The following is a 57,671-nucleotide window of genomic DNA, read 5'->3' as shown; positions in this document are numbered from 1 at the left end:
TCCGTCCTGTATCCCCCTTGGCCTTGATAAGAAACTCCTGCAAGGTCTGCGGCCGTCTTTCCCGCAGCTAGGGACTTGCTGGGCTGGCTGAAATCGCGAATCCTGCTTGATTTTGTAGTGGAAGATTTGCCGCTATCGCCTTCTTCCTTGGTCTTATGCAGCTTCTTCTGCCGCGCAATCTCATCCACCGAGCGGACATTACTGGTATGCTTGGCATCCTTGAGGTAGAGATAATACTTCCCCTCCACCTTGATGATATAACCATCCTTGACCTCATTGATAATATCTGCTTCCTGCAGCGTGTAGTTAGGATCTCGGATAATCAACTCTTCGCTGATAATGGCATCAAAAGGCACCTTTCCGTCAAAGTAATGATAATGGTCTCCATGAGAAGTGACATAGCCCTGATCTGTGATTTTGACAACGATTTGCTCTGCTTCAATACCTTCCTCATCATTGATTTGGTCAGGTGTCAAATTTTTATCCGTCTTGTCGCCGGAAGTCTTGTCCTCAATATAGGCTACTTTGTTATCTTTGGTCTGAGTTCGAGGCTGAGCTTGCCATTGGATAAGCCCGTAAGTTCCTAGACCAAGAGCTAATACAGCAGCTGAAGCAAGGAAATATTTCTTTTTCATGGTTGTCTTTTATCCTTTCAAATCTTTAGCTAAAACAGCTAGATTTTTTTCTAAATTTTCTAAATAAGATAGTTGGTTGGCTGGATCTGCTTCCAGAGGATTCAGCTCCTTGATTTGTACACCGGTCGCATTGACCAAGGTTTGAGCTACTTTCGAGGAAGCATTGCTTTCCACAAAAATAGTCTTGACCTGATGCTCCTTGACAAAGTCTTCTATCTCTGTCAGTTGGCGCGGACTAGGCTCCTGCTCCGGTGAAATACCAGCAATACCCAACTGGGTCAGCCCGAAGCGCTTGGCTAGATAAGAAAAGGCTGTATGCTGGGTGACAAAGGTCTTATTGGGTACTTTATCAAAAATCTTCTGATAGCGTTCTGTCAGCTTTTTGGCCTCTTCTTGAAATTTTCGGGCATTGGCCTGATAAGTATCCCGATGGTCGCTATCCAGCTCCGACAGTCTGTCGGCGATAATCTGGGCTTCCTCCGCAGCCTTCTGAGGATCCAACCAGGTATGGGGGTCATAGAGCGTCTTCTCATCCACTCCCTCTCCTGCTTGGACATCTTCCAAGCCTGCAACCCGATCCAGCTTCATACCCTGGGAAGCCTCAAGGACTTGAACCTTGGAATTCTTGAGACTGGGATTCAGCTCGCCAGCCCAGGACTCTAAAGTCCGTGAGTGATAGACAAAGACATCTGCATCATAGATAGCCGCCACGTCATTAGCCGAAGGCTCAAAATCATGGATACCATTGCTAGACTGAATCATGCGCACATCATTCAGATCGCCCGATATAGCTTTAACCATAGAGTAAATAGGATAAAAGCTGGTTACGATCTTCAAGCCTTGCGATGAATTGGATGGACTAGATTCCTTTTGAGGCTGACAAGCCCAGAGACACAAGGCCAGAGCTAGCAGGCTAAGGCCGGCTAAGATTTTTAAAGCGCGTTTCATAATATCTCCTTAACTCATTATTAACCAGTTTATTAACCGGTTAATATAATACACCTTGTCAACTTCTTTGTCAAGTTTTTTTAAGAAAATAAAGCAAAAAGGAAGTAGGATTCTTTCCCACTTCCTCTTTGCTTTTAATTCATTATATTTGAAATGTTATTTATTTATGACTATTCAAGGACAGAATAAGCTTGGACAAATGCTTCTCTCAAGCTTAACTGTATGAGATTACTTTTCCGACTTGCAGACGGTAAAATGACAATCTGGAAGTCAAAAATCGTTCTATATCGCCTCTGTAGTGAAACTACGACTTTCCAGCACTTTCAGCATGGCATCAGCTGTGTCCAAGGCTGTGAAGAGGGGCACTCCGTGCTCAATAGCTGAGCTACGGATAATTTGACCATGCTTATCTGCTGTCCGCTTGGTTCCGACCGTGTTGATAATAGCCTGAACCTTGCCCTTGCGGATATAGGCTGGGATATCCTTGTTATCATCACTGCCGATTTTTTCCACCAGGCGGACGTGTAGGCCATGATTTTCAAAATAAGAGGCTGTTCCCTTGGTTGCCCAAATACCATAGCCAATATTGGCAAAACGCTGAGCCAGCTGCAGGGCTTCTTCCTTGCTATCGTCTGCAATAGTAAAGACGACATTACCAAAGTTTGGCAGATGGAGATAGGAAGCCTCAAAAGCCTTGTAGAGAGCTTTCTCGAGTGTGCGGTCGCTGCCCATGACTTCACCAGTAGACTTCATTTCAGGTCCCAAAAGACTGTCAACCTTCGCCAGCTTGGTAAAGGAGAAGACTGGCGCCTTGATATGAACCATTGAACTTTCTGGATAAAGACCATCTTCATAGCCCAGCTCTGCTAAAGTTTCCCCAAGGATCAAACGAGTCGCCACTTGCGCCATCGGAATATCGGTCACCTTGGACAAGAAAGGAACAGTCCGGCTGGCACGCGGGTTGACCTCAATGACATAGACCTGCTCATCCTTGATGACGAACTGAATATTCATCATACCGATACAGTTGAGTCCCAGAGCCAAAAGCTTGGTATAGTCTGCAATGGTATCCTTAACTTTCTGCGATAGGGTTTGTGGCGGATAAGCCGCCATGGAATCTCCTGAGTGAACTCCTGCCCGCTCGATATGCTCCATAATCCCAGGAATCAAGACCTGACGACCATCAGAAATGGCATCCACTTCGCACTCATCACCGACAATGTAAGAATCCACTAATACCGGATGGTCTGGACTGGCCTTAACCGCTGTCCGCATATAAGAGCGTAGATCCGCTTCGTTTTCTACGATTTCCATAGCACGGCCACCCAAGACATAGGAAGGTCTCACTAGAACAGGGAAGCCAATCTTACGAGCAGCCTCTACTGCATCCTCTTCATTAGTGGCCGTCTGACCTGGCGGCTGCGGAATATCCAGCTCCTTCAGAGCTTGCTCAAAGAGATCCCGATCCTCAGCCCGATCTAGGTCCGCCACTTGGGTACCTAGAATCTTAACACCAGCCTTGGACAGTGGCTCTGCCAGATTAATGGCTGTCTGCCCGCCAAACTGAACGATAACACCTTTAGGCTGCTCCAGCTCAATAACATTCATGACATCTTCAAAGGTCAGCGGCTCAAAGTAGAGCTTGTCAGAGACAGAAAAGTCAGTCGATACAGTCTCTGGATTGCTGTTCATGATAATCGCTTCATAGCCAGCTGCCTGAATAGCTTTTACAGAATGAACGGTCGCATAGTCAAACTCGACCCCCTGCCCGATTCGGATAGGACCTGAGCCCAGCACCAGAACTGATTCCTTGCTGGATTTGACAGATTCATTTTCAAAGCCATAGGTGGAATAGAAATAAGGCGTCGCAGACTCGAACTCAGCAGCACAGGTATCCACCATCTTGTAAACCGGCACAATCTTCTGCTCCTGCCGGATGCGACGCACCTGCTCGGCTGTCATGTCCCACAAGGCTGCAATCTTAGTATCCGCAAAGCCATTTTGCTTGGCTTTCTTAAGCACATAGCTATCTCCGATATGACTGGCCAGCTCCTGCTCAACTTCGAAAATATGGAGCAGCTTATCCAGGAAAAAGACATCAATCTTGGTCAGCTCCGCAATTTCATCCGGACTGTAACCACGGCGAATAGCCTCTGAGATGTAGAAAATCCGGTCGTCTTGCGCCTTGACAATCTTCCTCATCAGCTCATCATCGCTTACTTGACTGAGAGCAGGCAGCTCGTTGTGGTCCACACCAACTTCCAGAGAGCGGCAAGCCTTGAGCAGACTCTCCTCAATATTGCGGCCGATAGCCATGACTTCCCCGGTCGCCTTCATCTGGGTTCCCAGACGGCGCTCACCCTGCTCAAATTTATCAAATGGAAAGCGTGGAATCTTAGCGACCACATAGTCCAGAGCCGGCTCAAACATGGCATAGGTAGAGCCTGTCACCGGATTGATGATTTCATCTAATGTAAGCCCGACCGCGATTTTTGCTGCCAGCTTTGCAATCGGATAGCCAGTCGCCTTAGAGGCTAAGGCTGATGAGCGGGAAACCCGAGGATTGACCTCGATGACATAGTATTTGAAACTATGCGGATCCAGAGCCAGCTGCACATTACAGCCGCCCTCAATCTTCAGCGCTCGGATAATCTTGAGACTGGCGTCCCGCAGCATCTGGTATTCATAGTCTGAAATAGTCTGACTAGGTGCAAAAACGATAGAATCCCCTGTGTGAATGCCGACTGGATCAAAGTTTTCCATATTACATACGACCAGCGCATTGTCAGCACCATCCCGCATGACTTCGTATTCGATTTCCTTAAAGCCCGCTATAGAGCGCTCAATCAGACACTGAGTAACCGGAGAGAGTTTGAGGCCGTTTTCTGCGATTTCCTGCAGCTCTTCTTCATTGCTACAGATACCGCCGCCAGTTCCTCCCAGTGTAAATGCCGGACGGACAATGACTGGATAGCCGATGCCAGCCGCAAATTCCAGTGCTTCATCAACTGTATTGACAATTTCTGACTCAGGGATGGGCTGGCCTAACTCTTCCATCAGCTGCTTGAAGAGATCCCGGTCTTCCGCTTGGTCAATGGCTGACAGCTTTGTCCCCAAGAGTTCCACTCCCAGCTCTTCTAAAAGTCCTGACTTGGATAGTTCCATGGCCATATTGAGTCCGGTCTGGCCGCCCAAAGTAGGCAGCAGAGCATCTGGCCGCTCCTTACGCAAAATCCGCGCAACAAACTCCAGCGTGATAGGCTCGATATAAACTCGGTCCGCAATTTCCTTGTCCGTCATGATGGTCGCTGGGTTAGAATTAACCAAGACAACACTGTAGCCCTCTTCTTTCAAGGACAGGCAAGCCTGAGTCCCAGCATAGTCAAACTCTGCAGCCTGACCAATAACGATAGGACCAGAACCAATGACCATAATTTTCTGAATATCTTTACGTTTTGGCATAGTGCACCTCTCAATCTTGCTTCCTAGTAAGCCTGATGGGCATCCATCATTTCCATAAACTCATCAAAGAGATAGTCTGCATCATGCGGTCCCGGCGCAGCATCCGGGTGGAACTGCACAGAAAAAGCTGGATAGTCCCGATGGCGCACCCCTTCGACAGACTTATCATTGATTTCTTCATGAGTCACAATCAGGCATTCCGGCAAATCCTCACGACTGACTGCATAGCCGTGATTTTGACTGGTAAAGTCAACTCGACCTGTCGCAATCTCTCGTACCGCATGGTTGAAGCCACGGTGGCCGAACTTCATCTTATGCGTCTTGGCACCGTTAGCCATGGAGAAGAGCTGATGCCCCATACAGATTCCGAAAATTGGAATCTTACCCTGAACACCACGAATCATGTCCAGAGCCTCCGGCACATCTTCCGGATTTCCCGGTCCATTTGACAGCATGACGCCGTCAGGATTGAGCTGGAGAATTTCCTCAGCTCTGGTATCATAAGGTACTACTGTCACACTACAGTTGCGTTTGGCTAACTCCCGCAGGATAGAATGCTTGAGACCGAAGTCCACTAATACCACGCTGCGACCCGTTCCCGGAGCTGGATAAGACTGCTTGGTAGACACCTGCTTGATGTTATCAGTCGGCAGAACTGTAGCCTGAAGCTGGTCTTGCAAATGCTCAATACTATCATCCGCATTGGCAATGGTCGCCCGCATAGTTCCATGCTGGCGGATAATCTTGGTTAGCGCCCTTGTATCAATTCCCGAAATGCCTGGTATCTTTTTGATTTTGAGGAACTCATCCAAAGACAATTGCTGGCGCCAATTGCTTGCACGACGTGCATACTCATAGACCACCACTCCCTTGCAGGTCGGCAGAATGGATTCATAGTCGTCCCGATTGACACCATAATTTCCAACCAAGGGATAGGTAAAGGTCAAAATCTGGCCATTATAAGACTGATCCGTAATCGATTCCTGATAGCCTGTCATGCCTGTGTTAAAGACGATTTCGCCTGTCACAAAAAGATCCGCTCCAAAAGCTTCCCCTTCGAAGATCATGCCATTTTCTAATATTAAAAGTCTCTTTGCCATTGTTCCCTCCTGTCCAAGATGCAGACCGCCCACGACCATCCACATAAGATATATAATAATAGGGAGTGGGATTGCTTCACATAGCTTCACCCACTCCCGGCCTACTGTCCGAGATTATTGACGGCCTTTCAGAACTGCTTCAATAATAGCCATTCTGACAAAGACGCCGTTAGTCATTTGTTCAACGATGCGTGATTTTGGTGCTTCGACCAGATGATCCGCAATTTCTACATCACGGTTAACTGGAGCCGGATGCATGAGAATCGCTGTATCTTTCATGCGGTCATAACGCTCTTGAGTCAGTCCATGCAGTCTGTGGTAATTTTCTTTAGAAAAGATGGACTCGTAGTCATGGCGCTCATGCTGCACGCGCAGGAACATCATGACATCCACTTCTTCAATCACCTCATCAATAGTGACAAACTTACCATAGTCTGCAAACTCTTGGCTCCGCCATTCTTCCGGACCTGCAAAGTAGAGCTCTGCACCCAAGCGCTTGAGAATCTGCATATTTGACTTAGCCACGCGCGAATGGTCCAAGTCACCAGCAATCGCAACCTTGAGGCCTTCAAAGCGACCAAACTCTTGATAAATGGTCATCAGATCCAGCAAGCTTTGGCTAGGATGCTGACCAGAACCGTCTCCTCCGTTTACGATAGAAGTCGTAATGGTTGGGCTTTCCACTAGCTCTTTGTAATAATCCACTTCCGGGTGGCGAATGACACAAACATCAACACCAAGGGCAGACATGGTCAGGATAGTGTCATACAAGGTTTCTCCTTTATTGACCGAGCTGGTCTTGACATCAAAGTCCAGAAGATCGCAGCCTAACTTCAACTCTGCTACCTCAAAGGCCTTGTGGGTACGAGTCGAAGGCTCAAAGAAGAGGTTAGACACGATATGCTGCTCATCATAATGGACTTTAGCGCCATTTTTAAATTCGATTCCGCGTTTAATCAAGGCCATAACTTCTTCATTAGACAGAGTTTCCATAGAAACAAGGTTCTTAAGAGCGATTTGATTGGATGACATGATGTAATTCTCCTTTATATGAAAGAATGAGGGCTTCCAGAGTGCTGCAAGTAAAGTCGCTCTGAGAGCAAGCTATTTTTGAACGAAAGTTAATGATTTAGCACCTAGCTCAATCCTTGGGCTCAGGCAGGACAAGATAGAGGACAATTCCCAGAATAGTTGACAAGGCAACTCCTGAGATTTGCAGACCAGACAGCTGCAAGGTCAGACCGCCGATACCAGATACCAAGATGACACTGGCAATCAAGAGATTCTTTTTATTGTCAAAGTTGGTCTGTGCTTCAATCAGAATCTTGAGACCACTTGAAGCAATTACTCCGAAGAGGGCGATGGAAATACCACCCAGCACAGGACTCGGGATGGATTGGAGCAGGGCTGAGACCTTGCCCACAAAGCTCATGACAATAGCCAGCACTGCTGCACCAGCAATGACATAGACACTGTAGATTTTATTGAGCGCCATGACTCCGATATTCTCTCCGTAGCTAGTCACGGGCGGTGCTCCGAAAAGCCCTGCAATAATCTGAGCCAGACCATCACCAGTCAAGGTCTTGTCCAGTCCTGGATCCTTGAAGAAGTCCTTACCTGTCAAGCTATTCAGCACCATGACATGCCCGAAGTGTTCTGTCATGGTTACAAAGGCGATAGGCGCCATAGTTAAAATCGCACTAGGGTAAAATTTCACATCGTAGTCCAAGAAAGGCAGACTCATAGGCGGAAGGTGGAACCAAGATGCTTCTCCTACCTTGGCAAAAGACACAATTTCCTGCCCAGTCACAGCCCCTAGAATCAAGCTAAAGATGTAGCCGACTATCAAGCCCAGCAAGACTGGAATGATTCCCACAATCTTCTTACCATAGATATTAAAGAGGATGACTGCCAAGAGAGTAACCATACCGATAATGAAGTAGGTCAAATCATAAACCTTTTCGCCATTAGCTACAGTCTTGTTCATCACATCGCTAACAGCTGTCCCAGCCAAGCTCAGACCGATGACCATGATGATGGGGCCAACTACTACTGGCGGCAGCACCTTGTCAATCCAAGCATTGCCAGCAAACTTGACAATCAGTGCTACAATAAAATAAACCAAACCACCGGTGATGGCTCCCTGTGCAACCGCTCCGATACCATCTGTCTTCATCAGCATCTGCATGGCTGCGATATAAGCAAAGCTGGAACCCATGTAGGCCGGAATCTTATACTTGGTAACAGTCAGATGTGCCAATGTTCCCAGACCGCTTGAAAAGAGAGCTACCGCTGGGTCAATTCCCACCAGAATCGGTACCAAGACTGTCGCCCCAAACATGGCGAACAAGTGCTGAAAGGATAGTCCTAAAAGCAGACCTGGCTTTGGCATATCATGTACATCATACTTAACATCTTGACTCATTTAGCTTATTACTCCCCCATAATCAACACGCGATCTTGACCGTCTGTCTCAGTCATCTCAACGATAATCTCCTCAGTTTGGCTAGTCGGAATGTTCTTGCCGACATAGTCTGCCCGTATAGGCAGCTCGCGGTGACCACGGTCTACCAAGACAGCCAGACCAACCCGAGAGGGACGTCCATGACTAACCAGATTGTCAATAGCCGCCCGGATGGTCCGTCCTGTGTAGAGGACATCGTCAATCAGGATTACTTGACGGTCGGTAATATCCACTGGAATCACTGTCGTATCTTCCTCAACCTTGATATCATCTCGGAAAGGCTTGGTATCAACTTCTGCGACTGGAATATCGATATTCTCCAACTGGGCCAATCGCTTTTGAATCCGATGAGCCAAGTGAACCCCACGGGTCTTAATGCCAGCCAAGACCACTTGGTTTAAGTCCTTGTTGCGCTCGATGATTTCATAGGTAATCCGCGTAATCGCACGATTCATGGTGATATCATCGACAACTTCTTTTGTTTTCATTCTTTCCTCCTCAAACAACAGAAAAAGTCTCCTTATTACAAGGAGACTTCAGAAAAATCTAGTCAGGTAGGCTGAAACAAGACGCACTTGCTTACACTCCACCCATCTTTTTACTTGCTCCTTGTCTATCTCTCTGGATAGAATTAAAGGATTATTTAATTTTTTATACTATATCACAAATTCAAAACTATTTCAAGAAAAAAATTGTATTTTTTCTGTTTGACTGGATAAGGGTTAGTGATTAGCTTCTTTCTCTTCTTGTTCCTTATCTTTTAAATCCTTTTGATTTTCTTTGTTTTCTGCTTGAGCTGGCTCGTCTTTTAATTCAGGCTTTTCAGCAGTTGGAACTTCTTCTGATGATGGTTTAGAAGAGTTTTCTGGATTCTCAGCTTGATTGTTTAACTCTGCTTCAGAAGATCCAGCTGCATGCTCGCTATAATTTGAAGCTCCTTGGTTGCTTGCTTCAGCTGAGGCAGGCTTATCGGATGCTGACTTCCCTTGGACATCTGCCTTATTAGGCTCACTTTCCTTAGATGCTTCCTTCTTTTCGTCCTTTGAATCGGCCGGCTTATTATTGTCAATGCTGCCACCCTGAACATCTGGGAAATGCTGGGCTAAAGCCTTTGGAATTTTATTTTCATTCAATTCAAGCTCTGCTTTAGGGATGTGATTGTCGCTGACATTAATATAAGTCACCGTCTTATTTGGTTCCTGCAGCGCTAAGGTTGTGATTTTATTCTTGTTGACAGCCAGATTGTCTAAAGACCTAAACTGATTAATTCCTTCCAAGTTTTTCAGCTCATTCTCACCCAAGTTTAAATTCTTCAAGGAAGACTGAGCGGCTGGAATGTCCAAAGATGTAATCTTGTTTTGACTTGCGGACAAAGTTACTAAATTCTTAGCAGCTTCAACTCCTGCCAGCGACGTCAGCCGATTTCCATTTAGACTTAGATTTGTCAGATTTGGATTAGACTTCAGGAAATTCAAGCTCTCAACATTGGAATTGTCAGCTGTTAATTCTTCCAGATGGGAAGCTTTGAGGGTATTGAGATTTAAGTTTGGGTTGTTGGATAAGAAAAGCCTTGTTAAATCTTCTTTTCGGCTCAGAGCAGAAACATCTTGCAGTTGATTGTGCTCTAAACTTACAGCTTTTAATTTTGGAAGCTTGGTCAAAGCAGAAATATCTGAAATATTGTTGTAGTCAAGGTTCAATGACTCCAGATTTTTTAGCTTAGCTAAAGGTGTAATATCGGTAAGGTCATTTCCCGCTGCTGCCACTGTTTTGAGGTTCGTATAATCCTTCAAGAAAGATAAATCAGTGATGCCATTCTGGGAAATGTCCAAGCCTTCCAAGGTCGGAATTTCTTTTAAGAAATCATAGTTGGTAACGCCTGTCTTTGTCATCCACAGCTGTTTCAAATGTTTAAATTGCAGCACTGGTCTGATGTCCTTTATCGGAGTAAAGCCAATCCCCAGAACCTCAATATTCGGCATCAGTTCCAGGCCTTTTCTTTCCAGCGGATCTTTGCGCTGGCCGATATTTAGATACTTCACAGTTGCCAGCCAGGCTTTCATCTTTTCCGTATCCGTCTCATCTGATGGGAATGGGGTGTCTGCCGTAGCATGTAAAATATCTTCAATGATTTCATCATCAAATCCTAGAGCTTTCAAGGTTGCCATACCAACTGCGTCATGAGCATGCGGATTTCCATGAGGGTCAAAAGGCTTGGTTGTATCAATCTCACTGACCAAAGTCGAATGGCTATGATCACCATGCGGATAGATAAATATCTTTCCTTTATCTGTATCGCTCACCTGAATCAGACTTTCATCGATTCCTAATTGCTGAGCCAAATAGGCCTTTTTCTTGGCAATTTCTTCTTCCTCGTCTAATGGATTTGGCGCAGGCTCAGGAGTAGGAGCTGGGGCTGGCGGTTCTGGTGAAGGCTGTGCTTGCCCTTGCCGGCCATAGTAGGCATCTTCAGCAGCTTTCTTATATTCCGCTGGAATCAATGACTCCCAAGGTGAAGCAATCAGCTGCTCATAGGGGATGAAATGAGTATGACCATTATGATCTGCCAGCAAGCCAGTAGCCAACTTGCCGGTTACTCTTGTGCCTCTAAATAAGAATCCATCGCTGGTAGGATAATCAATCCCAGCAAACTGGCGTTTAGTTGTCTCTTGCTGCTGGGGAACAGACGGCCTAAGCCTTGGCTGATAAACAGGTCCAGTAGTATTGCTAGACGGCGTTGGACGATAACTCGGTGCTTGTGCAAGATGACCTACAGATTGTTTCAAAATGTAATGAAAATGATCCCCGTGACGCACAACATAGCCGTATTGGTCCTCAGACACGATGTCTCTAGGATTGAAAACATAGCCATCATCAGCAGTGCTCATGTGATTTGCTAGCTGAGCCGATCCTGCAGGCATTTGCCCATCTTTTGGTATCAGATAGGCCCACTTGCTATTCTTTAGATCAGAATAAAAAATAAAGTGCGTATGACCATCATGCTCTAAAATCAGACCTTCACTGGTTCTAGCTTTAATTTGTGACTCGCTGTTGAAGAGAAAACCATCATCTGTCGGCTTATCAACACCAGGAACCTGTCCTTTTTTGTTCGCCTTACTTTTCTTCTTCACTTCTTGCTTGGTCTTCACCTTCTCTTGACTGCTTTCCTGTTGAGATGTCTGAGATTGACAAGCAGCCAAGCAAAGATTACAAGCAAGAATGATTCCTGCCAAACCTAACAGTTTCTGATTGTGTTTCATTCTTTCCTCCTTTTTGTTTAACCGGTTAATTATTAACTAGTTAACTATATCACATAAATCTGATATTGGCAAGAAAAAATAGAAGCAAAATAAAAAAACAGATAAAATCTGTTTTTCATCTACAAGTACATGTATCTATGAAGTCTTCTTCTTTGAGAAAGAGATGGACTTTATTCCGTAAAAGACAAAACCAAAGATTAGGTAGGCTGCAAAGATAATCAAACACATCTGGATGACATAAGGCCAGCCTTTCTTAAAGACATTGAGGAAAAAGTAAGGAAATGGATTGTCCTTGGATCTTGGAATATCTATTTTCAAGAAGAAACCATTAAAGAGAGCAAAGGCCATGTAGACCAAAGGCACACTTGTCCAAGAAATCGGATCAAACCAACTGTACTGACGCGACTTGTCAAAGATTACTGTATCTAGAAGAAAGGCCAAGGGTACTATATAATGACACAGAAAATTCTCTAGACGGTAAAAATCTGTCGCAATGGGAGCCAGCAAGAGGTGGTAAACGACGCAAGTAATCATGATGGACATGGTCACCCCGCCCTTGATTCGCAAGATTTTCGGCGTTTTCCAAGCATCGCCAGGTCTCGTCATCAGATAGACCAGATAGCCCGTAAAAAGTAGGACCAAGAGATTGGACAAAACCGTATAGTACATGAGCATACCTACGCCATACTTAGTGATTTCCAGATACACACCCAAAAAGGCCAGGATAAAAAGAATAATTCGATAAATTAAGATAAAACGACGATTCATAGAGACCTCAAATTTTCTTAACAAACTCTGACTTGAGCTTCATCGCACCGAAGCCGTCAATCTTACAGTCAATATTATGGTCGCCTTCCACGATGCGGATATTTTTCACGCGCGTTCCCTGCTTGAGATCCTTGGGTGCTCCTTTGACTTTCAGGTCCTTAATCAAGGTAACTGTGTCGCCATCAGTCAGCTTATTGCCATTAGCATCGATCGCTACTGGTCCTTCTTCTGCTTCTTGAACCTCAGCTGGATTCCATTCATAGGCGCACTCTGGGCAGACCAAGAACGTTCCATCTTCGTAGACATACTCTGAATTACATTTGGGGCAGTTTGGTAAGTTGTTCATTTTCTTCTCCATTTCTAGTCAAGGCTGCTAAATTCCCATACTAGCCTTCTATATATGATTAAGCTCTTCCTTCATTTTTTCAAATCCAGCAGAACACTAAACGATGTGAAGGTCAACTCAATTCTAAAAATCTAGTTTACTCCTATTTCCACACCTTTCTAGTATAAGCTATTTTAAGGATTTTGACAAATCTCTTTTAGGATTTCCTACAGGTCTTGACCTTTCTACAAAAACAGTGTACTATACTAGTGTATATACAGATAAAAAGGAGTCACTATGAAACCAAGATCTAAAAATCAGTTTATGACACTGACCGCTTTTTTGACTGCACTAGCCATTGTTATCCCGCTACTTATGCCGATTAAAATTGTCATTCCGCCCGCTTCCTTCACCTTAGCCAGCCATGTCGCTATCTTTTTGGCTATGTTTATTTCACCTCTCATGACGGTGATTGTTGTGATTGGCTCCACTATTGGATTTTTTATGTCTGGGCTTCCTTTTATCATCACGCTTAGAGCCCTGTCCCACTTGCTCTTCGGCAGCATCGGTGCTCTTTATCTGCAAAAGCACCCGGACACACTGGACAGCCAGAAGAAGACTTGGATATTTAACTTCCTACTGGCCTTGATTCATGCCTTTGGTGAAGTGGTCGTCTGCATCCTCTTTTACACGACTTCTGCCTATCCTGCTAATGCTTTCTATATCTTATTTGGTCTGGTTGGACTTGGTACGGTCATCCATAGCATGGTCGACTTTGTCATTGCTAAGTTCATCTATCAAGCGCTGAAAAAGATTCGCTAGAGCTTGAAGATTCCTGACTTTTGGTTTACAATGAAGCTATGACCAAGCAAAGACGAGAAGAACTATTAGACCTTTTGAAAACATCATCTGCTGCCCTCAATGGCCAGTCACTGGCGGAGCATTTCCATGTGACCAGACAGATTATCGTGCAAGATATTGCCCTCTTGCGGGCTGATGGTGCCCCCATCCTCTCAACCAATCGTGGCTATCTTTATAAAGACCGCCAAGAAAATGCTGCTGTCCATCAGCTCTTCAAGGTTCAGCATGGGGCTGAGGATATGGAGGCCGAGCTGCTGGCTATCGTGGATAATGGCGGCCGCGTACAGACTATTTTGATTGAGCATCCAGTTTACGGTGAAATCCAGACTTACCTAAAGCTGACCTGCCGCCGAGATGTCCAGCATTTTCTCCAACAGGTCGCATCCTGTGCCTTTCGCCCCTTATCTGAACTGACAGATGGAGTCCACTATCACCTAGTACAAGCCGACTCCCAGCAGGATTTGGACTATGTAGAATCTGCCTTGAGAGACCTAGGATTTTTACATGAATGAATAGCAAGAAAGAAAAAGACTGATTAGGCCCCAACCTAGTCAGTCTTTTTAGTACATACTCTTGCGCCAACCGTCTTCGATGCGCTCGTGATAGTAATATTCGGATAATTCTTCATCTTCCATCATACGCAGAAGTTCTAGCATATCGTAGGCCAAGTCCAGCTGTGGCAGGCTGTCCTTGTCTACCCAAGAAACCTCTCCCTCTTCAGTCGAGTGAATCTGACCAGAGAATTCAGTTGCTTTGTAGCAAAAGACGATGTAGCGAACCCCTTCATCCGTATGCCAGTTCTTAACTCCGACCAGTTTTGGATGAGTAATAGTCAAACCCGTTTCCTCTAAAATCTCACGGACAACCGCATCATGGAGAGACTCTCCCTTCTCAATATGTCCACCAGGAAAGGCATATCCAGACCAGCGATAGCGCTCAGGAGAGCGATACTGCATTAGGACTTTACCTCGCGCCTTATCTTCAACAAGGCAGATGTTTGTTAGGATTGTTTTTTGGGAACGTGACATAAATTTGCTCACTTTCTAAGTTATTAAAACATATCTTCGTTATATTTCACTTCTGACTTCATGACAAAGGGATTGATCAATTCATGATGTTCATAGGTACTATGGACCACAAAACCTCTGACAATGATGATTTCATTATCTTGTATATGATAGTCTATATTGATGGGCATTGCTGGATCCGAGATGGTTGACAAAGCAAAGAATGCCGAAAACCAAAGATAAAGTGCCACCAATCCACTGAATAATTGAAAAATAAGGTGATACCAGTGAAAATCTCTTATCCTAAAAAAGACTATCCAAGGATGGATAAAGAAGGTCAAACAAAGAATAAAAAACCAGCTATTCCACAAAACTGGAGTAAAGGATAGACCAAAAGCTAACAAAATCAAATGAAGAATGACAAAGGTTAGCAAGGCCAGATAGAGTGTTTTAAATGAAAATAACTTAGATAGATTTTCTTTGGTCATGTTTTTTCCTCTTTTTTTCATTATATTTTAAAATCAACATCGTTAACGCTGAAATGAAGAAAAAGATTAGATAGGTAGCAATCGGAAACCAAACATAGCGAGGATTCAAGTTCCACAATGGTGGCAGAAATCCCTCACCGTCTTCTAATTCTATTCCTATAAAATAATGCAAAAGAAAAAGTAGACCATTAAGATAAAGAAAAACTTCTGAAAAACCTTTCAACGTGTTGAAGCCTTCTTCTCTTAGACTTCCAAACCAGGAATAATATGGAAGAGCAATCAAGACAACCAAATTTATATACAAAGGGCTAACATATTTAAACTCTCGAAGCGGACCCGGAATTGACTTATTTCCAAACGTTAAAAATCCCACTCCAATCGCAACCATTATAAAGAATATATAACCTAAAAGAGCTTCTAATATCCAATGTTTTTCCATCCAAAGACTAAGCTTGTTCTCCTGAACTTTTACTTTTCTTTTATTTTTCTTTTTGGTTTTACTTTTCATTTACCAACTCCACAATCTTCTGGAAAGTCTTGCCGTTTCGGATAGTCAGTTGCTTGTAGAAACTGGACTTGAGCAGTTTCTTATGATAGTTGGACTTGAGATAGTCCGCTTGGTCAGCATTTCTATAAAAGAAAGCCGTCTGCCCAAAATGCAGTTGCTCCTTGTCATTCGCCCAGCTGCCTGCCAGCTCTTGAACGCTCTCCTTGTCTGTCTCCGGCAGATAAAAGAGAACATCTCGCCGAAAGGCTGTTTCATCCTGCCACCAAGTAGGCAGATTGGCTCTTTCTTTTTCAAGCATGGTAGAGCTGACAAGGACGAAAGGCAGAGGGAAATCGTAAGACTGACTGAAATAAGCCGACAATATCTCCCGAATCCTCTCCTCCTGCTCCTCGCTATCAAAGAAAAGATTGCCGCTGTTGATGTAGGAAACTGGATTTTCAAAACCCAACCCAGCTAAATCTTTCTTCAAATCAGCCATAACGACCTTGTTTTTCCCGCCGACATTGATGCCGCGGAGTAAAAGTACATAACGCATGTGATGCTCCTTGCTTGTATGTTTAAAAAATGGTTATTTTCTCTAACGATAGGGAATTTTCGAACTTTTTATCTCTATATCAGGATTGGCAAGTTTGAGATAAGGAGCAATATAGTCTGCATCTGTAACCTTTGGACCTAGAATGACTTTTGAGTATTTCAAAGGAGCCAGATTAATGTATACAAATAGATCGTATCTGCCATTATCTTTAGGGCTTAATACTATATACTTCCTAAAATCGTTATAGTTAACTTTATCAAAAATTTCTAACCCAATATCTTCTTTCTTCAAGGATTTATCATTTAATAAATCTTTATTTTTATCTAAACTTTTATTATGATTTTCAATAAGTGTTTTTACAGAAGTATCATCTAGATTGATTAGAATACGATACTCCATCTCATATTCGTAATCTTTTACTTTAAAAAGATAAGAAATCTTTTTTAATTTTTCCGCCAAGTCACTTAGTGGAGTTTCACCTTCAAACTCTTGCATTTTTTCAAAAATTTGTTTTAGAATATCTAGAGCTTTACCAACATCTGATTCATCTTTAGCGCCAGAATTCAAATCTAAGTAATGAATTTTAACAAATTCAATAGATTTATGAGCAACAATATGTTCAAGATAACTCATGTCATATTCAAGGAATGCTCCTTGACATGAATCTGCGTATTCTTTCCACATAGGTAGGCTATCAGAAACTACAGTTAAGGAAGATATAAACACATTGGAAGTTTGATAGTTATGGAAAAATGTATTATCAATACCCAAATAATCGTGTATTGCCCTTCCTTCCATTGGATCGTTTAACTGTTTTAGATTAGTAAGTCGTAAAAATGGAGGTTGAGTTTCAGAATTATTTTCATTTTTCCAGTCTGCTTTTATAAGAAAATTTGTTAAAGTATCAATCTTAGTATAATGTCCAAAAGAGCCGATTGTTTTTAAATCTTTAGAAGCAATAGTCAAATTAGAACGAATATCATCAATAATAGCTTCTGCTTGATTCAAAAGTTCCTTGTAATTTTCAGACAGTATAAATCCAGAATCACTCTCCTTTTTTAAAATAGCGCCTTCATCACTACTATTACGCTCATCATACATTTTAACTAATTTAATTGCTTGATCTCGAATTATATCAGAATCGTTTTCTTTTGCTATCTTTCGAACAACATCAATCGATTCTTCAATTATATCATCAAAATGCCTTGATACAAAATCTAGATATTCACCAACATTTGCAGATTGAGGATTCTCCATAAAATGGTCATTTATCAATTTTAAGTGGTCATTTTGAAAAATTGAAATAAACTGTTCTAATTCAAAATACCAAAATATAATATGTTCAAAATCATTATTTTCAAAATCATTATTTTCAAATATAAAGCTGATGAACTGTTCTAATTTACTTTCAAAATAAATTCTTTTTTCTTCTGGTAAACTGTTCTGTTCGAATAGTTTAACAAAAACTGAAAGTAAATCAGAATAAATTATTTTACTTTTCTCTAGATTATCTTTTAATACTAGATCAAGAATTTTAAAAAAACAACTCTCGTTTTCAAAAAATATAGAATATTCTTCGTATTCTTTGGTAAGATATAGATAATTATAAAGAATAGATAAATAGTAAAAGATTTCATACCAACTATATGTTTGTGGAGTTTTTGATAATATTTTATTTAGAGTCTCTAAAATCTTTTTTTCTATCGTTTTATCAATTTTCGCTTCAAAATTACTACAAACATAACAAACATGGTCAACATATTTTAATTGTTCTTCTTCAGATAAATGTAAATATTGATATACAAAGTTTCCAATTTCATATTTCAGTTCTTTATTATCTAAAGAATTAAAATATTTTCGTAATTCATTTGTATTAAATTCACCTGAAAAATAATTTAACTCTTTCATTTTATCTCCTTCTAAAATTTCAATCCATCGCCTTTATTTCCAGAATCATATCGCGAATCTGTGCGGCCAGTTCGAAGTCGAGAAGTCCGGCAGCTTCTTGCATTTGGCCTTCCAGTTTCCTGATCATGTCCTTGCGCTCTTGCTTATTGAGGCTTTCAATTTCGACAGTTTCGTCCTTGTCTGGCAGGGCAGCCTTGGTCACACTGATTAGGTCACGGATTTCTTTCTTGATGGTCTGCGGTACAATGCCGTGCTCTTCATTATAAGCCATCTGGATTGCCCGACGGCGGGCAGTTTCATCGATAGCTCGCTGCATGGACTGGGTCATAGTGTCCGCATACATAATCACATGCCCCTCACTGTTGCGGGCTGCCCGGCCAATAGTCTGGATCAGACCACGCTCGTTGCGGAGGAAGCCTTCCTTGTCTGCATCAAGAATTGCCACCAGACTAACCTCAGGAACATCGATTCCCTCGCGCAGCAGGTTAATCCCAACCAGAACGTCAAAGACACCCAAGCGCAAATCACGGATAATCTCGGTCCGCTCCAGCGTCTTGATGTCCGAGTGCATATACTTGACCTTGACACCCATTTCCTTGAAGTAGTCCGTCAAGTCTTCCGCCATCTTCTTGGTCAAGGTTGTGATAAAGGTCCGCTCATTCTTCTCCGCACGCGCAGTAATTTCACCTAAGAGATCATCAATCTGCCCCATAGTTGGGCGGACTTCCACTTCTGGATCCAGAAGCCCTGTCGGCCGGATAATCTGCTCGATAACCGTATCCGTCTGTTCATTTTCATAGTCGCCCGGCGTAGCCGATACATAGACAATCTGGTGAACATGGCTCTCAAACTCCTCCCGGCGCAGCGGACGGTTGTCTAGAGCAGACGGCAGGCGGAAACCATAATTAACCAGCATCTCCTTACGAGAGCGGTCACCATTGTACATACCGCGAATCTGTCCCATGGTCATGTGACTCTCATCAATCATAATCAAGAAGTCATCAGGGAAAAAGTCCAGAAGGGTATAAGGCGGCTCTCCTTCGCTCCGACCATCCATATGGCGAGAATAGTTCTCAACTCCATTCGTATAGCCCATCTCGCGCAGCATTTCGATATCGTACTCCGTGCGCTGCTTCAAGCGCTGGGCTTCCAGAAGCTTGCCTTCCTTCTCAAAGATAGCCAGCTGCTCCTCCAGCTCGGCCTGAATCTTAGCAATGGCTACCTCCATGTGGTCTTCATTGGTCACGAAGTGAGTGGCTGGGAAGATGGCCAAATGGTCCACCTCGCCCAAGACTCGACCTGTCAAGGCTTCAACCTCACGAATCCGGTCAATCTCATCTCCGAAAAACTCTACCCGAAAGGCATGCTCATCCCGAGAAGCTGGGAAAATCTCCACCACATCGCCACGAACACGGAATTTCCCCCGCTGAAAGTCAATGTCATTGCGCTCAAACTGGATATCAACCAAATCATTAAGCAGCTTGTCACGAGAAATCTCTAGTCCAGGACGCAGGCTAACCACACTATCGGAGTATTCCTTAGGCGATCCCAGACCATAGATACAAGAGACCGAAGCCACGACAATCACATCATTCCGCTCCAAGAGGGCAGATGTCGCTGAGTGACGGAGCTTATCAATCTCGTCATTGACCGAGCTATCCTTTTCGATATAAGTATCGCTGGAAGGCACATAGGCCTCAGGCTGGTAGTAATCATAGTAGGAAACGAAGTATTCCACCGCGTTATTAGGAAAGAACTCCTTGAACTCACCATAAAGCTGGCCAGCCAGAGTTTTATTATGGGCAATAACCAGAGTCGGCTTGTTGACCCGAGCGATAACCTGACTCATGGTATAAGTCTTACCAGTACCAGTTGCCCCCATAAGAATCTGGGCCTTCTCGCCCCCCTCAATATTGTCCACTAGCTGCTCGATAGCTTGGGGCTGGTCTCCTGAAGGCTCGTACTTAGAAACCAATTCAAATTTATTATCTGTTATTCTGTTAATCATCTTTTATTCCTTAAATTGTGCTTCTATCATTTTACCATATTTGCCCTATTTTCTCTGGATTTGGGTGTAGGTAGAATGGCCACGCTTCTACCATCGTCTGTCTCTTGTCACACCTCTCGTTAAAAAACATGAAAAAAGCCCAGCTCAACTGGGCGAAATGGTTATTTCTTAAATATCAGTGCTTGAGGCAGGCGATTTTCTTTCTTTAGTGACCAGTAAAGATAGGCAATGCAGCCAATCAGGACGATACTGGCAAAAATAGATCCTTCAGCTCCAAACGCTCCACCAGACAGAAAATCCACAGAAGATTGCGAGCTATAGTTCAAGATTGAGGTAGATGCTCCTTGACCACTGACCTGAATACCATAGATATTTCCTTGCACAAAATTCCAAGCGCCGTGCATACCAGCCAGTACCCACATATTGTCATACTTGAGCATAAGGAAACAAGCAAAGATACCGTCTAGTATTATATTGACAATAGAAAGAACGGTCACACCAGGGTTAAAGAGGTGCAGTGCCCCGAATAGAGCACTAGAAATCAAGATACCAATGAAGATATTTGACTTAGCGCTAACGGCTGGAAAGAGCCAACCACGCGTCACTAGCTCTTCTGTCCCACCTTGGAGAATCCAGAAAGGAATGATAGCTACAACAAAAATCAAAGACTGCAAGTTAAGCTGACCTAGTTTCAGACTGCCTGTCCCCGTTACCAAGAGCAAGACAACAACCAGTGAAAACTGAACGGCTCCAATAAGGAAGCCTTTAAGGAGATTTTTGAACCAGTCTTGCTTATAAAATCCCAGACCAGAAAAAGGACGCTTCTCACGATATCGAACCCAGAGAAAGACAGTAAGAGCGATAAAAAAGAAAGTAAATAGTTCAAAAAATAGACTATAATGACGGAAAAATTCCATAAGTGCTGTTTGGCCTCCAGCGGGGTTTGTCGCACGGAACAAAATACCAATAACAAGCCCAATCGGAAACATTCCGAACATTCCAGCAAAACGACCTACATAAACAAAACCAATAGCAATCAAGATAGCCAACCAAATCGGCGGAATATAACGCGATTGCTTGATATCATCCAACATACGATATTTAAACATATAATTATTCCTTTCCTCATTTTAATTTATTATAGCATATTATTTTAGGGTGAGCAAAAGAGAACGGTCTGAACCATTTTAGTTGTCTTATCAACTTCAATAATCTAAGTCTTTTCAGTTCCTCACCCATTGACGCTATATTACTAAATAATAAATTAGAAAAATCTATCAGTCCCCTTCGTTTTCTCTAGTAATCTCTTCAATGTTTGTTATTTCTTCGTCTAACCGTTTATCAAATTCCGCCTTATTCTTGAAGGGATAAGAATAAGTCCGCCAAGTATACCATTTAAGCCCTTCATCGCCTTTGTAATACCATTCTATCTTAGTTGGCAGAAAATCTTTGTTGTATGTGATGCGCACCTTTGAAAACTGATCTTCTTCCCTGTAGATGTATTGTAACTCAAATTCGGGTGGATATTTTTCTTCTAATAAAGATTTATTCACTAGTGATTCAGGTGAGCGGGTAATTTGATAGTTTGATTTTTTTATTTCATCAGGTCTAACATTTAAATTAAGAAGAATTGAGGATATTTCATTATTTAACGCTCTTTCATAATATTCCTTAGCTTCATATTTACTACTCCCCCCAAACAGTTTGTTGTCTTTAATCGCAGCTCCATGAAAATAGTAAAACTCTTTATTTTTTAAATCAAATCCTGTTCCAAAATCATTGTTTGCCTCAATATCTGACATGCTTTTAACAAAAACAAATCTTTTATTCATTAAGATTGAATATGCATCACTTGTGGTCTTTTTGATATTGTTTGCTACGACTGTAACCATAATAACCACGATTACTAGGCTTGATACCACTAGCATACTCTTTATATTTATTATACTCTGCCACTTTTTCATCTTCGGACATACCCTTTGTTCTTTCTTGCCAAGCTTCATAATCTTTATGTCCTCCTCCTTTTACAATATCTGCATACTGACCGCCCTTTTTGTCCAAATCTTCTTCAGATTTGAAGATACTCTTAGCTTTTTGCCTGAGTTCAGAGTCTGCTGGCTGTGTAACATCCAATCTATTATGTTGGTCAGCATAAATTCCAGTGACTGCGTCATTATTCCCTTTTGACGGACCGTAGTTAAAGGACTCTGTATTAGCAATTTCATGCAATTCATCATGAGTATAATGTTCTGGATTGGAATCATATCTACCATTAGGTAGCTTATGCTGATCATAGGCATCCCACTGTGTCTCAAATTCTCCTGTTTCGAGATTCACAATAAATTCAACCATTCGAGCATTATTGAAACCTTTTTTTGGATTAACAGTGCTTTCTTGAGGAACTTGAACTTTCATATTGTAAGGACGTCTGAAAACATCTGTATCTTTATCATAACGATTATGATAGTTAGCTCCCGTAGTATAATCAAAAGTAAGCCCTTGCTCTTCACCGTACGCCAAAAGCTTTTCATAATCACTAGCACCCTCATAGTTATTTCGAATATAATAAATTGCTTGACGATCAAGATAATAGCGGAACAGGTGAATTTGTTGACCTAAGCCAGATTTATCTTCCTTAAGCGATTTATCCTTAAAAGTCAAAATTACATCTTTTCTAAAATACATCAAAAAGTCTCCATGAGGTGACATTTTATCAGAAAATTTATGAGTAGCACTGGTTAAATGCATGAAATTATGTTCATCTACTTCAGCTCCTAAATGTTTGAGAACTAATTCTAATTTTTCTCTGGAACTCATCTTACTTGCTGCATACATGCCTGTGTAGACGTCAGATCCTACTTCCTTTGTTTGAGCATATAGTTCGTCACGTTTATTGTAGAACTCTTGGCCTGTCTGAAGTTTTGCTGTGCTTGATTTAACCTGATTGATATAATTCTTTACAGCCGCATCATCCCAGCCATCAACTTTCTTCAACTCTTCAGCCTGTTGGCGCAGTCCCGTGATATAAGAATTGTATTCCTTCCATGAAAGATTTTGTGGTCGCTCAATCTGATATTTCTTAGCAAAATCACGATTTGCTTTTAGTTCTCCCGCTACGGTCGTCCACGATAAATCTGCAGGAATACTATAGGTCCCTGTATTAGCATCCCAAGAGCTGGCTAGCTGCCCCACACCAGTATCAATTGCTTGCGCCAAAGCGTCAATATCTCCAAATATTTCAGGAGAACTAGCATTAAAAGCTCTGAGTTTATCTAATTTTTCTTGAAGTTTATCTCGAGCTGCAGAATAGGTATCTCCAAGTTTCTGCAGTCCCTGTAAACGCTGAAAACTTCCCGAACTAGTTGACTTGCTCGCTGCAATGGTATCTATTGAAGCTTGATTGGCTGCAATAAGCTGGTCATAATGCTGAATATCCTCTATTAGCTTATCCTCTTGTAAATCCTCATCTGCAACTTGTGCACGATACTCCTTTGGAAGAGATTTAACATCTGCCTGAGTTGCTTCAGCCAATGCTACTCCTGTTTCTTTTAATGGAATAATGACACTGGTAATAAAAGCTCTAAAGGAATCATAAGCTTTACCAGATAAGTCCGAGACCGAATTTTCCACTTGTTCGAGAGAATTTCCTAATTCTTTATAGCTATCCAACTGGCTTTTAGTCATAGCTGTAGTACTCTCAACTTGCGAATCTAAACTTCCGCAATAAACTTCAATTCCCATCTACTTTATCCTCCGTTTGATTGATTCTGATACGTTCATGATAAATGTCATTCAAATCATCTTCTAGCTTACGCTTTTGAAGGTTAATCTCATCCAAATCATCTAAAAAACTCTCAGAAACAATATTCGATTCATGAAACGCTTCTGAATATAACTGTTCAAAAAAAATTCTGGAAGAGGGATAAGACTCGAATGAATCCCAAAGTTGAGTTTGCGCTTCTGAACGATACCAATCGAAATTTTCTTTTTGGTTCTCCAACAATCTTTTTTCCCGCAGCAGTCTTTCCTCCTGCAAAAACAAGCCCGCTTCCTTTTCTCTCAGTTCATCAAGTCTCTTCTCTTTATTCACGATTCTGTCCTTCAATTAAACGAAACCTTCCAACACTATCCTCATCAACTGCTTGAAATTGCTCAGCCACACTTTTAATATTAGTGCAAGCTGATTGAATGGCCAACGAAATATCCTTGGCTTTACTTTGAGAAAGATCTATTGCATGATGCGCAGAATCATTTCCCAAAAGTTTAGTCTTTTCATCCTTAGAAGCATTTGAAACACTAGCTAGGGCATCTCCTCCATTCTTCATAGCTGACGCTAATTGTTGAACGATCAAAATATCGCTTTTAATTTCTTTCATTGACTCTTCCCTCAAATTTACTTTTATAACCCAATTCTAGCATATTATTAGGCAAAATAAAACTGCTCTTTATTTTAACACTGTTTCTACATCTTCCCCACTAACTCAGTCAAACTACCGTCTTTTTTCATCTTGATAAGCAAGTAAAGCACGGCTAACAAGAGAATGAGCGAGCTGAAAACAGAGGCTTCAGCGCCGAAAGCTCCACCAGTCAACCAGCTCCATTCTGACTTTGGAATAAAGTTCAGGACTGCCGCGTCAACGCCAGTACCACTAACGCTGAAACCATAGATATTTCCTTGGGTAAAGTTCCAAGCAGTATGAAGTCCTATAATCCCCCAGACATTGTCCGTCCGGAGCAGATAGAGACTTGCAAAGAGCCCAAATAAGGCAATGTTAAGAATGGAAAGAATACCAATATCTGGATTGCCTAGGTGCAAGAGGGCAAAGAGCAGGCTTGAAGTCAGCAAACCGATGGGCAAGTTGGTCTTTTTGACTGAAACTGGCAGAAGCCAAGCCCTTGTCACTAGCTCTTCTGCCCCGCCCTGAATCATCCAAAGCGGAAGCAAAATCAAGATATAGAGGAAAGGTTCCAGCGTCAGCTGTCCCCATTCGAAAGAGACAGCTCCGCTCAACAGCATAAGCAGAGCGACTAGACTAAAGAGGAGAAAACCTACTGTCAATCCTTTGACTAACTCCACCAAGCTTCCTTTTTTAACAAAGCCCAGAGTCGCGAGCGGTCGTCCTTCAGCCCAGCGCACCCAGAGAAAGAGAACCAGTATCATAAAAACAAAGCTAAACAAAAGAAAAGGCAGGGCAAAATTGAAGAAGATTTCAAAGAATCCGCCTTGCCCCAAGAAACCTAGCATAAGACTTAGGAAAGCAGAAATTGGCTCCAAAGCCAAATAAGCCAACTGCTGTCCTCCTTGCACAAAAACAATCGCCAGAAAAAGAGACAAAATATAAGGAGGGACAAAGCGAGCTTGATTGACTCCGTCCAAGATACGTGATTTTTTCATAAGAACCTCATTCTAATCTTGCTTTCATTCATTTCCAGTATAGCAGACTTTGCTCTAAGAACAAAGAAAAGTTACAGTTCTTCTTACAAAAAACACAGAGTTTATATGTCAGAAAATCTAACATAAAAACAGGAGAAATTTGCCTAATCAGTGTTTTTTTGCTATAATGCTAGAATGCTAAAAAGGAGGAAGAAAATGAAGAAAAAATTTTTAGCAATCTTGCTAACATTATTTCCATTTTTTGCGTTAGGGGCGACAGCCCAGGCAGATACGATCAAAATCGTATCCGATACTGCTTACGCACCATTTGAATTTAAAGATTCTGATCAGACTTACAAGGGGATTGACGTTGATATCATCAACAAGGTCGCAGAAATCAAAGGCTGGGACATTGACATGAGTTTCCCTGGCTTCGATGCAGCTGTCAATGCGGTCCAAGCCGGCCAGGCGGATGCCATCATGGCTGGTATGACCAAGACAAGCGAGCGTGAAAAAGTCTTTACCATGTCTGATACTTACTACGACACTAAGGTCGTTATCGCGACGACTAAGGCAAACACCATCAGCAAATACGAACAGCTGAAAGGAAAGAAAGTCGGTGTAAAAACAGGAACGGCTGCCCAACGTTTCCTTGAGAAGAACAAGGATAAGTACGGCTACACTCTCAAAACCTTTGACACGGGTGACTTGATGTATAATAGCCTTTCTGCTGGTGATGTCGATGCAGTGATGGATGATCAGCCGGTCATTGAGTACGCCATCAATCAAGGCCAAAACCTGAAAATTTCTATGAAGGGTGAGGCTGTTGGAAGCTTTGCTTTCGGTGTCAAAAAAGGTAGCAAGCATGAGCACTTAGTTACTGAGTTTAACGAAGCTCTGGCGCAGATGAAGGAAGATGGAAGTCTGGATGAAATCATTAATAAATGGACGGCTTCTAAAGGCAGCTCTGACTCCGCCGTACCAGAGACTTCTACTCCCGCCGGTCAAAAAGCTACTCCGAAAAAAGACAAATACATTATTGCCAGCGACTCATCTTTTGCTCCTTTTGTCTTCCAAGATGACAGCAACCAATACACTGGGATTGACATGGAGCTGATTAAGGCTATTGCCAAAGACCAAGGCTTTACCGTGGAAGTAACCAATCCTGGCTTTGATGCAGCTATCAATAGCGTTCAGACCGGTCAGGCTGACGGAATTATCGCCGGTATGTCTGTCACAGATGCCCGCAAGAAAACTTTTGACTATTCTGACCCTTACTATACAGCCAACTCTATCTTGGCAGTCAAGGACAGCAGTAATATCAAGTCCTACGACGAACTCAAGGGCAAGACAGTCGGTGTCAAAACTGGTACCGCTTCTCAAACGTTCCTTGAGGAAAACAAGAGCAAGTACGGCTACTCTATTAAAACATTCTCAGATGCAGCTTCCATGTATGACAGCCTCAATACTGGCTCTGTCGCAGCTGTGATGGATGATGAGCCCGTTGTCAAATACGCTATCAAACAAGGCAAGAAGCTTAAAACACCTATTGAAGGTACACCAAGCGGCAAAGTCGCTTTCGCAGTAAAAAAAGGCAGCAATCCTGAGCTGATTGAGATGTTTAACAATGGGCTGGCCAACCTCAAAGAAAGTGGCAAATACCAAGAGATTTTAGACAAGTATCTGGCTAGCGAAGAAAAGGAATCCACTGTAGATGAGTCCACTATTTGGGGCTTGCTGCAAAACAACTACCAAGAACTTCTTAAAGGTCTGGGAGTGACAATTGCTTTGGCCCTGATTTCATTTGCGATTGCTATGGTCATCGGGATTATCTTTGGTATGTTCAGCGTCAGCCCTTATAAACCGCTACGCTGGATTGCAGAAATCTTTGTCGATGTCATTCGTGGTATTCCGCTGATGATTGTGGCAGCCTTTATCTTCTGGGGGATTCCTAACCTAATCGAATCCATGACTGGACAACAAAGTCCAATCAACGCTTTCGTTGCAGGAACCATTGCCCTCTCTCTCAATGCCGGCGCCTATATCGCTGAAATTGTCCGTGGAGGTATCCAGGCAGTTCCAGTTGGACAGATGGAAGCCAGCCGCAGCTTGGGGATTTCCTACTCCAAGACCATGCGCAAGATTATCCTGCCACAGGCAACCAAGATTATGCTACCAAACTTTGTTAATCAGTTTGTCATTGCGCTCAAGGATACAACGATTGTCTCAGCTATTGGACTGGCCGAGCTCTTCAAAACGGGTAAGGACATCATCGCTCGCAACTATCAGAGTTTCCGGATGTATGCGATCCTAGCCGTGCTCTATCTCATCATTATCACGCTCTTGACCCGCTTGGCAAAACGCTTAGAAAAGAGGATTAAGTAATGGCAAAATTAAAAATCGATGTGAACGATCTTCATAAATACTACGGGGAAAACGAAGTCCTAAAGGGGATTACTGCTAAATTCTACGAGGGCGATGTGGTCTGCATCATCGGCCCTTCCGGTTCTGGTAAGTCAACCTTCCTGCGCAGTCTCAACCTGCTAGAGGAAGTGACCAGCGGAACCATCACGGTTGATGGCTTTGATCTGACAGACAAGAAGACTGACGTGGATCTGGTCCGTGAAAATATCGGTATGGTCTTCCAGCACTTCAACCTTTTCCCGCACATGACCGTTCTGGAAAATATCACCTTTGCTCCTGTTGAGCACAAGCGCTTGACCCAAGCCGAAGCAGAAAAGATAGGGATGGAACTCTTAGAAAAGGTCGGCTTGGCTGATAAGGCTGATGCCAGTCCTGATAGTCTATCCGGCGGTCAAAAGCAGCGGGTGGCAATTGCTCGAGGTCTGGCTATGAATCCAGACATCATGCTCTTTGATGAGCCTACTTCTGCCCTTGACCCAGAAATGGTCGGCGACGTTCTCAACGTTATGAAGGATCTGGCCCAGCAAGGTATGACCATGCTGATTGTGACCCATGAGATGGGCTTTGCCCGTCAGGTAGCCAACCGCGTTATCTTTACCGCTGATGGGGAATTCCTAGAAGACGGAAAGCCTGACCAAATCTTCGACAATCCGCAGCATCCACGTCTTAAAGACTTCTTGGACAAGGTACTGAATGTATAAAACCAAATGAAGAGCCAGCTTATAAGCCGGCTCTTTTCTTGTTTCATAATTTTTAAACTACATCACCCACCATTGGTAAAGCGACCAGTAGAGGATATTAGCTACGATAGCGAGTGCAGATAGACTGGTCAGAACCGTCAAGAAGAGGCGGCCTTTCCCGAGACCTTTTCGAGCCTTGCTAAAGAGCGGATAAACCGCACATCCTGCTAAGAACAATCCCAAACCTGCAAAAGCCATATAACGCCACTGAGCGATGATACTGAGATCCGTAGTGCTTGAGCTAAGCAGGAGCAAGAGTAAATTTCCAGCTGAGACCACTACTCCTGCAGCTGTCAAGATGTGCCACCATTTCCAAGCTCGATTTTGCTTGCTTTTCACCTCGCCAAAGACCAGTCGATAGAGGACTAGCACAAGCCGCACAAGTAGATTACCCAAAGCATAAACGACACTAAGAGCTGCCAAAGCAATCAACCCAAACTTAGTCCAGATTTCCCAGTCAGGGACTTTCTCGAAATCACTGACCGGAGTAGCGATTCGCGTTTTGCCATTTCCACTTTTATAAATAGTCCAAAACGAACGATCCATTCGCTCCGAGGACGGCTTCTTCATATGAAGCATATTACCTGGAAAGAGCTGATACAAAGAGAGCGGACCTTGGTTGAAATTCCGAAGAATTTGATAATAGCCAGGTTCGAACTTTTTCTGAGTCTCTGCACTGGCTGTCGGACGTTTTCCGAAAATCAATTCTGGCATGCCATCATTATAAATTTCTTCCACACCTTGATTGGTCATGATCACCTGACCGATACCATACTTCAGATCCAGCAGGAGATAGCTGGAAAAACCATTTGTATTCCCTCCGTGCCCTAGCACTGTAACGGCAAATTCACTGGCCCAGAAGCCATGAGCATTACGAACGATGTCTGTATCAGGATAGGTTGCCGTCGTCGAATAGAGAGTCGTCCAAGTTTCCGACCGAGTAAAGAGACTTTTACGACTTAGCAGAGCCTGAGCAAATTTTTGAAAATCACTCAATGTTCCTGTTGCCCGACCAACAGGATACAGACCGACTTCATAAAGTGCATCGCCTAACAGACTGCCATCTGTCGCATATCCTTTTACTTCCTTGCGCTTGGCTTGGACATAAGCATTGTCAGACAAGTCTTGAGCTATAGCCGTTCTCTCCATGCCCAGAGGCTGGAAGATATGCTCGTGGGTATAATCAACAAAAGATTGCCCAGAAATTCGCTCCACAATATAGGCTGCTAACCCCGTACTGTAGTTGGAATAAGCTGTCGTTGTTCCCGGTTCAAAGGACTGAGCCGGCTGATATTGGAGCAGCAAATCCTCTAAACTCTTGCCCCCTTGCATATAGAGAGGGGCTTCATCAAATCCAGACTGATGGTTCATCAGATCTAGCATAGTAATGGGCTTGTCATAGCGGAGATTTCTAAGAAAGCCTTCTGGCAGATAGGTGCGAATATCTTCTTCTAAGTCAATCTTACCTTGCTCCCAGAGCTGCATAACAGAGACCCAGACGGTCAGCTTAGTCACGGATCCCCATTCAAAGACACTGTCATCATCGGCTTTGATTCCCTTTTCCTTATCCATGTATCCAAAGTTGCCTTGATAAATGGTACCGTCCTTGTCAAAGACTGCCGTCGCCATGCCGGCTGTTGTCTTTTCGTGCTCTTTGACATAGTCTTGAATCTTCTGGCCAATTTTGTCTCGGTCTGTACCAGACGGCAACTTCTGCTCCTCAGCCAATGCAGTGGCTGGGCAAAAAAGTCCCAATGTTAAAATAGCTAGAAGTGTGAGGACAACTGATTTTTTCATGAGATACTCCTTTGCAGAATTACACAGACAAAGCCCGCCTTCCCAAAGGAAGGCAAGCAACTTATCACATCACCCAAAACTGATAAAGTGACCAGTAGAGAATATTCGCGACAATAGCCAACGCAGATAGACTAGTCAGAACTGTCAGGAAGAGCCGACCTTTTCCGAGGCCTTTTCGCACTTTGCTAAAGAGCGGATAAACCGCACATCCTGCTAAGAATAGGCCCAGACCTGCAAAGACCATATAGCGCCAAGATTGAACAATTGAGTAGTCCTGATTCATGGCAGCCAGTAAAAGCAGAATGAGATTGCCAGCAAACAGCAGCATTCCTAGAGAAGTCAGGAAATTCCAGACTTTCCAAGAGCGAGGAGCCGAACTTTTAGCTTTACGTAGGATGAGACGGAAACTGCCAATCAGAAAACTGATCAAGACATTTCCCAGAGCAAACACGAGTGCCAGACCTCCGAGAAACACGACTAGATAATGTCTAAAGAGAACTGAATCGGAAATCCTTTCTGCATTAAGGACACCGAATTCGAGGCGGTCAGCACCTTGGCTTCGGTCAATAGTCCAGAAAGTGCTCAGCAGATCCGGCTGATCTGAGACTTTGTTGATCTTTTGGATAGCGCCGGGCATCATGAGCATGAAGGACAGTGGCCCCCTATTATAGCTTCTCAGATAGTGGTAAGAGCCAGGCTTGAATTGCTTTTTAGTAGCTTCGCTGACAGTCTGCATCTTGCCAAATGTCAGCTCCGGCATTTGAACATTGTAAACTTGTTCATACAGTTGATTGGTTAAGATGACTTGGCCGATGCCATTTTTCAGATCCAAGTAGAGATAGCTAGAAAAGCCATCAGCATTACCACTGTGTCCCAGTAAGGTAACACCGTAGTGACTGGCCCAAAAGCCATGAGCATTACGAACAATATCCGTACCAGGGTGGGTAGAGGTTGTTGAGTAAAGCTCGGTCCAAGTTTCTGGACGATGAAAGAGCGTCTTACGTTCCAGCAAGGCCTGGGCGAATTTCTGCAGGTCTCCTAGAGTCCCCACAGCCCCTCCGACTGGGTACATCCAGAGCTTAAATGGTGTATCACCCAAGAGCTTACCTTGGTCATCATAGCCCTTGTCCTCCTTGCGCTTTTCCTGTACATAAGCGTTGTCCGATAAGTCAGGCAAGATAGCAATCCGATCCATGTCCAGCGGCTCAAAAACATGCTCATGGACATAGTCTGCATACTTCTGCCCAGATATCCGCTCCACGATATAAGAAGCCAAAGCCGTGCTGAAGTTAGAGTATGATGTCGTCGTACCCGGCTCAAAGGACTGAATAGGCTGGTAATCACGGAACTGCTCTTCCAAGTCGCTCTTGTCTCCCTTTTTATAGAGTGGCATTTCATCAAAGCCAGCCTGATGATTCATCAGATCCAGCATGGTGATAGGCTTATCGTAGCGAAGATTGCGGAGAAAGCCTTCTGGCAGATAAGTTTTGATGTCTGCTTCTAGGTCGATTTTGCCCTCTTCCCAGAGCTGCATGACCGATACCCAGACCGTCAGTTTAGTGATTGAAGCCCATTCAAAAACACTGTCATCGTCAACTTTGACTTTGTTTTCCTTATCCACATAGCCAAAATTTCCCTTGTAGATGGTTCCGTTTTTATCAAAGATTGCCGTCGCCATGCCGGCTGTTGTCTTTTCATGTTCCTTGACAAAACTTTCGATTTTCTGACCGATTTTGTCTCGGTCCGTACCAGACGGAAGCTTATGCGAGTCAGCTAAAGCAGCTGTCGGCCGGAAGATTCCTAGCGTCAAAATGGTTAAAAGAATGATTAGAATAGATTTTTTCATAGCATTTCCTTTCTGTTCAACTCAAATATTCACAGAAGCTAAGTTCAGATAATTTGTGCAGTCTCCTTTCAATTTTAGAATCAGCTTATTCTTATTTTTTAATCATGCGTTTTTCTCTTCCTTATCCGCCCGATACCAGAGATAAATACTGTAAAGGGTCAGAATGCCCAAGCCGCCAAGGTAAAAGAGGGAGTTGACCTGAGAAAAATCAAACTTATCAGCTAGGTTGATGCCGACAAAGGTTTCTATCAGAATGTCTAGCAAGGCGTGGAAAATCATACAGGCAAGGACAGATTTCGTCTTCTTATGCAGTGCAGCAAACCAGATGGACTGGACTATAGTTACAATGATATAGACTAGAAAGGGATTCTGACTACGATCATAAAAGCGGTCATAAAACCAGAGAGGAATATGCCAGCAAGCCCAAGCTAGTCCAGTTATCAAGGAAGCGATAAGCATAGAGAACTTCTTTTCCAAAGCCGGCTGCAGAAAGCCTCGCCAGCCAGGCTCTTCCATGCCGCCAGCCAAGGTCATAAGGTAAATAAAGGATCCAATAAATGAAAGCAGAGCCCCGTCTACCAGCTTTCCTCCGGAAGCTAATGCAAAAGTCACAGCCAGACCTCCACTGAAGAGGAGGAGATAGAGCCAAGTCCCTTTCTTGCTTGAGAAGATAAAGGAACAGATGGCTTTGAAGCCTTTTATTTTCAGCACTATTAGGCTTGCTATCATCGGTCCGAACATACTGAGACTCGTTAGGAGGCCTTCCAGAGCCAGATAAAGTACGGGGGGATTTTCCGGCCAGAGATTTTTGAGAATGATCGCTAGCAACATAAATCCCCAAGTCCATCCGAAGTTCCAGACTAGGAAAGGCCAGACTAGTTTTGGTTGTGGTTTGCTTCTTGTTTTATTAGTCATAGAATTTTCTCCTTTAAATGGTTTGATTTTTGTACTCTGATAAGGTCATTGATTTTTTGCTTCATTTAGCTGTACTCAATACAAAAGACAGCATTTGCACTTCAGCTCCTGTTGAAAAATCACTAACTTTAAAATTGTAAAAAGAATTAATCAAACGATTTACCTCATGAGATATTCCTTCACAAGATTGTCCATTCCCCCAGAAAAGACAAGAAAATAATCACAATGCCCACCACTGATACAGTGACCAGTAGAGGATATTAACCACGATTGCCAACGCAGATAGACTAGTCAAGGCAGTCAGGTAGAGTCGGCTCTTGATCAGTCCTTTTCTTGCCTTGGTCAGAAGCGGGAAGACTGCACAGCCAGCCAGAATCAATCCCAGGCCGGCAAAGACAATGTAGCGCCAGCTAGCTAAAAAGCTCAGATCGTCGGTAGCAAATGTGTTAAAGAGGAGGAGGAAGTTTATAGCCACACCTACTCCAGCTAAAGAAGTTAGGTAAGTCCAGATACGAAGAGATTTTGGTGTTTTAGATTGACCTTTTTTGAATGCAAAGCGGAAGAGATCCAGTCCGCCCCGTGCCAAAAAGAGAATGATACTGAAAACAAATCCGACTGCTGCTGAAATAAGCAGTGCCCAGTCTGTAAAGAACTCGCTATCCTTGACTCTGAAGTTATCGCCATAGGAAGCTGTTACCTTAGTCTCGTCTCCACTACCGCTGACTACAGAAAAATTCTGGGTCAAAAGCGGATTGTCCTTAGATTTCTCGACAAACTGAGTGTAAAGCAAGGTTCTGGAGATAGACATAGGACCACTGGCAAAGTAGCGAGCAGATCGGTAATTACCAGACTGGAATTTGTCAAAGGTGGCTGAGTCCGTCTTTTTCTTAGGTCCAAAAACCAAGGCTGGCATTTCATAGTTATAAACCAACTCATGATCTTGATTCGTCATAATGGTCATACCTATACCATTTTTCAAGTCCAGCAGAATATAAGATGAGTAGCCAGTTGAGTTTCCTCCATGGCCAACAAGCGTCGTGCCGTACTCCCGTGTCCAAAAACCGTGCATATTGAGCGGCATATCCGTTCCTGGATAATTCGATGTTGCCGTGTAAAGGGTTGTCCAAGTCTCAGCGTGCTTGAAAAGCTTTTCTTTCTTCAAAAGCGCTTGGGCAAACTTCTGGAAGTCAGCCAGAGTAGAGACGGCATTCCCTGCCGGGTAAAGTCCTAAATGAAAATAGCTAGTTCCCATAGATGTCCCGTCCGCCCGATAAGAGATTTGCTCCATCCGCTTCTGGTAAATCTTTGGATTTTCTTTAAAGTCGGCTGATAGAGCAGTGTCTTTCATTCCTAGTGGTTGAAAGATATGTTCATGGACATAGGCTGAGAAGTCCTGACCAGATATTCGCTCGACGATGTAGGCTGCCAGACTAGCAGAAAAGTTTGAGTAGGCTGTCATGGTGCCTGGCTCGTAGGACTGTTCTGGCTGATTAACTGCCAGAATCTCCTCAATAGACAAGCCCTTATCTTCCTTGTAGGCATGGGTAGACTCGCCAAAGCCGGCCTGATGGTTCATGAGGTCTGTCATAGTAACGGGCTTGTCGTAGCGCAAAGTCTTCATAAATCCCTCTGGCAGATAGGTGCGAATGTCTTCGTCAAGGTCAATCTTGCCCTCTTCCCAGAGCTGCATAACGGAGACCCAGATAGCTAGTTTCCCGACTGACCCCCATTCAAAGACGCTGTTGTCGTCGGCTTTAATGCCTTTTTCCTTGTTCATATAGCCAAAGTTTCCTTTGTAGATGGTGCCATCCTTATCAAAGACCGTCGTCGCCAAACCAGCTGTTGTTTTTTCATGTTCCTTGACAAAGTCTTGGATTTTCTGACCAATTTGGCCGCGCTCCGTACCAGACGGCAGCTTCTGCTCCTCAGCCAAGGCTGTAATTGGCCGGAAGATTCCTAGCGTCAAAATGGTTAAAAGAATGATTAGAATAGATTTTTTCATGAGAGACTCCTTTGTGCAATGGAGAGGCGCTTATTAAAGGCCCCACCACTGATAAAGTGACCAGTAGAGGATATTGGCAACTATGATCAGCGCAGATAGACTAGTCAAGACAGTCAGGAAAAGGCGGCTCTTGCTCAATCCTTTTCTTGACTTGGTCAGAAGCGGGAAGACCGCACAGCCGGCCAGTATCAATCCCAGACCGGCAAAGACCATGTAGCGCCAGCTAGAAAGGTAGCTAGGGTCACTTGCTCCTAAAGCTAAGAAAAGGAAATAGAAATTGACAGCAACTCCCACTGCTGCTAGAGAAGTCAGATATGTCCAGATATGAAGTTCTTTAGGTGTTTTAGACTGATTCTTTTTGAATACCAATCGGAAAAGATCGAGACCGCCTCGCACTAAAAGCTGAAGAAAAGCATAGATAACTCCTACTACCATGGAAATCAATACAGCCCAATCTCTCATCACGTCTATATCTTTTACTTTGAAAGTATCGCCATAGGCATATGTTACTTTTGCTGTTCCATTTTGCTCACTGACTACTACAAAATCACCGTTCAAAAATTTATTATCAGCTGAATTTGTAACATAACTGGTACGTGGGAATATTCTAGTGAAAGACAGGGGGCCTGTTTCATAATATCTTGCTGATCGGTAATTTCCCGCTGGAAATTTGTCGAAAGTTTCCTGCGGAGTCTTTTTCTTAGCTCCAAAGACAAGAGCTGGCATATCGTAATTATAGACCTCTTCATGCCCTTGATTAGTCATAATGGTCATACCAATACCATTTTTCAAATCTAACAAGATATAAGAAGAAAAACCATAGGAATTACCACCATGACCGACAACCGTCGTGCCATATTCTTGGGTCCAGAAGCCGTGCATATTGAGCGGCATATCTGTTCCCGGATAGGTAGAGCTAGCAGTGAAAAGCTTCTCCCAAGTTTCTGACTTTTTGAAAAGCTTCTCCTTCTTCAAAAGTGCTTGGGCAAATCTCTGAAAATCACCCATGGTACTCGCTGTAAGACCGACAGGGTAAAGACCGATATTCATGTAATTCACACCTAGAGATTTACCATTGATATCATAAGTCATCTCTTCCTTCCGTTTCTCAAGGACGTAATCATTATCTATATAGCCAGTTAAAAGAGATGTTTTGTTCATACCTAATGGTTGTAAGATATGCTTGCGGGCATAGTCCGCAAAGCTCTGACCGGAGATTCGCTCAACGATATAGGCTGCCAGTCCCGTACTGAAGTTAGAGTATCCAGTCATAGTGCCTGGTTCATAGATTTGAGCTGGCTGATTGATCGCAAGGATTTGTTCAATATTCTGCCCTTTATTTTCTAGATAAGCGTGAGAAGAGTCCTCAAAGCCTGCTTGATGGTTCATTAGATCCAACATAGTAATGGGCTTGTCATAACGGAGGGTCTTGAGAAATCCCTCAGGCAGGTAATTGCGAATATCTTCTTCAAGATTAACCTTGCCCTCTTCCCAGAGCTGCATGACAGAGACCCAGATAGTTAGTTTCCCTACTGACCCCCATTCAAAGACACTGCTGTCGTCGGCTTTAATGCCTTTTTCCTTGTTCATATAGCCAAAACTACCTTGGTAAATAGTCCCGTCCTTGTCAAAAACGGTTGTTGCCATACCGGCCGTTGTCTTTTCATGTTCCTTGACAAAGTCTTGGATTTTCTGACCGATTTGGCTGCGCTCCGTGCCAGAAGGGAGCTTCTGCTCCTCAGCCAAGGCGGTAACCGGCCGAAAGAGCCCTAGAGTTATAATCGTTAGAAGAGTTAGAATAAATGATTTTTTCATTATATTTCCTTTCTATTTAGCTTCAACAATCGCATAGGCGATACTTCTGTATACCATTCGGATAAAAATTCTTAACATAGCTTTCTCCTTTCTTAATCAATGATTTGCATCATCTAGTCAAAGGTCGCTGCTTCTACAGCCACCATCGTCGCTTCATCTTTCTTGACATGATCCTGAATTTTTTGGGCAATCTCAATGGCCGCCGTGTTAGACTTCAAAGATTGCTCCATTGTCTTAGCTTGAGGCGTTTTTACTAGTCCTAAGCTTAGGACTGTCAAAAGCCATAGAAATAAAGTTTTTGGCATGGTTTCTTACTCCTTAGATACAATTTAAAATGACGACCGGAATCTATCACATTCCAGCTCTTCTTATCTTTTACAAATTTTAGGCCTATTTGTATAATCATTTTATATATATAATTTTTATATACAAGACGATTATATATAATTTCCCGGTATATGTCAAATTTTTATATAATTAAAAAATTATATATCAAAATCAGCTTAAAAGCCTTGAAATCAATATTCTTAGAGAGTTTATAAAAATTTGCTCCAAAAATCTTTTAAAAATTTTTATTTATTTGAAAGCGCTTGACGAATCTGCTATCTTTTGCTAGACTTAAGACAGAATTATTTCGGAGGTACACGGAGACATGAAAAATTAAGTCTATTTTTTAAAGGAAACTTTATTTAGTAGATTTTGTCATGTTTCTGCATATCCGCGGGATGTTCGTTTTTGGTGCTTTCTAGCTTTTATTTGCTTATCTTTAGATTAATCCTGTCGCTCCTATGACAGTGTAAGCTGGAAGCCTATAGACGAATAATCCTACTTAGACACTCCTGTGTCTGCTTTGTGCAACTAAAAACAGCTCTGCTAAATAAAGCAGGGCTGTATTTTGTGTTATAAAACGAAGGAGACATCTATGCTTCAAATAAGAAATCTAACCATTACCCATCTAAAAGACCTGAAGGAGTTAGTCAAAGATTTGTCACTGACCGTCAATCAAGGAGACAAGGTCGCTATTATCGGTGAGGAGGGCAATGGCAAGTCCACCCTGCTCAAGCTCTTGCTAGACGAGCGACTGGTCAGCTCCTATGTCAGCTACAGCGGACAGATTGATAAGTCCTATACTGCTGCTGTCTACTTACCCCAGCAGCTTCCTTCAGAGGATGCCCAACTAACGCTCAATGATTATTTCTTTGCTGATTTTGAGACAGAGCTGGACTATGCCAAGCTCTACCGCTATGCTGGAGAGCTCAACTTTGACAGCCAGCGTTTTGCCAGTCAGCAGCAGCTCTCTAGCCTATCTGGAGGAGAAAAGCTTAAAGTCCAGCTTATCAAGAAACTAGCCAGCGATTGGGACATTCTCTTTCTTGATGAGCCCTCTAATGACCTTGATCTCGAAACTCTGACATGGCTGGAAAACTTTATCAGCCACAGCCAGAGAACGGTCCTTTTCGTCTCTCACGACGAGCACTTTCTCGCTCAAGCTGCGACCAAGATTGTTCATCTGGAGCGAATCAAAAAGAAACAGGAAGCCAGAACCAGCGTCAAGAGTCTGGACTATGAAAATTACCGCCATCAGCGTCAGGAAGCCTTTGAAAAACAAGGTCAATTGGCACGGAAAGAGCGGGAAGAACATGCTAAGACTATGGAAAAACACCGACGAGTCAAACAAAATGTCGAAAATGCCTTGAGAAATACCAAAAACGATGTCCAAGGACGGCTACTAGCCAAAAAAATGAAAAATGTTCTCTCACAGGGCAAGCGATTTGAAAAGGCAGCTGTTGAAATGACCGAAATCCCGACACAGGAAGATGCCATCAGCCTTCACTTCTCAGACATAGAAGCTCTGCCATTGACCAAAAGAATCCTGAAATTAGAAGGAATGAAACTGGAAACAGACGAACGACAACTGGCGGAAAACCTAACTCTGGAGGTCTGCGGTCAGGAAAAAATTGGACTGATTGGTACTAATGGCGCAGGCAAGTCTACTCTGCTTAAAGAAATATGGAAGATTCTGCGTGAGCGGACAGATATGCGGATCGGCTACATGCCCCAGCATTATGGAGACTTGCTGACTGATGAGATCAGTCCTTTGGACTTTCTGGCTCCCTCTGGCGATAAGTCCCATGAGGAGAAAATCCTGACTCATCTAGCCAGTCTCCAGTTCACGCGCGATGAGGCCCGCCACCCGATTGGGCAGCTTTCTGGAGGTCAAAAAGCCAAGCTCCTCCTGCTCAAACTAATCCTAGATCGCCCTAATTTTCTCATATTGGACGAGCCCACCCGCAACTTCTCTCCCACCTCTCAGCCTCAGGTTCGCCAGCTTTTGGCGACCTATCCTGGCGCCATTATTGCTGTCTCCCACGACCGAATTTTTCTCAAAGAAGTCTGCCAGAAGATTTATCGACTTACGGAGGAGGGATTGGAAGAAGTTGAACTATAAGCAAAAAGAGTTGGAAATTCCAACTCTTTTAGTTTCATTTAGCATCAATCTTTGAACTTTAATAAAGCTCCTCTTCTACTCCTGCGCCGTCTGCATTTGGTAATAAACACCTCTGGCTTCCATGAGCTCCTGATGATTACCATGTTCGACGATATCACCATCTACCATGACGAGAATGATGTCAGCATTTTGAATAGTGGACAGGCGGTGAGCGATGATAAAGCTAGTCCGTCCCACCATGAGCTTGCTGAAAGCCTCCTGAATCAAGACTTCTGTCCGGGTATCGATGGAGGAAGTCGCCTCGTCCAAGATTAGAATTTTAGGAACAGCAAGGAAGACACGCGCAATGGTTAAGAGCTGCCGCTGACCTTGAGAAAGTGAATCCCCAGCATCCGCCAGGTAGGTATCATACCCCTGAGGCAATTGCTGGATAAAGAAATGAGCATTGGCCGCCTTGGCAGCTGCAATGACCTCTTCTCGGCTGGCGTCTGGCCGGCCAAAAGCTATGTTGTCGTGAATAGTCGCCGTCTTAAGCCAAGTCTCCTGTAGTACCATACCGAACTGCTGACGATAAGCGGTTCTGGTGTAATGCGTTATGGGAGTACCGTCTAGCGAAATAAGACCACTGTCTACATTGTAAAAGCGCATGAGGAGATTGATCAGGGTTGACTTACCAGCACCAGTTGGCCCGACAATGGCGACCTTGCTAGCTGCCGGAATCCTTATATTCAAATCCTGAATCAGCTCTTTGCTAGGCTCATAGCCAAAAGCCACATGCTCAAAGCTAATCTGTCCTTTGACATCTTCAGAATGAAGAATTTCCTGGCCTGGCTCCGCTATTTCTTCTTGGTCCAAAACGCTGTAAATCCGCTCTGCACAAGCTAAAGCGCTCTGCAATTCCGACATGACTGACGATATATCGTTGAAAGGCTTGGTGTACTGGTTGACGTAGTTGAGGAAAGTCACCAGCTGCCCAACCGTAAAACCTGTTCCCTGAATGATTCGGACAGCCCCAAAGCCCACAATCAAAGCATAGATCAGGGCATTGATAAAACGAGTCGAAGGATTGACCGTTGATGAATAGAAAATAGCCGCCTGAGAATAGTCCGCATAAGTTTGATTACTGCGAGTAAAAGCTGTATCAAACTGCTCCTGAGCATTAAATGCCTGGATTAGACTTTCCTGGGTCAGACTTTCCTCAATCAGCTGGGTCTGCGCTCCCCTCGCCTGCGTCTGACGTTGGAAAAAGCTAAAACTCTTTCTGGCAATAAAGCGAGCCAAGAAGAGAGAAAGGGGCGTCAAAAGCAGAACCAAAAGCAAGAGGAAAAAGTCCAATCCGGCCATGCTAATGATAGTCACTAAGATTATCAGCAAACCCACAAAAAATTGATTGAAAACCATAAGTAGGCCATTGCTGAGCTGCTCCAAGTCCGTCGTCACCCGACTAACCAAGTCTCCGGTTCCCTGCCGGTCCAGATAGGCCAAAGGCAAATAGTGCACTTTCTTGATGACGCCTTGACGGAGCTGCTGGCTATAGCGATAAACCAGCTGATTATAGAGCAAGGGATTGAGCCACTGAATCAGCGTATTGGCTAAGATGACCAACAGCATCTGCCCCAAAATCGGCATCAAATGCTGCTCCGCTTGAGGAAGAAGAACGCTATCAACCGCATTCCCGATTAGAACTGGAAGAAGAACAGTCAGAGCCACTTGAGCCACCGTTCCCAGACTAGCTAGAAGAAAGAGCCAGCGCGCCTGCAGCAAATCTCGACTCAAACGCCTCAAGCTGCTAGGTGATGTCTTATGCTTCATAGTTTCCCTCCTCTCCTTGACTATGCTGTGAGTGATGAATTTCTCGGTAAATGGCGGAGCTGACTAAGAGTTCCTCATGGCGACCAAGAGCCACCTGTTCTCCCTTATCTAGGACTAAAATTTGATCCGCTGAGCGCAAGCTATTGGTCCGCTGAGAGATCAAGACCAGACTGGTCTGAGTCAATTCACTCTTAATAGCCTGCAAGAGTCTAGCCTCTGTCAAATAGTCCAGAGCTGAGGTAGCATCATCTAAAATCAAGAAAGGTGCCCTTCGCAAGACAGCTCTGGCAATGGTTAAACGCTGACGCTGACCACCAGAAAAATTACGACCAAAGGCCTCTACAGTCGCATCCAAGCCACCTTCCTTCTGAGAGACTAAGTCCGCTGCCTGAGCAATCTCTAAAGCCTGCCACAAGTCTGCGTCTGTTGGCTTGGTTGACAGTCCTAAAGCCAGATTGGAGCGAACAGTTCCTTGGAAAAGCTCCGACTTCTGAGGCACCAGACTAATCCAAGACCGCCATTCGCTCAAATTTTTAGGACTGCGTCCTTGGGAAAAGATGGTCAACTGACCAGTAGCCACAGGATAGAGATGAGCCAGCAGCTGAACCAGGGTAGACTTACCTGATCCTGTTCCGCCAATAACCCCCAAAGTCTGACCTCTTTTCAAATCAAAAGTCAGACCAGTCAAAGCAGGACTAGCTGCATTTGGATAGGAAAAGCTGACCTGCTGGGCTTTAATGGCTTGATTCGGCAGAGCTGTTTCCTGCACTAATTCCTGCAGGACATCTTCTTCTGCTTGCTCGAAGACCTGACTAATGCGACCCGCACTGATATAGCTTTGATTGAGCGAGTTGACCAGCATAGCCAGCTTGAGCAATTCCACCAAAATCTGCAATAAATAATTGACCAAGGCCACTAGCATCCCCTGGGTCAGCAATCCCTTGCCGATAAAAGCATTTCCCTGCCAAATCACAGCAATCAGGGTACCATTGACTGTAAGAAAGGTCAGAGGGCTAATCAGACTAGCCAGAGCTCCCGTCCTGATTTGCCAGGTTTTATAGAGCTCATTGCGATTGCGAAAGGTCTGAACCTCGCGCTGGGTCTGACCGAAAGCTCGAATAACCCGCATGCCCTGCAGTTGCTCACGCGTCAAATTGACTAGTTGGTCTGTCAGTTGACGAATTTTAGCATAGAGAGGATTCATCAGACGAGACATGAAAACGATAATAGCCGTTAAAATTGCCACCATGAGCAAGAACCACAAGGTAATGACCGGACTGATAGTAAAGGCCATGATGATAGAGCCGAAAACGATGATGGGCGCCCGCAGAAACAGACGAAGAAATTGATTGATTCCCGTCTGGATCTGATAGGTGTCGCTGGTCAGCCGAGTCACCAAGCTAGAAGTCGTCAGCTCATCCCGACTAGCCTTGGGCAAGCGCAGGATTTTTTGATAGAGGTCTCTTGTCATCTGACGAGTAAAGCCCACTGCCGCCTTTGACGAATAATACTGGGCTACCACTGCTACCACCACGCCCAGCGCGGCCAAGCCCATCAAAAGAAAAACCATCCAGTAGAGATGGGAGCTGTCGTGTCTAGGAATGGTCTCGTCCACAATCCCCGCAATCAGTATCGGAACTAACAGTTCAAAACTGGCCTCCAAAAGCTTGAACAAGGGCCCTAGCAAAGACTCCCTAATATAGCCCTTGAAATATTTCAATAAATCTTTCATACTGCTTACTTCTCCATTAAACTGTATTTATTTTACCATAATTTTCAAAGGCTAAAAAATATTCTCCTTCTGACCAGCAGAAAGAGAACATTAATATTAGACTTCTTGTAAGTTCTGGCTTATTTTCTTTAGACTCATATACAAAAATGGCGTTACAGCAAATAAGAAGCCGCCTAAAGCTATAAAAGTCCAGTCAAAGCCAAAGTAATCAATCAACCAGCCTGTCACAGGGAAAATGACAATCATACTCAGGCTGAACATCATAGAATAGACACTGAGCATGGTCGCCCGCACTTCACTTGGCAGCTGCTTTTGTAAATCATTGTCAAAAATCGGCTGAAAGAGTGCATACAAGGCGTTACTGATTAGATAAATCAAAATATAGATGATTGGCGTGCCAAAATAGGACAGCAGGTAGCTTGCTCCAGTTAGAAGAACCACTGAAGGAAAGAGTTTTAAGGCAGAATATTTCTTTCCAATCATACTCGCCAGATAGACCGCCAAGATATTCAAAGCACTGCCAATCAGCATGACTACCGAAATCTGCCAATCTTTTAAGTCAGGCAATTGATTTTGATAATAAAAATAAAACATACACATCAGTGTTCCAATGATTTGGGACAGAATCATCCAGATAAAAAGGCTGGGATTTCTCTGCAACTCCTCTTTGACAGCCCAGATAATCTTTTTCATGGTCAGACGTTCCGCTTTCTCTGCTTTGACACTAGGTTCTTTCAGCATCCAGGTCAAGAAAAGAACGATGATAGAGGTACCAATCATGATATAGTAGGTCAGATGCAATTGTCCATGGACAAAAAATCCAGCCCAGACCGTTCCCAAAGACCGGGTCGCTTCAGCCACCCCAGACATAAAACTGGAGATGGATAAGTAACGTTCCTTAATTCCGGCCTCCACAGATGAATCATAGACCATGGCTGCGCTTGTCCCCGAATCAAAATTATAGGACCAAGCACTAATCACCATAGCCAGTGCATAAACCCAAAAGTTCCCCTGCCCGGCCAACATGAGAACAGAAGACACAATCCCGGCTATCCGGCTCAGATACAGATTGGTCTTGTAGGAAAAGCGATCCGCCAACATCCCAGAAGGAATTTCACAGATGACACTAGTGGCATGAAAGATACTTTCCAAAAGCCCAATCTGCCAAAGGGACATGCCATTTTGACTTAGAAATAAAATCCAAAAACTAGTAATGCCTAGAAAGGCAAAAAATTCTACACCGGCCATCAGCCCGATATTTTTCCGATAACTTCTTTTAAACATATTTTCTCCTTTAACAAGTGTTTCTTCATTTTTATCCTTTATCACTTGTTAATCCGCTGTTCACATGACCTCTACCTCTTCTTTCTCTAAAATTCTATATTTGGATTATTTCATAGTTCATTGCTGAAAAAACGCCACATGGGCATTTTCATTAATTTACGGTTTAATACGGTGCAACATACGTGGGAATGGAATGGCTTCACGGATATGCTTGGTCCCTGCCACAAAGGTTACCATACGCTCGATACCGATACCGAAGCCACCATGTGGAACTGTTCCATACTTACGAAGATCCAAGTAAAATTCATATTCTGTCGTATCCATACCAAGGTCATTCATTTTAGCAACAAGGGCATCGTAGTCTTCCTCACGCATAGAGCCTCCGATGATTTCACCGTAGCCTTCTGGAGCAAGCAAGTCTGCACAGAGGACGCGATCTGGATTTCCAGGAACTGGCTTCATGTAGAAAGCCTTGATAGCTGCTGGGTAGTTCACAACAAAAGTAGGTACACCAAAATGGTTTGAAATCCATGTTTCATGAGGTGAACCGAAGTCATCACCATGTTCCAGATGCTCATAGTCAGCATCCTCATCATTTTCATGGGCTTGCAAAAGATCAATCGCTTCATCATAGCTAACACGCTTGAAAGGCTCTGCAATATAGCGTTTCAGGAGTTCTACATCACGTTCCAAGGTTTCCAAAGCTTGAGGAGCCCGGTCTAACACACCTTGGATCAAGGCTTTAACATAAGCTTCTTGCAAGTCGAGTGACTCATCATGCGTCAAGTATGAGTACTCTGCATCCATCATCCAGAACTCAGTCAAATGACGACGGGTTTTTGATTTTTCGGCACGGAATACAGGACCAAAGTCAAAGACGCGACCAAGAGCCATAGCACCTGCTTCCAGATAAAGCTGACCTGACTGACTCAAGTATGCTGGAGTTCCGAAGTAGTCAGTTTCAAAGAGCTCAGTTGAGTCTTCTGCTGCATTTCCTGACAAGATCGGGCTGTCAAACTTCATAAAGCCATTCTTGTCAAAGAATTCATAGGTAGCATAGATGATGGCATTGCGGATTTGCATCATGGCCACTTGCTTACGAGAACGCAGCCACAAGTGACGGTTGTCCATGAGGAAGTCCGTTCCATGTTCTTTTGGCGTAATTGGATAGTCATTTGACTCACCGATGATTTCGATGTCTGTGATGTCCAGCTCGTAGCCAAATTTTGAACGCTCGTCTTCCTTGACAATCCCTGTCACATAAACAGAAGTTTCTTGGCTAAGCTTTTTAATCGTATCAAACTTCGCCAATCCTTCTTCTTCGCCAAATTTCTCGATGAAGTTAGGCTTGAAGGCCACCCCTTGGAAGAAGGCTGTTCCGTCACGCAGCTGCAAGAAAGCAATCTTACCCTTACCTGACTTATTGGCAACCCAAGCACCAATGGTCACTTCTTGACCAACATAATTTTTCACATCAATAATTGTTACGATTTTCTTTGACACGTTTTTTCTCTTTTCTATTTTTTATTCTTTATGACAGACTGCCTCGACATTATTACCATCTGGATCCAAGACAAAGGCTGCATAATATGATGAAAGGTTCCCCCGATAATTTGGCGCACCGTTGTCTTTTCCCCCTGCCTTTAAACCAGCCTCATAACAAGCTTGAACCTGCTCATGGTTTTCTGCCAAAAAAGCAAAGTGAATCGGAGACTGCTCTCCCTCTCCCAACCAAAAATCTCCACCAGGATGTGGGCTGTTGGGAGCAACAAAACTGAGTAGAGAACTACTTCTAAAAGCCAATTTGTAGCCTAGAGGAGAAAGAAAACTTGTATAAAAGTCTTTTGAAATTTGTAGATTCCTGACCTTTATCCCAAAATGATCAATCATATCTGCCTCCTAGATTGGTTGCTAAATGTCACTTTATTTCAAGACAAATCTTTTAGACATCTGTTCTATATTTTACCATAAAGCGATTGCAATAGCTATCCTTGAAGAGACTAAATCTCAGAAAAATTAAAAAACCAGCCTCCTAAAGGCTGGCGGATAACTCTCTCTGAATAAGAGGACTAATTTTTCGTTCCATATAACAGTCGATCAACCATGTCATCATCATAGTTCAAGACTTTTTTCAAAGCCATCTTAAAGCGCTGATCACTGAGAATCTGACCTCCAGGACTCTGGTCAATCGTCGCATAATTCCCCTCCCCATCCTGAGTAAAGGCTACGTCTTCACAAACATCTCGCTGAGGATCTTTTGAACTGCTTGATGGACGAAAGTCCATTCTTTGCAGACGAAACGACAGTTCTTTATGAAAAGCCGCAATGTCCTTCTGACGATTGGCCACTGGCTCATGTTTGTCCAGCCAAGTCAAAACATCTTCTTTTGTAATATATATCATCTTCCCCTCCTAAACCAAATCAAAGTTCGCCCTGTAAATGACCGTATCATAGCTTGGGCTAGCTGCTGACAGAGCCGCTTGAATGATATGGAGCACGCGCTGCTGTTGACCTTCGAAAGCCGAGGGCAGAAGCATATTGGAGACATTTTTGACAATCACTCCCTTAGTGAATTCCCCTTCTTCATAAGAAAAATCCTGCTGATGAAAAATGGTCTTAGTCTTAAACTCAATCACCTGTCCTTGCAAAATTAGCTTATAAGTCTTCTTCCAGTTGGTTCTTCCACCAAAGCGATAAAGGACCAGGTAAATCCCCAAATCATGGTCTGCGACCCAATCGCCCGTCTCAAAAACTAGCTCGTCATCAATGCCAGCTTTCTTTAAAAGCTCAATCCCTTCTTCAGAAATCATCTCGTGCACGAACTTCCAACTCCCTTCTTGGGGAAGAGTTGCTGTTCCCTCAGTCTCCTTCTGAGGGCTACTACTGACTTCTTTGTGATGAACTCTTTTAGGGGTAAATTCCTCCTCCCAAGTCATCTCTTCTTCTATGTCACTGACAGCCCGCCTAGTCGGTAAAAAATCCAGACACTTTTCTAATAATCCCATATCCTATCTCCTCTTTATCTGTACTCCACATGGTTTACTTCCCTTATCTTTGTATCATAATAAGGGTTAATTTGCGACAGGGCATGTTGAATCACTGTTACAATCTTGTCCTCTCGTCCTTTTAAAACCTTGGGAATCACAAGCTGGGAGATTGTTTCTGTTGATAGACCTTTTACACTTTGATCTTCCTCATTGCGAACTGGATATCTATCGGCCCGCTCTTCTTCTAGGCGAAATTCAAGCAAGTGTCCTCCGAGCATCATGGCTAAAACCTGATATTTCCCTTCACCAATACGAAATTGCTTGACGCAGAGAAAAATTCCTCTCTTCTCATCTTCTAGTAAAAATGGCAAAGCCAGTTCTTTTTCTTCAATAGAAAAATCCTCGAGAAGCTTCTTCTCTCTTTCCCCTATTTCCTTTCTGATAAATCCCATTTTATCTCCTTTTGTACAAAATAATCTTCATCCCTATTATTACTTAAGTAAAAAGACCATGAGGAACACACTGCAAGTCAATAGAATGCAGGGCTAGACCAAATGGACTTCTTTTATTATACACCGAAACACCGTCGTCTTCAACTAAATACTCCTCAAATTTTTAAGTCGTGTGGTGATTTCTATCAGAAAGTTACTTCTACTAACTTAATCTAGCATTGATAGCTGCTATTTAATCAATAGGCGGATTATCCTTTACCTCTTCTTCCGTCTTCCAGTAAGTCATGCTGCTTTTCTTAGTATCCACCTCCATCTTTTTATTAAGTCTAATATCGACTTTATAATAGGCGCGTTTAATTAAAAACTTTTGACTGTTCTCTGCAGAACCCCAAGTTCTACAAACCATCAAAAAACTTGCAGAGCCCTGTCCGGCTATCTCCTCCTTAGTGTAAGAACCGGGGGCAGTTGGACGTTCTAAGATTCTCATATTTAAATTCAATTCTGGCTGGTAATTGTTCAAATAGCAGTCTATTCGGGCCGAGTCATTCTCATAATATTGGATACGGTAGCGATGACCTTTGGCCTGCAGACTATAGCCATTGGATTCGGAAATAGTGGTCCACCCCTGCTCTGAATCAAAGAAAACATAAGCTCCTAGCAAGACTAGGCCGCCTAGCAAGAATAAGAAAATCAAACGACGTTTCATATTGTTCTCCTTCCACTATTGTTTAAATCCTTCATCAGCTGAATTTTAAACGAAACCAGTTCACATTTATCCATGCCAAAGCTTACTAATTTTAACTAGAGTGAAAAACGCTTTCATTTATTTCTATATTATTTTACCATTTTATTTAACCCATTGCTAGTATAGTCAAAAATAAACTGAAAAGGACGAACTCTGAGTCCGTCCTTCTCTATTGTTTATAAATCATCGAAAGCAGTCTAAGATTGAGAGATCTATTTACTCTCCATAAAATGCTGCAAGCGCTGAACGGCTTCTTTGAGCGTATCCAAATCCGTCGCATAACTAAGACGGACATTTTCTGGAGCACCGAAGCCTGCTCCCGTCACCAAAGCCACGCCAACTTCTTCTAAAATTGCTGTCGTAAACTCGGTCACATCTGTATAACCTTTCATTTCCATGGCTTTCTTGACATTTGGAAAGAGATAGAAGGCCCCTTGCGGCTTGACTACTTCAAATCCTGGCACCTGAGCCAAGAGAGGATAAATAGTATTCAGACGCTCTTCAAAGGCTTGACGCATAGTCTCGACCGTTTCCTGACTGCCAGTCAGAGCTTCGATAGCTGCATATTGAGCCGCTGCTGTCGGGTTAGAAGTCGTCTGACCTGCAATCTTACTCATGGCCGCTATAATTTCCGGCTCACCAACTGCGTAGCCAATCCGCCAGCCTGTCATGGAGTAGCTCTTAGAGACACCATTGATGACCACTGTCTGCTTGCGAATATCCTCAGATAGACTGGAAATTGGTGTAAATTTATTGCCGTTATAAACCAGACGTCCATAAATGTCATCTGCCAAAATCAGAATGTCATGCTCTACAGCCCAGTTCCCAATCGCCCTTAGCTCATCCGCTGTATAAATCATACCAGTCGGATTGGACGGCGAGTTCAAAACCAAGACCTTGGTCTTATCAGTACGAGCAGCTTCTAACTGTTCCACCGTAACCTTGAAATTATTTTCTTCAGTAGCTTGGACAAAAACAGGAGTTCCCTCGGCCATCTTAATCTGGTCGCCGTAGCTGACCCAATAAGGCGTTGGAATGATAGCCTCATCACCTGGATCAAGCACACTCATAAAGAAGGTATAGAGGGAGAACTTAGCTCCGGTTGCAACCGTCACTTGATTAGGCTGGATTGTGTAGCCGTAATAGTTGGCAAAATACTCTACTACAGCTTCTTTTAGCTCTGGCAGACCGCTAGTCACCGTATAAAAGCTAGCACGCCCATCCTCAATAGCTGCTATAGCCGCATCTCGAATGTTCTTAGGCGTTGGAAAATCCGGCTCTCCCAGAGTCAGAGACAGAATATCCCGCCCCTGCGCTTTCAAAGCCTTAGCACGCGCTGCTGTTGCCAAAGTCACGCTTTCTTCCATCTTTAAGACACGATTTGATAATTTCATAGTCCCTCCTTGCTGACCAACTGTCCGCTGTCAAAACCAATCAGGTAGTAGGTGCCTCCCGACTTGACTTCCCAGATGGGCTGATCCTGAAAATAGCCCATGGTCACCTTATCAATAATTCCTGCTCCATTTTCCTTGGCAATGCTCTCAGCCTCTGTCTGACTGACGCCTTGGTCCAGTCGATAGACCCGAATCTCATTGGAAGCTTTTGCAATCAAAACAGCTTTTTCAACACCTTTACTGGTCTTACCAAGCAGACTGTAGTAGGATTCCTGCCCATTGTAGATGGCAAAAGAATCCACTTTTTCAAGATCTGCATATTCCTTGGCCAAGCGACTGCTTGCTTCCTTAGCTGACTGCCTCGGCTGAATGGACACTTGCAAAACAGCAAAAAATGAAAAGACAAGAACACTGAGAACGATAAAAATACCTATCAGGTACTGCCAAATTGGAAAACTGGCTTTATTTCTATTTTTATATTTCACTCCGTCATTATACTACAAATACTCCTATTTTTCTATCTTTTTTTGATGAGAATATTCACAAAATTCTAAAGCAATATCCTTGCATATGATACTATTTATTGGTAAAATATTGTTATGAAGATTACAGACGATTTAAGCAAAGAAACTCTGCTTGATTTGAAAACCATGATTGTCTTTCATAAGGCAGAAAGAACTATCCGTGCCATTGAAGCCCAAATTTTCAAAAAGCATGATTTGACTCCTACTCAGTTTTCCGTCTTAGAAACCCTATACAGCAAAGGAGAACTGCGCATTCAGGACCTGATTGACCGTATACTGGCTACTTCTGGCAACATGACTGTCGTCATCAAAAATATGGAACGCGACGGCTGGATTGTCCGCACCTGCGACCCAAATGACCGCCGGGCTTTTTTGATTGGCCTGACGAAACAAGGTAAAGCTAAAATTGAAGCCGCCCTGCCTGATCATATTAAAAATATCCAGCAAGCTCTGTCCATTCTCGAAGAAGACGATAAGCAGGATTTGATTCGCATTCTAAAAAATTTCAAAAAATTGAGCTAAATAATTGCTAACTAGTAATTAATGTTGTAACATATATTGTAACAAGAGAAATATCTCTTTATTTTATAAAAAAGGAGACAATGCAATGTCTAAAGTATTATTCATCGTCGGCTCGCTTCGTCAAGGTTCTTTCAACCACCAATTGGCTGAGCAAGCTGAAAAAGCTTTGGCTGGTAAAGCAGAAGTTTCATATCTTGATTACAAAGATGTACCATTCTTCAACCAAGACATCGAAAGTCCTGCTCCAGCTGCTGTTGCTAAGGTTCGTGAAGAAATTTTGGCTGCTGATGCCATTTGGATTTTCTCACCTGTCTACAACTGGGCTATTCCAGGAGTAGTGAAAAACCTCTTGGACTGGGCTTCACGCGCTCTGGATCTGTCAGACCCAACTGGCCCATCTGCTCTGAATGCTAAGGTTGTTACTGTTTCATCTGTAGCTAACGGCACATCACCAGATGAAGTATTCAAGCACTACCGCAGCTTGCTGCCTTTCATCCGTATGAATGTGGTAGAACCATTCACAGGTGTTGGTATCAACCCAGAAGCATGGGGAACTGGACAACTGACTGTCGCAGAAGACAAACTTGCTGAACTTTCAGCACAGGCTGATGCTCTTTTAGCAGCCCTTAACTAAAAAGAGAAGATTATAAAAAGAAAAGAAAACTTATAAGACACTAACCCCTCGCAAATAATTGCGAGGGGTTTTAGTTTGCATTATTGACAAGACCAATTACACAGCCTTAATCATACAAAGTCTGATACATTTTTTTCATAAAGCCATCAATCTCATTTTGAACAATTTTCAACAAGCGGGCTTCTTCGGATTTAATGTTATAAGACTGCTATTTTGTCATCTTGTTTGAAAGATTCTTTTATCTGAAGAAAATCTTGTTGACTTTGATAATTCAGATATAGTTTAATTCCACTGACTAGAAAAACAACAAAACAAATAAAAATTAGCATATTTTTAGTCACAGCATTTCTTCTCCTAACCAAGATTATTACTTATCCACCACTTGAGTCTCAAATTTAGCTGGTTTATTGTCTACATTGGTAATGGTGATGGAGTAAGATTTGTTGTTAGTTACATCAAAAACTTTTTCTCCTTTATAACTAACAACAATCCCATCTTCTGCTAAATGTATATCTTTTTGATTATTAAGAAGCTCATTCTTGTCTCCCTCAATACTGCCTATCTTAATAATTTTCTTTTCACTTAACCCAAATAATACATCCCCAAATTTTTCAGACCAAACATTTGTACCTGATAATTTTATTTTAGCATCATTTAATTTTTTTAACATTAATTCTGAACTATACTCTAGCTGATTCGTATTTGGAAACACTCTTAATTCAGCGCTTTGACCTGGCTGTAAAGTGTATTTGCCGTAGTTTAAAATTGCCTGAACGTACCAGACAACAAACAGACTATACAGCAGGCCAATAATAATTCTTGAACGCCGGCTTTTAAAGCGGCGCAAAAGGAATAATAGAGAGGCAATAAAAATTACTGAAGTTATCATTCTTTATTTTCCTTATAGATTCCGTATCGTTTCAAGATTCCATCCATTCTGCAAAATTTCGTTCTCTTTCCTTTTTCTCTGCTGACCCGACCACCTGATACATAGCAACAATACTATCATACGAAGAATCAAATAGACCAAACGAAGTATTTTCATCTTACCCAGAGCAGACAAAAACTCCTCCCTTGCATGTCCCACTTCTTGAACTAACTGTTCAACCGTTTTGCCTGTTTCCTCTTTAATAACAGCTGCATTCTTTGAAATCAAATAATAATTTTGGTCTAAACTAGTGGTATAGGCTCTGGAAATTGGCTCGTCTAAGAAAAAATATACTCTGTCAGCATACTTATCTTCAGACAGAGTATAGTATATTTCAGCTTCACTCTCCCATTTTTTAGGAAAACTAGTTATTCTAATATTTTCATAGTCTAGATGCATAATGCCATCTAATACGTCACTAGTCCATTCTTCTGCATAGTGATAAAGAGTTGCCTTTCTATCTACCATTGGCCAAACCATAACGTACCGACTATGCATGAATTCCTTGGTCAAGGCCGAATTACTAGCCAGACTGGTCGCACCAATCTCATATACTGACCAAACAAGCACAATAAGCATTAAAAAAGATTGGGCAGGTTTTGTTTTAAAATATTTCTGAAGTAAGCTAATCTTAGTATCAGTTTCCCTATTCTGTTTTCCAAACATCTCTAAATTTTACTTCTCCCCAATTATGTAAATTAAACGAAACGAATAATCGGTTCTTCTTCATCCAATCACCTCAAGATATCCAGTTGATTTTTGTTCATAAGCAAAAGAGGAAGAAATGAGAATCAGAAGTAATGACAAAACAATAACTAGGAATTTATAGCGTTTGAATTTAACGAACATTTGTATCAGCCCCTCTTTCTAAATAGTCAAAAAATATTCCTGATTTTTCCTCTTCAACAGTTTTACCATGCTCTACAAGAAAGGCTTCACTATTCCCTGTTCACAATATCTCACACTTTATTTAGAAGCTAGTTGCTGTTTCATTTTTTCAAAGAACTGATTCAATTCTGTTTGAACCTGATGTAGTAGCTCTTTTTCTTGAGTCTCATCTATTTCAATTTTTTCCCCAGTACCACCTTTCTCTATAGAATCATAACTCGAATCAATTAAATTTAATTTTTTATCTAAGAAAAACGCTACATCTGTTTCTTTACCATTAATTGTAACGGAAAAAAGAACTAGAAGCTCACTGTCTTCCAAACTAGTTGGCGGGCGCACATCCAAGTTTAATTTCCCAGGTATTTTAAGTTTATTTATCCCCCATCGGCGAATCACCGGGTCATCCGGAATTCCATAGCCAGCATCTCGGATAATATCCTCGTTGTTACCTGCGAGGATACTTGCCAGTAATTCAATTTTATTGGCAGAAGAAAAATCTGGTTCAGGTTTATCACCAGGCCCAAAGAGCAACCAAATAACAAAAGCAGTTATTATCAAAAATAGGATGCTTATTATTTTTTTACGTACCGACATTTTTATCTTCTCCTCGCTTCAAATAATTATAAAAATCTTCTTTTGATTTTTTATGCTCATCCGTATTCGGTCTGTTACTTGATTGCTAATTTATAAGTTGTTGCCAATGTTTTTCCTTACTTGTCCACCACTTGAGCCTCAAATTTAGCTGGTTTATTGTCTACATTGGTGATGGTGATAGTATAGGGTTTGTTATTCGTGACGTCAAAAGCTTTTTCACCTTGATACTGAATAATTAAATTTGATTTTTCTATATAAATATCAGCTAAATCACTATTTTCTACATAAGATTCAGTCAACTCTCCCGACTCATCTCTGACCCATTTGAACACATTTTGATTACTTAAATCATAATGTAACTCACTACCACTTACAGACCAATACTCTCTGCCATTTAACTCTAGTTTATTTTTATCATTTTTCTTTAGAATTAACTCTGAATAATATTCCACATCCTGTATCCGAGGATTGACCGCTAGGCTGATCGACTGATCAGGTTGTAAGGTATATTTACCAAGATTTTGTGCCCATAAATAAAAGAGAAAAGCAGATGCCAGAACTCCAACAAGCAATAAACTACAACCTAAATTCCAATTCAATTTTTTTTCAAGGGCATTTGTGAATCTCCTTATAGTCATCCATACCATCTTGGAGCTCTATCCATTCTGTAAGATTTCGTTTTCTTTCCTTTTTCTCCGCTGACCCGACAACCTGATACATAGCAACAGTACTATCATACGAAGAATCAAATAGACCAAACGAAGGATTTTCATCTTACCAAGAGCAGACAAGAAGTCCTCCCTTGCATACCCTATCTCATGGGTTAATTCCTCAATAGTCTTACCTGTCTTTTGCTCCACAATAGCTGCATTCTTTGATATTAGATAGTATCTAGTGTCTAATGTCGAAAAATTTGATTTGGACAACGACCCGTCTAAAGGAAATGAAATCGCATAATTTTCCTTATTAGGAATCCGATTGTATTCAGCGGAAACCTGATCATCATATTTACTAGGGTAACAGGTCATTTTTATATTTTCATAGTCTAGATGCATAATGCCATCCAAGATGTTACTAGTCCATTCTTCCGCATAGTGGTATAGATTCGCCTTTCTATCTACTATTGGCCAAACCATAACATACCGACTATGCATGAATTCCTTGGTCAAGGCCGAGTTGTTAGCTAAACTAGTCGCACCAATCTCGTATACTGACCAAATAAGAACTATGAGCATTAAGAAAGCTTGAGTTGGTTTGTTTTTATAATAGTTTTTCATTTTTTTTAACATTTTACTCTCCGATAGAGGGATTGGGTTTGTCTAAATCCTTTTGGAAATGTTGGATAGCATTCATGAATTTTTCGAAGTTTGATGATTGTTCACTAGAATGAGAAGAAACGTATAATTTATAAGTTTCTTCTAATTTATTCATTCCTTTCGTGTAATCCCCTTCTCCAATATTTTGAACAAATTCATAAGCTCTATAGCCAGATGTTCTCTCAACACTATCGTAATATGAGTTTGTAACATCAACTACGCTATCTCCATTCTTCATTTTGTTGTAAATATTAACAGCATCTAAATCTGAACGATAGTCATCGTTACCAAGACTCGGCGGAAGTCCCATAGTACCAGCTACATCACCTTGCCATCCCGCTAAATCATCTTCATTTTCAATAAAATGATTACCTGTATAATGTGCGGAAATAGTTGCGGCCATATGGGAATAGTCTGTGGTTCCTCCAAATTGAGATAGTAATTCTCTTATTCTAGATTTTTGATTGGCATCTAAATCGGCATATCTAACATCTTTCCCATATGCCTTTGAAGCACCAGCATCTAGTTTTTGAGTAAGTTCTGCTTCTGAATCTGTTTCCTGAATCTTTTTTAGGTTAGTAAAATTATGCTGATTCTGAATAGCTTTCTGAATCGTATCAATTTCATCATCTTTTAAGCCATATTTTCTTAAAACAGATTTCATTCTATAATTAATACCAACATTTATACCGTTTACCCCATTCGGGCTATATAATCCACCGACCACTTGCCAAGCTCCATAAGATTTATCACCATAAGAGTAAGATGCAACTATTTTAAAGAATTCTATATTTGCTTTCTTGGATCCATATTCCTTTTCTAGCTTTTGATATAAATTTAGTAATATCTCTGATTCAGTTCGACTAAATCCATACTGTTGTCTAATAGTTTGAATAAATTTCTCTTTTTTAGTTATTGGTATGTATGTCTCAATCTTCTGCCCCTTCATTTTAATAGCCCAACTCATATCTACACCATCAACTGAGTAGTTTCCATCACTATCAACTAGGACTTGGCTTAGCTGGCTGGCTCCTTGGATAGCTAGACGGAGGACTTCTAGACTATCGCTGAAATATTGAGAAACCTGAGCGACAAAGAACTCCAGCTTTTCAATCTTCTCTTCCAATTCTTTGATTTGTGATTCAATTTGAGACTCTGCACTAGAAAGAATCACCAGAGACTGCATGTGAGAAACGATATTAAATGTAGCAATAGACTTCATACGCTCTAAGAAAGATTCTTTGGCTTCAATAGCCTTTTTGACAGAGGCTAGCTGCTGCTCTCTCAATTCTTTTGTCTTCTTCATCTGATCTAGGTCGAGGTTTCCGTACTCAGCTACCTGAGCATCAGCAGTCCTGTATGAATTTAACTCCGTTTGAATGTCGTCCACTGCTTCCTGTAGCTTCTTAATGGCAGGAATGATAATCTCTGAAAAGAGGCCCTTACCTGCTGTATAGGCTGCTCCCATGAGTTCTCCAGAGTCTAGGGTGGCTATCAGGTGGTCACAGCCCTGAGACAATCGGTCTGTCACCTCATTAGCCACTTGAATATTACTAGACATGGCCTCCATCAGCTGTGAAGACTCTGACGCACTGTACTTTACTCCCATGGTAAAGAGTTCCTTTCTTTCGTCAATTTTTCTCGATTTTCATCTAATTTTTGCTGAACTTCCCTTGTTTGTTTGGAAACATTATCCAACTCCTGCTCTACGTAGCTATCTATTGTTTGCTGCAAGGCTTGGTTTTCTTCCCATATTTTACGATTGGTAGAACTAGTCTCTGATACGGAATCTATCAAGTTTTCTATTTGGGCATTCATAGTCCAAATATCTGTACGAAAATCCATTACCTTCTCTTCATAACGCCTTTTGAGAACTAAAAGATCTTCTTCTTGATTCTCAAGCTGAATGATTTGCTTATGTAATTGCTCACGTTTTTCTTGATTTTTATCTTTTATCATCAGTTGCTCCAACGTTGCGCTTGATCTACATCACGCTTTTCAATTTTATAAGCTATATCAGGAAATTTATTAGCCTGAGTCAGGACTGCTGCGCTAAAGTCACTGACAGCCTGCAGCATTTGATTGCATGCCTGATGGCCTGCTTCCATCCCAGCAATCTCAGTAGTATAGCTAAACTCTACCTGCTGATTTTGCTTGTCACTTGTATCTACCCCAACTAATTCACTGATAGCATTCTGAGCGGAAATAGTATCCGACTTA

General features: G+C 42.6%; 54 protein-coding genes (2 of these 54 only partly in view). 7 read left to right on the top strand and 47 right to left on the bottom strand.

Annotated features, from left to right (window positions below; translation table 11 throughout):
* From K1I80_RS02320 to K1I80_RS02275, 10 genes are all read right to left on the bottom strand, one after another.
* Positions 1 to 635, bottom strand: partial view of a pneumococcal-type histidine triad protein gene (locus tag K1I80_RS02320; protein WP_223313026.1) — the start only. The gene continues 2,911 nt to the left of window position 1, outside the view; only the first 635 of its 3,546 coding nucleotides appear in the window; the start codon lies at positions 633 to 635; its stop codon lies beyond the left edge, outside the window.
* A 9-nt stretch (positions 636 to 644) separates the two neighbouring features.
* Positions 645 to 1,583 carry a metal ABC transporter solute-binding protein, Zn/Mn family gene (locus tag K1I80_RS02315; RefSeq protein ID WP_223313027.1) on the bottom strand — a complete coding sequence of 313 codons (939 nt, stop codon included), beginning with the start codon at positions 1,581 to 1,583 and terminating at the stop codon, positions 645 to 647.
* 282 nt (positions 1,584 to 1,865) lie between these two features.
* Positions 1,866 to 5,045, bottom strand: coding sequence for a carbamoyl-phosphate synthase large subunit (carB, locus tag K1I80_RS02310; RefSeq protein WP_223313028.1), 3,180 nt, complete (start codon positions 5,043 to 5,045; stop codon positions 1,866 to 1,868).
* 23 nt (positions 5,046 to 5,068) lie between these two features.
* Positions 5,069 to 6,145: a carbamoyl phosphate synthase small subunit gene (locus K1I80_RS02305; RefSeq protein WP_032909561.1), complete on the bottom strand. Its 1,077-nt coding sequence runs from the start codon at positions 6,143 to 6,145 to the stop codon at positions 5,069 to 5,071.
* Between the two features lie 114 nt (positions 6,146 to 6,259).
* Positions 6,260 to 7,177 carry an aspartate carbamoyltransferase catalytic subunit gene (locus tag K1I80_RS02300; protein WP_002895276.1) on the bottom strand — a complete coding sequence of 306 codons (918 nt, stop codon included), beginning with the start codon at positions 7,175 to 7,177 and terminating at the stop codon, positions 6,260 to 6,262.
* A 109-nt stretch (positions 7,178 to 7,286) separates the two neighbouring features.
* Complete coding sequence (locus tag K1I80_RS02295) at positions 7,287 to 8,570, bottom strand: uracil-xanthine permease family protein (RefSeq protein ID WP_049547679.1); 1,284 nt, start codon at positions 8,568 to 8,570, stop codon at positions 7,287 to 7,289.
* An 8-nt stretch (positions 8,571 to 8,578) separates the two neighbouring features.
* Complete coding sequence (pyrR, locus tag K1I80_RS02290; RefSeq protein ID WP_002904664.1) at positions 8,579 to 9,097, bottom strand: bifunctional pyr operon transcriptional regulator/uracil phosphoribosyltransferase PyrR; 519 nt, start codon at positions 9,095 to 9,097, stop codon at positions 8,579 to 8,581.
* A 234-nt stretch (positions 9,098 to 9,331) separates the two neighbouring features.
* A complete protein-coding gene (locus K1I80_RS02285; RefSeq protein WP_125444937.1) occupies positions 9,332 to 11,869 on the bottom strand; it encodes a pneumococcal-type histidine triad protein in 2,538 nt (845 codons plus the stop codon).
* 135 nt (positions 11,870 to 12,004) lie between these two features.
* Positions 12,005 to 12,637 carry a Pr6Pr family membrane protein gene (locus K1I80_RS02280; protein WP_125444935.1) on the bottom strand — a complete coding sequence of 211 codons (633 nt, stop codon included), beginning with the start codon at positions 12,635 to 12,637 and terminating at the stop codon, positions 12,005 to 12,007.
* 7 nt (positions 12,638 to 12,644) lie between these two features.
* A complete protein-coding gene (locus K1I80_RS02275) occupies positions 12,645 to 12,983 on the bottom strand; it encodes a zinc ribbon domain-containing protein YjdM (RefSeq protein ID WP_125356852.1) in 339 nt (112 codons plus the stop codon).
* A gap of 276 nt (positions 12,984 to 13,259) precedes the next feature.
* Here K1I80_RS02275 and K1I80_RS02270 point away from each other — a divergent pair, with 276 nt between their 5' ends.
* On the top strand, positions 13,260 to 13,784 hold the full coding sequence (locus K1I80_RS02270; protein WP_223313029.1) for an ECF transporter S component: 525 nt from the start codon (positions 13,260 to 13,262) through the stop codon (positions 13,782 to 13,784).
* Between the two features lie 20 nt (positions 13,785 to 13,804).
* Entirely contained in the window at positions 13,805 to 14,335 is a 531-nt protein-coding gene (locus K1I80_RS02265) for a transcription repressor NadR (protein WP_185681469.1), read from the top strand.
* Between the two features lie 48 nt (positions 14,336 to 14,383).
* Here the strand turns inward: K1I80_RS02265 and K1I80_RS02260 are convergent, their stop codons facing one another.
* The 12 genes from K1I80_RS02260 to K1I80_RS02205 form a co-directional block, all read right to left on the bottom strand.
* On the bottom strand, positions 14,384 to 14,851 hold the full coding sequence (locus K1I80_RS02260) for an 8-oxo-dGTP diphosphatase (protein WP_049539158.1): 468 nt from the start codon (positions 14,849 to 14,851) through the stop codon (positions 14,384 to 14,386).
* 23 nt (positions 14,852 to 14,874) lie between these two features.
* A complete protein-coding gene (locus K1I80_RS02255; protein WP_049539155.1) occupies positions 14,875 to 15,318 on the bottom strand; it encodes a hypothetical protein in 444 nt (147 codons plus the stop codon).
* A complete protein-coding gene (locus K1I80_RS02250) occupies positions 15,296 to 15,826 on the bottom strand; it encodes a hypothetical protein (RefSeq protein ID WP_002904672.1) in 531 nt (176 codons plus the stop codon). The genes K1I80_RS02255 and K1I80_RS02250 overlap by 23 nt, the downstream gene beginning before the upstream one ends.
* Positions 15,816 to 16,361: a DUF1697 domain-containing protein gene (locus tag K1I80_RS02245; protein ID WP_002904673.1), complete on the bottom strand. Its 546-nt coding sequence runs from the start codon at positions 16,359 to 16,361 to the stop codon at positions 15,816 to 15,818. Before K1I80_RS02245 ends, K1I80_RS02250 begins: the two co-directional genes overlap by 11 nt.
* Positions 16,362 to 16,403: 42 nt before the next feature.
* Positions 16,404 to 18,269, bottom strand: coding sequence for a DUF2971 domain-containing protein (locus K1I80_RS02240; RefSeq protein ID WP_049539146.1), 1,866 nt, complete (start codon positions 18,267 to 18,269; stop codon positions 16,404 to 16,406).
* A 19-nt stretch (positions 18,270 to 18,288) separates the two neighbouring features.
* The gene (uvrB, locus tag K1I80_RS02235) at positions 18,289 to 20,277 is read right to left on the bottom strand and encodes an excinuclease ABC subunit UvrB (protein WP_223313030.1); all 1,989 of its coding nucleotides are present in this window, start codon (positions 20,275 to 20,277) and stop codon (positions 18,289 to 18,291) included.
* Positions 20,278 to 20,438: 161 nt separating this feature from the next.
* The gene (locus tag K1I80_RS02230; protein WP_223313031.1) at positions 20,439 to 21,386 is read right to left on the bottom strand and encodes a CPBP family intramembrane glutamic endopeptidase; all 948 of its coding nucleotides are present in this window, start codon (positions 21,384 to 21,386) and stop codon (positions 20,439 to 20,441) included.
* A 168-nt stretch (positions 21,387 to 21,554) separates the two neighbouring features.
* Positions 21,555 to 22,169, bottom strand: coding sequence for a hypothetical protein (locus K1I80_RS02225; RefSeq protein ID WP_223311553.1), 615 nt, complete (start codon positions 22,167 to 22,169; stop codon positions 21,555 to 21,557).
* The gene (locus K1I80_RS02220) at positions 22,126 to 24,018 is read right to left on the bottom strand and encodes a DUF3114 domain-containing protein (protein ID WP_223311554.1); all 1,893 of its coding nucleotides are present in this window, start codon (positions 24,016 to 24,018) and stop codon (positions 22,126 to 22,128) included. Before K1I80_RS02220 ends, K1I80_RS02225 begins: the two co-directional genes overlap by 44 nt.
* Positions 24,008 to 24,367 (bottom strand): flagellar hook-associated protein, encoded by a 360-nt coding sequence (locus K1I80_RS02215; protein WP_223311555.1) that lies wholly within the window; start codon positions 24,365 to 24,367, stop codon positions 24,008 to 24,010. The genes K1I80_RS02220 and K1I80_RS02215 overlap by 11 nt, the downstream gene beginning before the upstream one ends.
* Complete coding sequence (locus K1I80_RS02210; RefSeq protein ID WP_223311556.1) at positions 24,360 to 24,653, bottom strand: TIGR04197 family type VII secretion effector; 294 nt, start codon at positions 24,651 to 24,653, stop codon at positions 24,360 to 24,362. The genes K1I80_RS02215 and K1I80_RS02210 overlap by 8 nt, the downstream gene beginning before the upstream one ends.
* Positions 24,654 to 24,739: 86 nt before the next feature.
* Positions 24,740 to 25,672: a CPBP family intramembrane glutamic endopeptidase gene (locus K1I80_RS02205; RefSeq protein WP_223311557.1), complete on the bottom strand. Its 933-nt coding sequence runs from the start codon at positions 25,670 to 25,672 to the stop codon at positions 24,740 to 24,742.
* A gap of 195 nt (positions 25,673 to 25,867) precedes the next feature.
* On the opposite strand from K1I80_RS02205, the gene K1I80_RS02200 reads away from it, so the two are divergent.
* Positions 25,868 to 28,036, top strand: a complete 2,169-nt coding sequence (locus tag K1I80_RS02200; RefSeq protein ID WP_223313033.1) for an ABC transporter substrate-binding protein/permease — start codon at positions 25,868 to 25,870, stop codon at positions 28,034 to 28,036.
* On the top strand, positions 28,036 to 28,776 hold the full coding sequence (locus tag K1I80_RS02195; protein WP_223311559.1) for an amino acid ABC transporter ATP-binding protein: 741 nt from the start codon (positions 28,036 to 28,038) through the stop codon (positions 28,774 to 28,776). Before K1I80_RS02200 ends, K1I80_RS02195 begins: the two co-directional genes overlap by 1 nt.
* 57 nt (positions 28,777 to 28,833) lie before the next feature.
* On the opposite strand, the gene K1I80_RS02190 is transcribed toward K1I80_RS02195, so the two are convergent.
* The 6 genes from K1I80_RS02190 to K1I80_RS02165 all read right to left on the bottom strand — a co-directional run bounded on the left by K1I80_RS02190 (position 28,834) and on the right by K1I80_RS02165 (position 37,495).
* Positions 28,834 to 30,612, bottom strand: a complete 1,779-nt coding sequence (locus K1I80_RS02190; RefSeq protein WP_223313034.1) for a serine hydrolase domain-containing protein — start codon at positions 30,610 to 30,612, stop codon at positions 28,834 to 28,836.
* A 64-nt stretch (positions 30,613 to 30,676) separates the two neighbouring features.
* A complete protein-coding gene (locus K1I80_RS02185; RefSeq protein WP_223313035.1) occupies positions 30,677 to 32,458 on the bottom strand; it encodes a serine hydrolase domain-containing protein in 1,782 nt (593 codons plus the stop codon).
* 102 nt (positions 32,459 to 32,560) lie between these two features.
* Positions 32,561 to 33,373 carry a CPBP family intramembrane glutamic endopeptidase gene (locus K1I80_RS02180; RefSeq protein WP_223313036.1) on the bottom strand — a complete coding sequence of 271 codons (813 nt, stop codon included), beginning with the start codon at positions 33,371 to 33,373 and terminating at the stop codon, positions 32,561 to 32,563.
* Between the two features lie 220 nt (positions 33,374 to 33,593).
* Positions 33,594 to 35,375, bottom strand: a complete 1,782-nt coding sequence (locus K1I80_RS02175) for a serine hydrolase domain-containing protein (RefSeq protein ID WP_223313037.1) — start codon at positions 35,373 to 35,375, stop codon at positions 33,594 to 33,596.
* Positions 35,376 to 35,408: 33 nt separating this feature from the next.
* Complete coding sequence (locus tag K1I80_RS02170) at positions 35,409 to 37,190, bottom strand: serine hydrolase domain-containing protein (RefSeq protein WP_223313038.1); 1,782 nt, start codon at positions 37,188 to 37,190, stop codon at positions 35,409 to 35,411.
* A 113-nt stretch (positions 37,191 to 37,303) separates the two neighbouring features.
* The gene (locus K1I80_RS02165; protein ID WP_125444915.1) at positions 37,304 to 37,495 is read right to left on the bottom strand and encodes a hypothetical protein; all 192 of its coding nucleotides are present in this window, start codon (positions 37,493 to 37,495) and stop codon (positions 37,304 to 37,306) included.
* A gap of 617 nt (positions 37,496 to 38,112) precedes the next feature.
* Between K1I80_RS02165 and K1I80_RS02160 the strand changes: the two genes are divergently transcribed.
* Positions 38,113 to 39,639, top strand: coding sequence for an ATP-binding cassette domain-containing protein (locus tag K1I80_RS02160; protein WP_223313039.1), 1,527 nt, complete (start codon positions 38,113 to 38,115; stop codon positions 39,637 to 39,639).
* A 75-nt stretch (positions 39,640 to 39,714) separates the two neighbouring features.
* On the opposite strand, the gene K1I80_RS02155 is transcribed toward K1I80_RS02160, so the two are convergent.
* The 11 genes from K1I80_RS02155 to K1I80_RS02105 form a co-directional block, all read right to left on the bottom strand.
* Entirely contained in the window at positions 39,715 to 41,451 is a 1,737-nt protein-coding gene (locus tag K1I80_RS02155) for an ABC transporter ATP-binding protein (protein ID WP_125444911.1), read from the bottom strand.
* Positions 41,441 to 43,183, bottom strand: a complete 1,743-nt coding sequence (locus K1I80_RS02150; RefSeq protein ID WP_223313040.1) for an ABC transporter ATP-binding protein — start codon at positions 43,181 to 43,183, stop codon at positions 41,441 to 41,443. Before K1I80_RS02150 ends, K1I80_RS02155 begins: the two co-directional genes overlap by 11 nt.
* 96 nt (positions 43,184 to 43,279) lie before the next feature.
* Positions 43,280 to 44,467, bottom strand: a complete 1,188-nt coding sequence (locus K1I80_RS02145; protein WP_223313041.1) for an MFS transporter — start codon at positions 44,465 to 44,467, stop codon at positions 43,280 to 43,282.
* A gap of 156 nt (positions 44,468 to 44,623) precedes the next feature.
* Positions 44,624 to 45,970 (bottom strand): asparagine--tRNA ligase, encoded by a 1,347-nt coding sequence (gene asnS, locus K1I80_RS02140; RefSeq protein WP_002909527.1) that lies wholly within the window; start codon positions 45,968 to 45,970, stop codon positions 44,624 to 44,626.
* Positions 45,971 to 45,991: 21 nt separating this feature from the next.
* Positions 45,992 to 46,357, bottom strand: coding sequence for a VOC family protein (locus tag K1I80_RS02135; protein ID WP_125347320.1), 366 nt, complete (start codon positions 46,355 to 46,357; stop codon positions 45,992 to 45,994).
* A gap of 179 nt (positions 46,358 to 46,536) precedes the next feature.
* The gene (locus tag K1I80_RS02130) at positions 46,537 to 46,869 is read right to left on the bottom strand and encodes a hypothetical protein (RefSeq protein ID WP_223313042.1); all 333 of its coding nucleotides are present in this window, start codon (positions 46,867 to 46,869) and stop codon (positions 46,537 to 46,539) included.
* A 9-nt stretch (positions 46,870 to 46,878) separates the two neighbouring features.
* A complete protein-coding gene (locus tag K1I80_RS02125; protein WP_223313043.1) occupies positions 46,879 to 47,472 on the bottom strand; it encodes a hypothetical protein in 594 nt (197 codons plus the stop codon).
* Positions 47,473 to 47,486: 14 nt separating this feature from the next.
* On the bottom strand, positions 47,487 to 47,906 hold the full coding sequence (locus tag K1I80_RS02120) for a hypothetical protein (protein ID WP_002895228.1): 420 nt from the start codon (positions 47,904 to 47,906) through the stop codon (positions 47,487 to 47,489).
* Between the two features lie 232 nt (positions 47,907 to 48,138).
* Positions 48,139 to 48,612, bottom strand: a complete 474-nt coding sequence (locus tag K1I80_RS02115) for a hypothetical protein (protein WP_223313044.1) — start codon at positions 48,610 to 48,612, stop codon at positions 48,139 to 48,141.
* A gap of 251 nt (positions 48,613 to 48,863) precedes the next feature.
* The gene (locus K1I80_RS02110; protein WP_223313045.1) at positions 48,864 to 50,045 is read right to left on the bottom strand and encodes a pyridoxal phosphate-dependent aminotransferase; all 1,182 of its coding nucleotides are present in this window, start codon (positions 50,043 to 50,045) and stop codon (positions 48,864 to 48,866) included.
* Positions 50,042 to 50,530, bottom strand: a complete 489-nt coding sequence (locus K1I80_RS02105) for a cell wall elongation regulator TseB-like domain-containing protein (protein ID WP_223313046.1) — start codon at positions 50,528 to 50,530, stop codon at positions 50,042 to 50,044. Before K1I80_RS02105 ends, K1I80_RS02110 begins: the two co-directional genes overlap by 4 nt.
* Positions 50,531 to 50,644: 114 nt before the next feature.
* Between K1I80_RS02105 and K1I80_RS02100 the strand changes: the two genes are divergently transcribed.
* Both K1I80_RS02100 and K1I80_RS02095 read left to right on the top strand, forming a co-directional pair.
* Positions 50,645 to 51,091 (top strand): MarR family winged helix-turn-helix transcriptional regulator, encoded by a 447-nt coding sequence (locus K1I80_RS02100; RefSeq protein WP_002900138.1) that lies wholly within the window; start codon positions 50,645 to 50,647, stop codon positions 51,089 to 51,091.
* Positions 51,092 to 51,176: 85 nt separating this feature from the next.
* Positions 51,177 to 51,725 (top strand): NADPH-dependent FMN reductase, encoded by a 549-nt coding sequence (locus K1I80_RS02095; RefSeq protein ID WP_002895223.1) that lies wholly within the window; start codon positions 51,177 to 51,179, stop codon positions 51,723 to 51,725.
* A gap of 367 nt (positions 51,726 to 52,092) precedes the next feature.
* On the opposite strand, the gene K1I80_RS02090 is transcribed toward K1I80_RS02095, so the two are convergent.
* The 8 genes from K1I80_RS02090 to K1I80_RS02055 form a co-directional block, all read right to left on the bottom strand.
* A complete protein-coding gene (locus K1I80_RS02090; RefSeq protein ID WP_223313047.1) occupies positions 52,093 to 52,614 on the bottom strand; it encodes a hypothetical protein in 522 nt (173 codons plus the stop codon).
* 12 nt (positions 52,615 to 52,626) lie between these two features.
* A complete protein-coding gene (locus tag K1I80_RS02085) occupies positions 52,627 to 53,319 on the bottom strand; it encodes a hypothetical protein (RefSeq protein ID WP_223313048.1) in 693 nt (230 codons plus the stop codon).
* Positions 53,320 to 53,619: 300 nt separating this feature from the next.
* Complete coding sequence (locus K1I80_RS02080; RefSeq protein ID WP_223313049.1) at positions 53,620 to 54,135, bottom strand: hypothetical protein; 516 nt, start codon at positions 54,133 to 54,135, stop codon at positions 53,620 to 53,622.
* 116 nt (positions 54,136 to 54,251) lie between these two features.
* Entirely contained in the window at positions 54,252 to 54,773 is a 522-nt protein-coding gene (locus K1I80_RS02075) for a hypothetical protein (RefSeq protein ID WP_223339003.1), read from the bottom strand.
* A gap of 18 nt (positions 54,774 to 54,791) precedes the next feature.
* Positions 54,792 to 55,424 carry a hypothetical protein gene (locus K1I80_RS02070; RefSeq protein ID WP_125331308.1) on the bottom strand — a complete coding sequence of 211 codons (633 nt, stop codon included), beginning with the start codon at positions 55,422 to 55,424 and terminating at the stop codon, positions 54,792 to 54,794.
* A 1-nt stretch (position 55,425) separates the two neighbouring features.
* On the bottom strand, positions 55,426 to 57,060 hold the full coding sequence (locus K1I80_RS02065) for an ATP-binding protein (protein ID WP_223313051.1): 1,635 nt from the start codon (positions 57,058 to 57,060) through the stop codon (positions 55,426 to 55,428).
* Positions 57,051 to 57,410 (bottom strand): hypothetical protein, encoded by a 360-nt coding sequence (locus tag K1I80_RS02060; RefSeq protein WP_125331310.1) that lies wholly within the window; start codon positions 57,408 to 57,410, stop codon positions 57,051 to 57,053. The genes K1I80_RS02065 and K1I80_RS02060 overlap by 10 nt, the downstream gene beginning before the upstream one ends.
* Positions 57,410 to 57,671, bottom strand: partial view of a TIGR04197 family type VII secretion effector gene (locus K1I80_RS02055; protein ID WP_223313052.1) — the 3' portion only. It continues 11 nt past the right edge of the window; 262 of the gene's 273 nt are visible here — the last part of the coding sequence; its start codon lies off the right edge, out of view; the stop codon is at positions 57,410 to 57,412. The genes K1I80_RS02060 and K1I80_RS02055 overlap by 1 nt, the downstream gene beginning before the upstream one ends.

Source organism: Streptococcus sanguinis (assembly GCF_019929225.1).
GTDB classification, from domain to species: Bacteria; Bacillota; Bacilli; order Lactobacillales; family Streptococcaceae; genus Streptococcus; species Streptococcus sanguinis_J.
The sequence above is the reverse complement of the archived record's forward strand: the minus strand, read 5'-3'. Positions and strand labels throughout refer to the sequence as shown.

Bases quoted from the DNA above. Each gene is read 5' to 3' on its own strand.
- K1I80_RS02315 (WP_223313027.1), bottom strand. From the start codon at position 1,583: ATGAAACGCGCTTTAAAAATCTTAGCCGGCCTTAGCCTGCTAGCTCTG.
- carB (WP_223313028.1), bottom strand. From the start codon at position 5,045: ATGCCAAAACGTAAAGATATTCAGAAAATTATGGTCATTGGTTCTGGT.
- K1I80_RS02305 (WP_032909561.1), bottom strand. From the start codon at position 6,145: ATGGCAAAGAGACTTTTAATATTAGAAAATGGCATGATCTTCGAAGGG.
- K1I80_RS02300 (WP_002895276.1), bottom strand. From the start codon at position 7,177: ATGTCATCCAATCAAATCGCTCTTAAGAACCTTGTTTCTATGGAAACT.
- K1I80_RS02295 (WP_049547679.1), bottom strand. From the start codon at position 8,570: ATGAGTCAAGATGTTAAGTATGATGTACATGATATGCCAAAGCCAGGT.
- pyrR (WP_002904664.1), bottom strand. From the start codon at position 9,097: ATGAAAACAAAAGAAGTTGTCGATGATATCACCATGAATCGTGCGATT.
- K1I80_RS02285 (WP_125444937.1), bottom strand. From the start codon at position 11,869: ATGAAACACAATCAGAAACTGTTAGGTTTGGCAGGAATCATTCTTGCT.
- K1I80_RS02280 (WP_125444935.1), bottom strand. From the start codon at position 12,637: ATGAATCGTCGTTTTATCTTAATTTATCGAATTATTCTTTTTATCCTG.
- K1I80_RS02275 (WP_125356852.1), bottom strand. From the start codon at position 12,983: ATGAACAACTTACCAAACTGCCCCAAATGTAATTCAGAGTATGTCTAC.
- K1I80_RS02270 (WP_223313029.1), top strand. From the start codon at position 13,260: ATGAAACCAAGATCTAAAAATCAGTTTATGACACTGACCGCTTTTTTG.
- K1I80_RS02260 (WP_049539158.1), bottom strand. From the start codon at position 14,851: ATGTCACGTTCCCAAAAAACAATCCTAACAAACATCTGCCTTGTTGAA.
- K1I80_RS02255 (WP_049539155.1), bottom strand. From the start codon at position 15,318: ATGACCAAAGAAAATCTATCTAAGTTATTTTCATTTAAAACACTCTAT.
- K1I80_RS02250 (WP_002904672.1), bottom strand. From the start codon at position 15,826: ATGAAAAGTAAAACCAAAAAGAAAAATAAAAGAAAAGTAAAAGTTCAG.
- K1I80_RS02245 (WP_002904673.1), bottom strand. From the start codon at position 16,361: ATGCGTTATGTACTTTTACTCCGCGGCATCAATGTCGGCGGGAAAAAC.
- K1I80_RS02240 (WP_049539146.1), bottom strand. From the start codon at position 18,269: ATGAAAGAGTTAAATTATTTTTCAGGTGAATTTAATACAAATGAATTA.
- uvrB (WP_223313030.1), bottom strand. From the start codon at position 20,277: ATGATTAACAGAATAACAGATAATAAATTTGAATTGGTTTCTAAGTAC.
- K1I80_RS02230 (WP_223313031.1), bottom strand. From the start codon at position 21,386: ATGTTTAAATATCGTATGTTGGATGATATCAAGCAATCGCGTTATATT.
- K1I80_RS02225 (WP_223311553.1), bottom strand. From the start codon at position 22,169: ATGGTTACAGTCGTAGCAAACAATATCAAAAAGACCACAAGTGATGCA.
- K1I80_RS02220 (WP_223311554.1), bottom strand. From the start codon at position 24,018: ATGGGAATTGAAGTTTATTGCGGAAGTTTAGATTCGCAAGTTGAGAGT.
- K1I80_RS02210 (WP_223311556.1), bottom strand. From the start codon at position 24,653: ATGAAAGAAATTAAAAGCGATATTTTGATCGTTCAACAATTAGCGTCA.
- K1I80_RS02205 (WP_223311557.1), bottom strand. From the start codon at position 25,672: ATGAAAAAATCACGTATCTTGGACGGAGTCAATCAAGCTCGCTTTGTC.
- K1I80_RS02200 (WP_223313033.1), top strand. From the start codon at position 25,868: ATGAAGAAAAAATTTTTAGCAATCTTGCTAACATTATTTCCATTTTTT.
- K1I80_RS02195 (WP_223311559.1), top strand. From the start codon at position 28,036: ATGGCAAAATTAAAAATCGATGTGAACGATCTTCATAAATACTACGGG.
- K1I80_RS02190 (WP_223313034.1), bottom strand. From the start codon at position 30,612: ATGAAAAAATCAGTTGTCCTCACACTTCTAGCTATTTTAACATTGGGA.
- K1I80_RS02185 (WP_223313035.1), bottom strand. From the start codon at position 32,458: ATGAAAAAATCTATTCTAATCATTCTTTTAACCATTTTGACGCTAGGA.
- K1I80_RS02180 (WP_223313036.1), bottom strand. From the start codon at position 33,373: ATGACTAATAAAACAAGAAGCAAACCACAACCAAAACTAGTCTGGCCT.
- K1I80_RS02175 (WP_223313037.1), bottom strand. From the start codon at position 35,375: ATGAAAAAATCTATTCTAATCATTCTTTTAACCATTTTGACGCTAGGA.
- K1I80_RS02170 (WP_223313038.1), bottom strand. From the start codon at position 37,190: ATGAAAAAATCATTTATTCTAACTCTTCTAACGATTATAACTCTAGGG.
- K1I80_RS02165 (WP_125444915.1), bottom strand. From the start codon at position 37,495: ATGCCAAAAACTTTATTTCTATGGCTTTTGACAGTCCTAAGCTTAGGA.
- K1I80_RS02160 (WP_223313039.1), top strand. From the start codon at position 38,113: ATGCTTCAAATAAGAAATCTAACCATTACCCATCTAAAAGACCTGAAG.
- K1I80_RS02155 (WP_125444911.1), bottom strand. From the start codon at position 41,451: ATGAAGCATAAGACATCACCTAGCAGCTTGAGGCGTTTGAGTCGAGAT.
- K1I80_RS02150 (WP_223313040.1), bottom strand. From the start codon at position 43,183: ATGAAAGATTTATTGAAATATTTCAAGGGCTATATTAGGGAGTCTTTG.
- K1I80_RS02145 (WP_223313041.1), bottom strand. From the start codon at position 44,467: ATGTTTAAAAGAAGTTATCGGAAAAATATCGGGCTGATGGCCGGTGTA.
- K1I80_RS02135 (WP_125347320.1), bottom strand. From the start codon at position 46,357: ATGATTGATCATTTTGGGATAAAGGTCAGGAATCTACAAATTTCAAAA.
- K1I80_RS02130 (WP_223313042.1), bottom strand. From the start codon at position 46,869: ATGATATATATTACAAAAGAAGATGTTTTGACTTGGCTGGACAAACAT.
- K1I80_RS02125 (WP_223313043.1), bottom strand. From the start codon at position 47,472: ATGGGATTATTAGAAAAGTGTCTGGATTTTTTACCGACTAGGCGGGCT.
- K1I80_RS02120 (WP_002895228.1), bottom strand. From the start codon at position 47,906: ATGGGATTTATCAGAAAGGAAATAGGGGAAAGAGAGAAGAAGCTTCTC.
- K1I80_RS02115 (WP_223313044.1), bottom strand. From the start codon at position 48,612: ATGAAACGTCGTTTGATTTTCTTATTCTTGCTAGGCGGCCTAGTCTTG.
- K1I80_RS02110 (WP_223313045.1), bottom strand. From the start codon at position 50,045: ATGAAATTATCAAATCGTGTCTTAAAGATGGAAGAAAGCGTGACTTTG.
- K1I80_RS02100 (WP_002900138.1), top strand. From the start codon at position 50,645: ATGAAGATTACAGACGATTTAAGCAAAGAAACTCTGCTTGATTTGAAA.
- K1I80_RS02095 (WP_002895223.1), top strand. From the start codon at position 51,177: ATGTCTAAAGTATTATTCATCGTCGGCTCGCTTCGTCAAGGTTCTTTC.
- K1I80_RS02090 (WP_223313047.1), bottom strand. From the start codon at position 52,614: ATGATAACTTCAGTAATTTTTATTGCCTCTCTATTATTCCTTTTGCGC.
- K1I80_RS02085 (WP_223313048.1), bottom strand. From the start codon at position 53,319: ATGTTTGGAAAACAGAATAGGGAAACTGATACTAAGATTAGCTTACTT.
- K1I80_RS02080 (WP_223313049.1), bottom strand. From the start codon at position 54,135: ATGTCGGTACGTAAAAAAATAATAAGCATCCTATTTTTGATAATAACT.
- K1I80_RS02075 (WP_223339003.1), bottom strand. From the start codon at position 54,773: ATGACTATAAGGAGATTCACAAATGCCCTTGAAAAAAAATTGAATTGG.
- K1I80_RS02070 (WP_125331308.1), bottom strand. From the start codon at position 55,424: ATGTTAAAAAAAATGAAAAACTATTATAAAAACAAACCAACTCAAGCT.
- K1I80_RS02065 (WP_223313051.1), bottom strand. From the start codon at position 57,060: ATGGGAGTAAAGTACAGTGCGTCAGAGTCTTCACAGCTGATGGAGGCC.
- K1I80_RS02060 (WP_125331310.1), bottom strand. From the start codon at position 57,410: ATGATAAAAGATAAAAATCAAGAAAAACGTGAGCAATTACATAAGCAA.